At 59.5% G+C, this 56,834-nt stretch carries 54 protein-coding genes, 1 tRNA gene and 1 pseudogene (2 of these 56 running past the window's edge); 37 read left to right on the plus strand and 19 right to left on the minus strand.

Features of this window, described 5'->3' with window-relative positions:
- A protein-coding gene (gene ppx, locus HQN82_RS03855; RefSeq protein ID WP_004441136.1) for an exopolyphosphatase crosses the window boundary here: on the plus strand, positions 1-393 show its end. Its footprint begins 1,131 nt before the window's first position; only the last 393 of its 1,524 coding nucleotides appear in the window; its start codon lies off the left edge, out of view; its stop codon occupies positions 391-393.
- A 47-nt stretch (positions 394-440) separates the two neighbouring features.
- On the opposite strand, the gene HQN82_RS03860 is transcribed toward ppx, so the two are convergent.
- The 7 genes from HQN82_RS03860 to HQN82_RS03890 all read right to left on the minus strand — a co-directional run bounded on the left by HQN82_RS03860 (position 441) and on the right by HQN82_RS03890 (position 7,595).
- Complete coding sequence (locus HQN82_RS03860) at positions 441-1,073, minus strand: DapH/DapD/GlmU-related protein (RefSeq protein WP_004441138.1); 633 nt, start codon at positions 1,071-1,073, stop codon at positions 441-443.
- Between the two features lie 177 nt (positions 1,074-1,250).
- Positions 1,251-1,568, minus strand: a complete 318-nt coding sequence (locus HQN82_RS03865; RefSeq protein WP_037088981.1) for a hypothetical protein — start codon at positions 1,566-1,568, stop codon at positions 1,251-1,253.
- Between the two features lie 168 nt (positions 1,569-1,736).
- Positions 1,737-2,084, minus strand: a complete 348-nt coding sequence (locus HQN82_RS03870) for a YunG family protein (protein WP_072494902.1) — start codon at positions 2,082-2,084, stop codon at positions 1,737-1,739.
- 136 nt (positions 2,085-2,220) lie between these two features.
- The gene (locus tag HQN82_RS03875; RefSeq protein WP_112765711.1) at positions 2,221-3,579 is read right to left on the minus strand and encodes an esterase-like activity of phytase family protein; all 1,359 of its coding nucleotides are present in this window, start codon (positions 3,577-3,579) and stop codon (positions 2,221-2,223) included.
- A gap of 143 nt (positions 3,580-3,722) precedes the next feature.
- Entirely contained in the window at positions 3,723-4,751 is a 1,029-nt protein-coding gene (locus HQN82_RS03880) for an adenylate/guanylate cyclase domain-containing protein (protein ID WP_004441145.1), read from the minus strand.
- A gap of 329 nt (positions 4,752-5,080) precedes the next feature.
- A complete protein-coding gene (gene rnd, locus HQN82_RS03885; RefSeq protein WP_037088987.1) occupies positions 5,081-6,241 on the minus strand; it encodes a ribonuclease D in 1,161 nt (386 codons plus the stop codon).
- A gap of 82 nt (positions 6,242-6,323) precedes the next feature.
- Complete coding sequence (locus HQN82_RS03890) at positions 6,324-7,595, minus strand: MFS transporter (RefSeq protein WP_173614568.1); 1,272 nt, start codon at positions 7,593-7,595, stop codon at positions 6,324-6,326.
- Positions 7,596-7,786: 191 nt separating this feature from the next.
- Here HQN82_RS03890 and aspS point away from each other — a divergent pair, with 191 nt between their 5' ends.
- From aspS to creD, 3 genes are all read left to right on the plus strand, one after another.
- Positions 7,787-9,574 carry an aspartate--tRNA ligase gene (aspS, locus tag HQN82_RS03895; RefSeq protein ID WP_004441151.1) on the plus strand — a complete coding sequence of 596 codons (1,788 nt, stop codon included), beginning with the start codon at positions 7,787-7,789 and terminating at the stop codon, positions 9,572-9,574.
- Between the two features lie 2 nt (positions 9,575-9,576).
- A complete protein-coding gene (locus HQN82_RS03900; RefSeq protein ID WP_072494279.1) occupies positions 9,577-10,053 on the plus strand; it encodes an FUSC family protein in 477 nt (158 codons plus the stop codon).
- A gap of 230 nt (positions 10,054-10,283) precedes the next feature.
- Complete coding sequence (gene creD, locus HQN82_RS03905; protein ID WP_112765899.1) at positions 10,284-11,735, plus strand: cell envelope integrity protein CreD; 1,452 nt, start codon at positions 10,284-10,286, stop codon at positions 11,733-11,735.
- Between the two features lie 150 nt (positions 11,736-11,885).
- Here the strand turns inward: creD and HQN82_RS03910 are convergent, their stop codons facing one another.
- Complete coding sequence (locus HQN82_RS03910; RefSeq protein WP_035207707.1) at positions 11,886-13,076, minus strand: hypothetical protein; 1,191 nt, start codon at positions 13,074-13,076, stop codon at positions 11,886-11,888.
- Positions 13,077-13,305: 229 nt separating this feature from the next.
- On the opposite strand from HQN82_RS03910, the gene parC reads away from it, so the two are divergent.
- Positions 13,306-15,558 carry a DNA topoisomerase IV subunit A gene (gene parC / locus HQN82_RS03915; RefSeq protein ID WP_037088992.1) on the plus strand — a complete coding sequence of 751 codons (2,253 nt, stop codon included), beginning with the start codon at positions 13,306-13,308 and terminating at the stop codon, positions 15,556-15,558.
- A 251-nt stretch (positions 15,559-15,809) separates the two neighbouring features.
- Here the strand turns inward: parC and HQN82_RS03920 are convergent, their stop codons facing one another.
- The 3 genes from HQN82_RS03920 to hemB all read right to left on the minus strand — a co-directional run bounded on the left by HQN82_RS03920 (position 15,810) and on the right by hemB (position 18,312).
- Positions 15,810-16,568, minus strand: coding sequence for an arginyltransferase (locus HQN82_RS03920; protein WP_112765713.1), 759 nt, complete (start codon positions 16,566-16,568; stop codon positions 15,810-15,812).
- A 176-nt stretch (positions 16,569-16,744) separates the two neighbouring features.
- Positions 16,745-17,203, minus strand: a complete 459-nt coding sequence (locus HQN82_RS03925; RefSeq protein WP_022555979.1) for an RDD family protein — start codon at positions 17,201-17,203, stop codon at positions 16,745-16,747.
- A gap of 95 nt (positions 17,204-17,298) precedes the next feature.
- Positions 17,299-18,312 carry a porphobilinogen synthase gene (gene hemB, locus HQN82_RS03930; protein WP_112765900.1) on the minus strand — a complete coding sequence of 338 codons (1,014 nt, stop codon included), beginning with the start codon at positions 18,310-18,312 and terminating at the stop codon, positions 17,299-17,301.
- 174 nt (positions 18,313-18,486) lie between these two features.
- On the opposite strand from hemB, the gene HQN82_RS03935 reads away from it, so the two are divergent.
- The 3 genes from HQN82_RS03935 (at position 18,487) to HQN82_RS03945 (ending at position 21,373) form a co-directional block, all read left to right on the plus strand.
- Positions 18,487-18,924 carry a DUF6163 family protein gene (locus HQN82_RS03935; RefSeq protein WP_006700200.1) on the plus strand — a complete coding sequence of 146 codons (438 nt, stop codon included), beginning with the start codon at positions 18,487-18,489 and terminating at the stop codon, positions 18,922-18,924.
- A gap of 234 nt (positions 18,925-19,158) precedes the next feature.
- Positions 19,159-19,668: a transcriptional regulator LdtR gene (gene ldtR, locus HQN82_RS03940; RefSeq protein ID WP_026363448.1), complete on the plus strand. Its 510-nt coding sequence runs from the start codon at positions 19,159-19,161 to the stop codon at positions 19,666-19,668.
- 373 nt (positions 19,669-20,041) lie between these two features.
- Entirely contained in the window at positions 20,042-21,373 is a 1,332-nt protein-coding gene (locus HQN82_RS03945) for a L,D-transpeptidase family protein (protein WP_006700203.1), read from the plus strand.
- A 183-nt stretch (positions 21,374-21,556) separates the two neighbouring features.
- On the opposite strand, the gene HQN82_RS03950 is transcribed toward HQN82_RS03945, so the two are convergent.
- Entirely contained in the window at positions 21,557-21,736 is a 180-nt protein-coding gene (locus tag HQN82_RS03950) for a hypothetical protein (RefSeq protein ID WP_162759153.1), read from the minus strand.
- On the opposite strand from HQN82_RS03950, the gene glyA reads away from it, so the two are divergent.
- From glyA to HQN82_RS03995, 9 genes are all read left to right on the plus strand, one after another.
- A complete protein-coding gene (gene glyA / locus HQN82_RS03955) occupies positions 21,726-23,015 on the plus strand; it encodes a serine hydroxymethyltransferase (protein WP_004441171.1) in 1,290 nt (429 codons plus the stop codon). The two genes, HQN82_RS03950 and glyA, sit on opposite strands and share 11 nt — an antisense overlap.
- A 12-nt stretch (positions 23,016-23,027) precedes the next feature.
- Positions 23,028-23,507, plus strand: a complete 480-nt coding sequence (gene nrdR, locus HQN82_RS03960; RefSeq protein ID WP_003512508.1) for a transcriptional regulator NrdR — start codon at positions 23,028-23,030, stop codon at positions 23,505-23,507.
- Between the two features lie 2 nt (positions 23,508-23,509).
- Positions 23,510-24,754, plus strand: coding sequence for a bifunctional diaminohydroxyphosphoribosylaminopyrimidine deaminase/5-amino-6-(5-phosphoribosylamino)uracil reductase RibD (ribD, locus tag HQN82_RS03965; RefSeq protein ID WP_113488285.1), 1,245 nt, complete (start codon positions 23,510-23,512; stop codon positions 24,752-24,754).
- Complete coding sequence (locus HQN82_RS03970) at positions 24,754-25,365, plus strand: riboflavin synthase (protein WP_022555984.1); 612 nt, start codon at positions 24,754-24,756, stop codon at positions 25,363-25,365. The genes ribD and HQN82_RS03970 overlap by 1 nt, the downstream gene beginning before the upstream one ends.
- 296 nt (positions 25,366-25,661) lie before the next feature.
- The gene (locus HQN82_RS03975; protein ID WP_112765715.1) at positions 25,662-26,294 is read left to right on the plus strand and encodes a LysE family translocator; all 633 of its coding nucleotides are present in this window, start codon (positions 25,662-25,664) and stop codon (positions 26,292-26,294) included.
- A 176-nt stretch (positions 26,295-26,470) separates the two neighbouring features.
- Complete coding sequence (ribH, locus tag HQN82_RS03980; protein WP_004441178.1) at positions 26,471-26,917, plus strand: 6,7-dimethyl-8-ribityllumazine synthase; 447 nt, start codon at positions 26,471-26,473, stop codon at positions 26,915-26,917.
- Between the two features lie 4 nt (positions 26,918-26,921).
- On the plus strand, positions 26,922-27,419 hold the full coding sequence (gene nusB, locus HQN82_RS03985; protein ID WP_004441180.1) for a transcription antitermination factor NusB: 498 nt from the start codon (positions 26,922-26,924) through the stop codon (positions 27,417-27,419).
- Positions 27,420-27,441: 22 nt separating this feature from the next.
- Positions 27,442-28,671, plus strand: a complete 1,230-nt coding sequence (locus HQN82_RS03990) for an MFS transporter (RefSeq protein ID WP_022555986.1) — start codon at positions 27,442-27,444, stop codon at positions 28,669-28,671.
- Positions 28,672-28,879: 208 nt separating this feature from the next.
- Positions 28,880-31,018, plus strand: coding sequence for a sodium-translocating pyrophosphatase (locus HQN82_RS03995; protein ID WP_112765716.1), 2,139 nt, complete (start codon positions 28,880-28,882; stop codon positions 31,016-31,018).
- Positions 31,019-31,093: 75 nt separating this feature from the next.
- On the opposite strand, the gene HQN82_RS04000 is transcribed toward HQN82_RS03995, so the two are convergent.
- Positions 31,094-31,624, minus strand: coding sequence for an outer membrane protein assembly factor BamE (locus HQN82_RS04000; RefSeq protein WP_004441184.1), 531 nt, complete (start codon positions 31,622-31,624; stop codon positions 31,094-31,096).
- Positions 31,625-31,895: 271 nt separating this feature from the next.
- Here HQN82_RS04000 and HQN82_RS04005 point away from each other — a divergent pair, with 271 nt between their 5' ends.
- From HQN82_RS04005 to HQN82_RS04080, 16 genes and pseudogenes are all read left to right on the plus strand, one after another.
- A complete protein-coding gene (locus HQN82_RS04005; RefSeq protein ID WP_107327110.1) occupies positions 31,896-32,435 on the plus strand; it encodes a ubiquinol-cytochrome C chaperone family protein in 540 nt (179 codons plus the stop codon).
- 7 nt (positions 32,436-32,442) lie between these two features.
- Positions 32,443-33,006: a YceD family protein gene (locus HQN82_RS04010; RefSeq protein WP_006697939.1), complete on the plus strand. Its 564-nt coding sequence runs from the start codon at positions 32,443-32,445 to the stop codon at positions 33,004-33,006.
- 101 nt (positions 33,007-33,107) lie between these two features.
- The gene (gene plsX, locus HQN82_RS04015) at positions 33,108-34,169 is read left to right on the plus strand and encodes a phosphate acyltransferase PlsX (RefSeq protein WP_004441191.1); all 1,062 of its coding nucleotides are present in this window, start codon (positions 33,108-33,110) and stop codon (positions 34,167-34,169) included.
- Positions 34,170-34,173: 4 nt separating this feature from the next.
- Positions 34,174-35,145, plus strand: coding sequence for a beta-ketoacyl-ACP synthase III (locus tag HQN82_RS04020; protein WP_006697941.1), 972 nt, complete (start codon positions 34,174-34,176; stop codon positions 35,143-35,145).
- A gap of 243 nt (positions 35,146-35,388) precedes the next feature.
- A complete protein-coding gene (locus tag HQN82_RS04025) occupies positions 35,389-35,727 on the plus strand; it encodes an integration host factor subunit alpha (protein WP_006697942.1) in 339 nt (112 codons plus the stop codon).
- A gap of 276 nt (positions 35,728-36,003) precedes the next feature.
- Positions 36,004-36,537, plus strand: a complete 534-nt coding sequence (locus HQN82_RS04030) for a MerR family transcriptional regulator (RefSeq protein WP_004441196.1) — start codon at positions 36,004-36,006, stop codon at positions 36,535-36,537.
- An 84-nt stretch (positions 36,538-36,621) separates the two neighbouring features.
- Positions 36,622-37,350 carry a thermonuclease family protein gene (locus HQN82_RS04035; protein ID WP_112765717.1) on the plus strand — a complete coding sequence of 243 codons (729 nt, stop codon included), beginning with the start codon at positions 36,622-36,624 and terminating at the stop codon, positions 37,348-37,350.
- Between the two features lie 136 nt (positions 37,351-37,486).
- A tRNA-Leu gene (locus tag HQN82_RS04040) sits at positions 37,487-37,572 on the plus strand.
- Positions 37,573-37,811: 239 nt separating this feature from the next.
- A complete protein-coding gene (locus HQN82_RS04045) occupies positions 37,812-40,316 on the plus strand; it encodes a heavy metal translocating P-type ATPase (protein ID WP_173614569.1) in 2,505 nt (834 codons plus the stop codon).
- Positions 40,317-40,327: 11 nt separating this feature from the next.
- Positions 40,328-40,627: pseudogene (locus HQN82_RS04050) on the plus strand (2Fe-2S iron-sulfur cluster-binding protein); the annotation flags it as partial.
- Between the two features lie 47 nt (positions 40,628-40,674).
- A complete protein-coding gene (gene cueR, locus HQN82_RS04055; protein WP_006697945.1) occupies positions 40,675-41,163 on the plus strand; it encodes a Cu(I)-responsive transcriptional regulator in 489 nt (162 codons plus the stop codon).
- Between the two features lie 67 nt (positions 41,164-41,230).
- Positions 41,231-42,175 (plus strand): ABC transporter permease, encoded by a 945-nt coding sequence (locus tag HQN82_RS04060; RefSeq protein ID WP_004441204.1) that lies wholly within the window; start codon positions 41,231-41,233, stop codon positions 42,173-42,175.
- On the plus strand, positions 42,165-43,064 hold the full coding sequence (locus tag HQN82_RS04065; protein ID WP_022555995.1) for an ABC transporter permease: 900 nt from the start codon (positions 42,165-42,167) through the stop codon (positions 43,062-43,064). Before HQN82_RS04060 ends, HQN82_RS04065 begins: the two co-directional genes overlap by 11 nt.
- Positions 43,065-43,203: 139 nt before the next feature.
- Complete coding sequence (locus HQN82_RS04070; RefSeq protein ID WP_037089019.1) at positions 43,204-44,271, plus strand: ABC transporter ATP-binding protein; 1,068 nt, start codon at positions 43,204-43,206, stop codon at positions 44,269-44,271.
- A gap of 11 nt (positions 44,272-44,282) precedes the next feature.
- Positions 44,283-45,293 (plus strand): ABC transporter ATP-binding protein, encoded by a 1,011-nt coding sequence (locus HQN82_RS04075; protein WP_173614570.1) that lies wholly within the window; start codon positions 44,283-44,285, stop codon positions 45,291-45,293.
- A 229-nt stretch (positions 45,294-45,522) separates the two neighbouring features.
- Complete coding sequence (locus HQN82_RS04080) at positions 45,523-47,016, plus strand: ABC transporter substrate-binding protein (protein ID WP_004441211.1); 1,494 nt, start codon at positions 45,523-45,525, stop codon at positions 47,014-47,016.
- A gap of 391 nt (positions 47,017-47,407) precedes the next feature.
- On the opposite strand, the gene HQN82_RS04085 is transcribed toward HQN82_RS04080, so the two are convergent.
- The gene (locus HQN82_RS04085; RefSeq protein WP_112765720.1) at positions 47,408-47,662 is read right to left on the minus strand and encodes a heavy-metal-associated domain-containing protein; all 255 of its coding nucleotides are present in this window, start codon (positions 47,660-47,662) and stop codon (positions 47,408-47,410) included.
- Between the two features lie 96 nt (positions 47,663-47,758).
- Positions 47,759-49,216, minus strand: coding sequence for a TrkH family potassium uptake protein (locus tag HQN82_RS04090; RefSeq protein ID WP_004441214.1), 1,458 nt, complete (start codon positions 49,214-49,216; stop codon positions 47,759-47,761).
- 80 nt (positions 49,217-49,296) lie between these two features.
- Between HQN82_RS04090 and ilvA the strand changes: the two genes are divergently transcribed.
- Entirely contained in the window at positions 49,297-50,571 is a 1,275-nt protein-coding gene (ilvA, locus tag HQN82_RS04095) for a threonine ammonia-lyase (protein WP_004441216.1), read from the plus strand.
- A gap of 70 nt (positions 50,572-50,641) precedes the next feature.
- Positions 50,642-50,953, plus strand: a complete 312-nt coding sequence (locus tag HQN82_RS04100; RefSeq protein ID WP_004441218.1) for an HlyU family transcriptional regulator — start codon at positions 50,642-50,644, stop codon at positions 50,951-50,953.
- A 190-nt stretch (positions 50,954-51,143) separates the two neighbouring features.
- Here the strand turns inward: HQN82_RS04100 and HQN82_RS04105 are convergent, their stop codons facing one another.
- A complete protein-coding gene (locus HQN82_RS04105; protein ID WP_004441220.1) occupies positions 51,144-51,761 on the minus strand; it encodes an FMN-dependent NADH-azoreductase in 618 nt (205 codons plus the stop codon).
- A 150-nt stretch (positions 51,762-51,911) separates the two neighbouring features.
- On the opposite strand from HQN82_RS04105, the gene HQN82_RS04110 reads away from it, so the two are divergent.
- Together HQN82_RS04110 and HQN82_RS04115 are read left to right on the plus strand one after the other, a co-directional pair.
- Positions 51,912-52,880, plus strand: coding sequence for a LysR family transcriptional regulator (locus HQN82_RS04110; RefSeq protein WP_006697950.1), 969 nt, complete (start codon positions 51,912-51,914; stop codon positions 52,878-52,880).
- A 273-nt stretch (positions 52,881-53,153) separates the two neighbouring features.
- On the plus strand, positions 53,154-53,696 hold the full coding sequence (locus HQN82_RS04115) for a DUF2087 domain-containing protein (RefSeq protein WP_173614571.1): 543 nt from the start codon (positions 53,154-53,156) through the stop codon (positions 53,694-53,696).
- A gap of 42 nt (positions 53,697-53,738) precedes the next feature.
- Here HQN82_RS04115 and HQN82_RS04120 read toward each other — a convergent pair whose 3' ends face one another.
- The 3 genes from HQN82_RS04120 to HQN82_RS04130 form a co-directional block, all read right to left on the minus strand.
- A complete protein-coding gene (locus tag HQN82_RS04120; RefSeq protein WP_173614572.1) occupies positions 53,739-55,727 on the minus strand; it encodes a bifunctional 2',3'-cyclic-nucleotide 2'-phosphodiesterase/3'-nucleotidase in 1,989 nt (662 codons plus the stop codon).
- Positions 55,728-55,934: 207 nt separating this feature from the next.
- Positions 55,935-56,270 (minus strand): PilZ domain-containing protein, encoded by a 336-nt coding sequence (locus HQN82_RS04125; RefSeq protein WP_004441225.1) that lies wholly within the window; start codon positions 56,268-56,270, stop codon positions 55,935-55,937.
- Between the two features lie 99 nt (positions 56,271-56,369).
- On the minus strand, positions 56,370-56,834 hold the 3' portion of the coding sequence (locus tag HQN82_RS04130) for a DUF1203 domain-containing protein (RefSeq protein ID WP_173614573.1). 3 nt of this gene lie beyond the right edge of the window; only the last 465 of its 468 coding nucleotides appear in the window; the start codon falls outside the window, past its right edge; its stop codon occupies positions 56,370-56,372.

Genomic DNA, 56,834 nt, shown 5'->3' on the forward strand with positions numbered 1-56,834 from the left:
TACCGCGGTCTGCAGGCGCTCAATATCATCGCCCACTCGTCCTTTGTGGCGATCACCCATCCCGGGCGCGCCTATATTGCACTTGCCAATTATTACCGCTTTGAAGGCCTGAACGACAACGGCACCACCGAGCCGCTTGCCGCCATGGCGGGGGAGCGTCTGCAGGAACTCGCCAAACTGCTGGGCGGCCTGCTGCGCGTCGTATATCTTTTTTCAGCCTCCATGCCGGGTGTCGTGGATCACCTGAAATTCCGCAAGACAGATAATCCGGATCTCGATCTGGAATTTGTGGTGCCGCATGATTATTGCGATTTTGCCGGCGAGCGGCTGGACGGACGTTTGCAGCAACTGGCGAAGCTGACGGGCAAGCGGCTGGCCTTCGTGTTCGAATAAGAAGCGGCGGAGTTTCCGTTCACGACAGAAACGACATTGGCCCCGTGCTAGGACCAGCGCTCGCAGAACGCTTCGATATCGTTTGACTGAAAGTCGCCAAGCCGCGCCATGATCGTCTCGAAGGGCCAGTCCCACCAGGCAATAGCGGTAAGCTTCTGCGCAATCGATCGTGAAAAGCGCTCGCGAATGATTTTTGCGGGTACGCCGCCGACGATGGTATAGGGCGGCACGTCCCTGGTTACCACGGCGCCGGCGGCCAGCACCGCGCCGTCTCCCACCTTGACGCCCGGCAGGACGATGACCCCGTGTCCGATCCAGACATCGTGACCGATAACGGCGCGATCCTGCTTCCGCTGCGCGAAAAAGGCATCGTCGCGCACCGCATCGGCAGAGTAATATTCAGGGCAGTAGCTGAAACGGTGCATGGATGGCCGGTCCATCGGATGGTTGGGAGCGCCTATCCTGACCTCCGCGGCGATGGCGCAGAACTTCCCGATGATCGCATCCCCCACCATGCAGCGGGGACCAAGATAAGAGTAGTCTCCGAGCTCAACATTATGCAGCGAGGTGTCGGCCAAAATCTCGCAGCATCTGCCGATGCTCGAGTCTCTTACGCTGGCTGTTGCATGAATGACGGTCTCTGCGAGCTTAGGGCGCTTGATCTGTGCGGTCGAATCCATTGCAGTCTCCAGATTTTGCGCCTGCTTAACCGGGCATGATGAAGGCCCTATGACGCGAGACGGCGGAGCATTCCATCCGTGACCGGCATACCCTGTCAAGTTCAGACCACGTCTCTTGCTTCGTGTGACATTCTCTCCTTACAGATCGGCGTCACCTGCCGGCGACATTCGGGCGCATTATCGTTTCCAGTAGTGCTCCGTTATGTTTTGAGCATTCCGAATGATATGACCGGCGATTTCTGGGTCGCCGCCCTCGAAGGTCTGCGGATCGGCCCCGCACAACAACAAAAAGAGCTGTTGATGCGCAACTGCGGCAAAATAATCCCGGGGTGGTGGCTGCATGTCTGACCCGGCCGCCTCGAATGCTTCGGCGACTTCTTTGCTGGCGCGCTCAACCGCTGCATGAACACTCGCCATCATCGCCGCTTCGTTGCGTTCCAATATATCCTGAACCTGCCGTTCTGCCGGTGTCAGAACCGGACAACTCTCGCTCATTAAATGTCTCTCCTGTCGGTACAACCATTTCGCCAAGCAATATTATCGCGTGGATTGTGTCCGCTTTGCGGGAAACATAAATCTTGGTCTTGAAGTGTAGCGCGCCGGTTGACCTCCATGCCGTCTGTGCGGATCGAACAGCAATGGGCTGTCCATTTTGCAAGCCGTTCAGCCGTGGCCGAGTGCTTTTCGAATGCAGGCGCTGAGATAGGCATATTGCAGCGGCGTTATCGTCGCCATGACTTCGGTCCGATTGGCGGGATGATCCTGATAACCCACCGGCAGATCAAATTGGGTGAAGGTGAAATCCCAGCGGACGCCATCAATGATATTGTAGAAGTGTTGCGCGCCGCTGACAGCGGTTTTCGCAAGTTCGCCGCCGAAAATGTCCTGAACCACCAGGGCAGTGACGCTTCCTTGCCCCCTGGCTGGATTTTCGCGCGACCAGAGGCCGCTGGTCTCGCCCGACCAGCTTCTCTTCAGGGCGTAGTACAGTCTTTCGGCATGGTCCTGCATGAAACGTCTTCTTTTCCGCAAGCATGTTTCTGTCGCGGCCGGAAAATCGGAAGGAGCGCCGCGCAGACGTTCGTGTCTGCCAGCGCTCCGTCCGGATCATTGGTGACCGTCAGTGCAAATGACGGCAGCCGTGGCCTCACTTCGCCTCGAGTAGGTCCTTGACCTCAAGCAGAACGAATTCGTTGTCATCAGCCTTGTCCAGCGCCCGCCCGGCAGAGAAAGGCAGGTTGTTGTCATTGCCGACGATGATATGAGTGGCATCGACGCGGTCGACATTCTCGATGGTGACGAAAGGCATGTCGTAGAAACCGTTGCCGCCGCCCTGGCGCTTCTTGTTATCAGGGTCGGAGATCTTCATCAGGTCGATGTAGCCGATCTTGCGGGCGGCCTTGCCGACATTGGCGTCGTTGAATTCGATCTTGTAGATGCGCTTGACCTTGGCTGGGCGGGCGAAGCAGTCCGCAGTGGGAGCCTTCGGGTCGGCGCAGGCCTTGTCGGCCGTGCCGGCGCCGTTGTCGCGTTCGATGACGAGGGCAGTGGTCTCGTCCAGCATGTTGAAGTCACCGATCGCCTCGCCGCCTTCCGCCAGCGGATAAAGCCAGCTGCGACCGGTCCACTCTTTCCTGGCGGTGTCCAGTTCGATGATGCGCAGCGCGGTCGCGCCGTCTTCGGTCTTTTCTACCTGCCCGTCCGCCATATAAAGCGGTCCTTCGAGAAGGCCGTAGAGCTTTGAGCCGTCCTTGGAGAGCGCCATGCCTTCATAACCCCCGGAGCGTTTCAGGTTGAAAGCGGGCATTTTCTGAGTCGGGTTGCCAGGCAGTGCGAGAGCCGGATGGTCGGGAGACTTCACCTCGATATCGCCGGCCTTGGTGGAGACCACATCGGTCAGCTTGCCGTCGCGGGTGAATTTCAGGATGTAAGGACCGAATTCCTCACCCACCCAGAAACCGTCGGCAACAGGCTGAATGGATTCGACATCGAAATCGGCGCCCGTCAGGTAGCGCTTTTCCGTGCCTTCCAGAACGATGGGGAAGGGCGATTTCATGTCAGGGTCGGAGAGAAACACGGTTTCAAGCGCATTGACCTTGCCGGCTTCCCAGTCGAACTTCAGATGGTGAAGCATCAGCATGGCGTCGCTCGAATTGAGCTTGGAGCCGAAACCGTTGTCGGAAAGGCTCCAGAAGCTGCCGTCCGGCATGGCCTTGATGCCGGAAAAGCCCTGCATGGGCTGGCCGTTGAACGGCATGGAAAGGCCCGTCAGGCGCGCGCCGTCCTTGCCGGGCACGGTGCCGAGGCCTTCGGCGCGCTTGCGGTCGGCTGTGGTGAACTTGGCGGAGGTCTTGAGATGTGCCGGCGCATCGGCAGGCGCGGCGATGATGGTGTTGGCCGGCAGAATGGCATGTGAAACCAGCTTTGCCGGAAACTCCTTTTCCGCTGCCTGCGATGCGGAAGCGAGTGCGAGAACCGCGCAAGAGGCGAAAAGAACGTGCTTCATATTGAGACCCCTCTCAGTACCTGTTGAAGACAGGATTGACGCGATAGGGGCAGCACATGACAGAGAGGTGATTGCCGTTTGAAGCTTTGATGAATTTTGATGACGGCGGCCGCTGGCAAAGGTGACGGCGACGTTGCTTCGCCCTAAGCGGCGGGTGCCTGATACTGGCTGAGCGTGCAGACACCGAGCGTCTGACCACGGCCCTTGACCGCGTGCTCGCCGAGATATTCGCTGCGCACGCCCTTGGGAAGCACCAGCTGATGGGCGAGGTCGGCGGAAATCAGCACGGGGTGGCCAAGCATCTTGCTCAGCGATTCGAGTCTGGAGGTCGTGTTCACCGTATCGCCGAAATAGGTGATCTTGTGATGGTCAACGCCGATTTCCGCAGTGATGACAGGTCCGCCATGAATGGCGAAGCGCAGGCGCGGCACTTCACCGAAGCGGGAAAGCCACATGTCGCGCTTTTCCTCGATGGTCGCCTGAATATCGAAAACGCAGCGCACGCAGGCCGCGCGCCGTATCGCCCTATGGTATGGCCAGGTGATGATCGCGGCGTCGCCGATGTAATCGTCGATGACGCCGCCGTGTTTCCTGACCGGTGCGGCATAGCTCGCGAAGATTTCGCCCAGAAATTCCTGTGCCTTCAGGTCGCCATGGGTTTCGGCGAAGGAGGTGGAACCGACAAGGTCTATGAAGATGAAGACGCGGTCTTCGCTCACCGGTCTGCGATAGCGCCCGAGAATGAGGTCGATGAAGATATCGCGGCCAAGAAGTTCACGCACACGCATAATGAAGACGATGATGCCGCAGACGATGAGCGTGAAGACCAGCGTCTGTACTTCGGCATGAACGGCGCGTTTCCAGGTGCCGGGAAAGATGCCGCTCAGCCACAGGATCGTGCCGCCCAGCCCGAAGCCGCAGAAGACGAGAACAGCATAGATGACAAGACCGACGGCAATGTAAACCGGTGTCGGCAGGGCGCTGACCTGCCGCGACAGGCCGGGCATGATGTAACCGCGCTCGAAGGCGAGGATTGGCGCGCAGGCAAACAGCGCATAGGTCGCGCCGATGAGCGCGCCACCGCCATATTCCAGGAAGGCGTAGGCCACGCCGCTGCCGGCCACGGCAACGAAGAGCACCACGTAATCCAGAATGGGCAGCAATTTTCTCATGTCGATTCTTGATCTCGGGAAGGGCAGGCCCGTCGCTCCTTGCGGGCAAAGCTTCTGTTCAGGTCATATGCGACATTAATGTGGAAAAAGCGCTGGAAAAAGTGAGCAATCGGTAAGGTTGCATAAAGGATCGGAAAGCCTGTTGCCCGGTTGCCGCAACGGGCGGGGCCCGCACCCCGCCTAAGTTGATATCGTATAGTCGATGGCTTCACCGATTTTGTCGCCCGACGCGCTGTCGGGCGATTCGGGTGTTCGGCCAGCGCCATTCAGATGCAGCGCTAGCGAATGAGGCGATACGCGGTATGAGAAGGTCGCGGAAAGAGCGAGGGTTACGACTCGTTCGCCGCAACCTCTACAGCTTCGACCTTCTTGCCGGCAAAACGCAGGGCGACCTCACCATTGATGAGCTTCAGCGCCACATTGCCGAAAAGCTCCCGCCGCCAACCGGTCAGTGCCGCCACCGTTGCCTTTTCGCCCTCGGCGGCGATCTTGTCCAGATCGTCGCTATTGGCGATGACCTTGGCGGCGACGCCGTGCTTGTCCGCCGTCAGCTTCAGCAGAACCTTCAACAGTTCCACGGCAGCGCCCGAGCCTTCCGGCGCGTGGCTGTGACGCGGTGCCTTCGGCATTTCTTCTTTCGGCAGCGCCAGCGCCGCATTCACCGTCTCGACGATGGCGTTGCCGGACGCGGAGCGTTCCCAGCCCTTGGGAATGGTGCGAAGCCGCGACAGCGCCTCGGCATCCTTCGGCTGCTGCTGGGCGATTTCGAAGATCGCATCGTCCTTCAGCACGCGCGAACGCGGCACGTTGCGGGAGCGCGCCTCACGCTCGCGCCAGGCGGCGATGAATTTGAGGATGGCAAGCTCGGTCGGCTTGCGCAGGCGCGATTTCAGCCGCAGCCAGGCATCGTCGGGATGCATGTCATAGGTGTCGCGAGACTCGAGAATATCCATCTCTTCGGTCAGCCATAGCGAGCGGCCTTCGCGCTCGAGCTGGGCTTTCAGCGAGAGATAGACATCCCGCAGATGGGTCACGTCGGCCAGCGCGTAATCCAGCTGCTTTTCGGTCAGCGGGCGGCGGCTCCAGTCGGTGAAACGGGAGGATTTGTCGATCTGCACGTTTTTGATCTTCTGCACCAGCTGGTCGTAGGAGATCGAATCGCCGAAACCGCAGACCATGGCGGCGACCTGCGTGTCGAAGATCGGATGCGGAATAAGCCCGCCGAGATGGTAGATGATTTCGATGTCCTGTCGCGCCGCGTGGAAAACCTTCACGACGTCGGGATTGGCCATCAACTCGAAAAGCGGCGTAAGATCGAGGCCCTTCGCCAGCGGATCGACCAGCACCTCGAGAGTCGGGCTTGCCATCTGCACGAGGCAGAGTTCCGGCCAGAAGGTGGTTTCCCGCAAAAATTCGGTGTCGATGGTGATGAATTCCGATTTCGCCAGTTCCGTGCAGGCCTCGGCGAGGGCGGCAGTCGTTTCAATCATTGCAAATGGCCACTCGTGAAAATTATCCGTCTTACTTTCCCTTTGCCGGGCGCATGTCAATACAAAGCCCGTTTTTGAAGGCCTAAGGATCGTTTTTCTCCGGCGGAATGGGCTCCGACCCATTCTTTTTAGGTGGTGTGGGTGCGGCGAGCTTCTGGAAATAGGCCGAGGTGCGCAACAGCGAACTGAACCGCCAGTTCCTCTCCTCAAGCGGAACGCCCTCGCGCACCTGCAGCCGATATATGGTGTAGGCGATGAAAACGATCTGGATCGCGGCGGTATAGCTGAACAGCGCCTTCGGACCGAACTGATCGATCAGGACGGAGGCGAGAAGCGGCCCCACGGTTGCGCCCACCGACCAGAAGAACAGCAGTCCGGCTGACATCATCGCATGTTCGCCTTCCCTGGCGTGGTCGTTGCCATGCGCCGAACTCAGCGAATAAAGCGGCAGGGCGAAGGCGCCGAAGATGAAGACGCCGATGATATTGCTCCACTCGTCCGTGCCGGCGAAGAAAGCGAGAAACAGCCCGACGATGACAGAGGCGGCCGTGGTGGCGAGAATGATGATGCGCCGGTCATAACGGTCGGAATAAACGCCAAGCGGATATTGCAGCACCACACCGCCAATAATGCCCGCACTCATGAAGGTGGCGATGGCGGTAACGGAAAAGCCGATCTGTTCGGCATAGATCGGGCCAATGTTGCGGAAGGCCGCCATGCTGAGGCCGACTGCCACGCAACCGACGACGGCAAGCGGGGAAATGCGCCAGACGGCGAAAAGGTCGAAGGGAATCTGCTTCGGCGGGGCAGGGTTGGATTTGTCGGCAAGCGAGATCGGCACCAGAGACAGCACCAGCGCTATCGCGATCAGCGAAAACACCACCGGGCCTTCGACACCCATCACGGCAATGACATATTGCGCCAGCGTCACGGAGCCGAGATCGACGAAACGATAGATGGAAAGCGTGCGCGCGCGATTGGAATTCGTCACCTGGGCATTGATCCAGCTTTCGATGGCCGCAAAAAGACAGGCGACGGCAATGCCGATGACGAAACGCATCAGCATCCAGAATAGCGGGTGGATGATGAGCGGCATGGCGATGGAAGCGGCCGAGGCGACCGCTGCCATGGTGGCAAATGTTCTGATATGGCCGATCTTTCGCAGAAGCCGCGTCACCGAAATGCAGCCGAGTGCGAATCCGAAGCTGTAGGCGGCGCTGATGACGCCGATGGTGCTGGCGGAAAAACCTTCGGAGATGCCGCGCAGGGCAATATAGGTTCCCTGCAGGCCGTTGCCGCCGATCAGGATGCCGGCGGTGACGAGAAGCGGGATGAGGGGTCTGATCTGGCTCATTGCGGGCCGACTCGGTTTGGCGGGCTGAATATGCACTATCTAAAGCCAAGGCGGGGGAAAGGACAGGCTGAAGGCGACATTGTTGCGCTTTGCCTTGACAAATCAGGCTGGCCATGCGCTTTTCCGGCAAATTTCGACAGTGCCGCCCATCTGGCCTCCAACAGGCCCACGACACGTTCCAGGATAAAAAAATGCATCGTTACCGCAGCCACACCTGTGCCGCTCTCCGCAAGTCCGACGTCGGCGAAACCGTTCGCCTTTCCGGTTGGGTTCATCGCGTGCGAGATCATGGCGGCGTTCTCTTCATCGACCTTCGCGACCATTACGGCATCACCCAGGTGGTTGCCGATCCCGACAGCCCGGCTTTCAAGGTTGCGGAAACCGTGCGCGGCGAATGGGTCATCCGCATCGACGGCCTCGTCAAGGCGCGTTCGGAAGACACCGTCAACAAGGGCATGGCGACCGGCGAGATCGAGCTTTACGCCCAGGAGATCGAGGTTCTCGGCGTCGCCAAGGAACTGCCGCTGCCGGTCTTCGGTGAGCCTGACTATCCGGAAGACGTTCGCCTGAAGTACCGCTTCCTCGACCTGCGCCGCGAAACGCTGCACAAGAACATTGTCAAGCGCACGCAGATCATCTCCGCCATGCGCACCGGCATGGCCGATGCCGGCTTTGCCGAATATACGACGCCGATCCTCACGGCCTCCTCGCCGGAAGGTGCACGCGACTTCCTCGTGCCGTCGCGTATTCATGAGGGCAAGTTCTTCGCGCTGCCGCAGGCGCCGCAGCAGTACAAGCAGCTTCTGATGGTGGCGGGTTTCGACCGTTACTTCCAGATCGCGCCGTGCTTCCGCGATGAAGACCCGCGCGCCGACCGCCTGCCGGGCGAATTCTACCAGCTCGACGTCGAAATGAGCTTCGTGACCCAGGAAGATGTCTGGACCACGATGGAGCCGATGATGACGGCCGTTTTCGAAAAGTTTGCCGAAGGCAAGCCTGTCACCAAAGAGTGGCCGCGCATTCCCTATGATGAAGCGATCCGCAAATACGGCTCCGACAAGCCGGACCTGCGCAACCCGATCGTCATGCAGGCCGTGACCGAGCATTTCGATGGTTCGGGTTTCAAGGTCTTCGCGAACATGATCGCCTCCAACCCGAAGGTTCAGGTCTGGGCAATTCCGGCCAAGACCGGCGGTTCGCGCGCATTCTGCGACCGCATGAACGCCTGGGCGCAGTCTCAGGGTCAGCCCGGCCTCGGTTACATCTTCTGGAAGGAAGAAGACGGCAAGGTCGGCGGTTCCGGTCCGCTCGCCAAGAACATTGGCGAGGAACGCACCGAGGCGCTGCGCCAGCAGCTCGGCCTCGAGGCAGGTGATGCCTGCTTCTTCGTCGCCGGTGATCCCGCCAAGTTCTACAAGTTTGCCGGTGAGGCGCGCACCCGCGCCGCCGATGAACTGAACCTGATCGACCGCGACCGCTTCGAAATGTGCTGGATCGTCGACTTCCCCTTCTTCGAATACAACGAAGAAGAAAAGAAGATCGATTTCGCCCACAACCCCTTCTCCATGCCGCAGGGTGGTCTGGAAGCGCTGGAAGGGCAGGACCCGCTCTCCATCAAGGCCTTCCAGTATGACGCCGTCTGCAACGGCTTCGAAATCGCCTCCGGTTCGATCCGTAACCAGTCGCCCGAGTTGATGGTCAAGGCTTTCGAAAAGGTTGGCCTGTCGCAGACCGACGTTGAAGAGCGCTTCGGCGGTCTCTACCGCGCCTTCCAGTATGGCGCGCCTCCGCATGGCGGTTGCGCTTTCGGTATCGACCGTGTGGTCATGCTGCTGGTCGGTGCGAAGAACCTGCGCGAAATCACGCTGTTCCCGATGAACCAGCAGGCGCAGGACCTCCTGATGAACGCGCCGTCGCCGGCAACGCCGACGCAGCTTCGCGAACTGGCGCTGCGCGTCGTTCCATCCAAGAAAGACTGATCGTGTTGAAGACGCTGCTCGACCGTGTTCGCGCAGCCTTCACCCGTGCATTGGCGGCCGCACTTGCGGCCGCTTTTGCGTTCTGGGTCGCGCATGGCTGGCTAGGCCATCCGCAACCCGTCTTCGCGGCGATCAGCGCGCTCATCTGTCTGGCGCCGGGAATTCCAAGCCATGTTCGTCAGGGCCTCGGCTTGATGGTGGGCGTCACCGTCGGCATTCTCGTCGGGGAAATAGCCCTCCTGGTTCCGCATGATTTCGCCGAAATCAGGCTGGCCTCGGCGACCTTCATCGCCATGATCCTCGCCTCCATGTTCGGCCTGCCGCCAGTCGTACCGATACAGGCTGGTGCTTCCGCCATGCTCGTGCTCCTCATGGGGCCGCAGGTTGCCGGCCTTGTCCGCTTCATCGACGTGATCGTGGGTGTCGCGACCGGTGTCACCGTAGCGCTGGTCTTCTTTCGCGAGCGGCTGAAACTCTAGCCGTCACCACTGGTGGATGAGGAATTTTCCGTCTTTTTCTCGCGAACGCGGCAAAGACACAATTTTACCGCGAGTCGAACCCACTTCCGCACATAATCAGCCGAAATCCGATCCCAGTATAGCCCTGCGTCCACCAGGAGGATGCAAGTCTAACGCAGATTTTAAACTTGGGACGGCGCCGACCGAACGTTGAATCCGGTTCGCGCGATAATATTGGTAAGGATTTCAGAATGGTTCATCAAACGGAAAAAGACCCTGCCATCGCGGCCGGGCATATGCATCCGGCCACGCACCGCACTCATTTCGCGGCCGGGCTGCGCTCGCCGGGCGCGAAATTTGTCATGATCGGCTTCATTTCGATGGTCTTGCTGGTGCCGCTCCTGCTGGTCTGGGCATTGACGGAAGAGCGCGCCTCTCGTGCACAAGAGGTATCCGGACGGATCGCCCATGGATGGGGTGGCGATCAGGTGGTGAATGGACCTTATCTTGCCGTGCCCTTCGATGTGGAACGCCGCCGCGAGGTCAATGGCCAAAGCGTCGTTGATCGTGTGACGGAATGGGTGCTTGTCATGCCGGAAACACTAAAGGTCACGGCTGATCTCAAGGCCGAGGAAAAGCAGCTGTCGATCTATAGCTTGCCCGTTTATAAAGGCGATCTCGCGCTTGCCGGTCGCTTTGGTTCCGGCATCCTGACGGATCTCGCCCGTTTTGCTGGCGCGCCTCGTCTCGATAACGCCGTCCTGGTTCTCAATATCGCTGACATGACAGGCATCCGGTCCAGCGCAGGCGTCCGGATAGACGGCGGGCCCGTTCTGCCATTTGATCCCGGCATGCGGGACATGTCCGCAACGGCAACGCATGACGACCCGCAGGCGCGAATGATGTCCGATGCCGGAGTGCATAGGCAAATTGACAGAGGCCTCATTGAAACCGGCTTTGCCTTCGATATTGCCTTTTCACTGAACGGGTCGGGCAGTTTCGCCGTCGCGCCGGCAGGTCAGACGACGAGTTTTGCCGCAAAAGCCAATTGGCCACATCCGGGTTTCGAAGGCCTGTTTTTGCCGGAGGAAAAAACGATCACCGCCACGGAGTTCAGTGCCAGTTGGACCATTCCGTATCTCGCACGGGGCTTGGATCGGGTTGTTGAAGGCCCGCGATTGCCGCTCTCCAACAGTCTGATGACAATCAATCTCGTAGAGCCAGTGAAATTTTACCAGATCATCGCGCGGACACTGAAATATTCGATCGGGTTCATCTCTCTCGTTTTCCTTGCCGTCTTTATCGTCGAACTCAGGGGCGGCACCATCGTGCACTGGCTACAATATGTGCTGACAGGGCTGGCGCTGATCGTTTTTTATGTACTTCTCCTGGCGCTTTCGGAGCACACGGGATTCACCATTGCTTATGTCGCCGCCGCACTCTCAACAGCGGTGCTGATCTCCTTTTATCTCGGCAGCGCAACCCGTAGCCGAAGGAACGGCATTGCCCTGTTCAGCGTGCTCTCACTCGCCTACAGCGTCATGTACCTGGTGCTGAATGAAGATGAATATGCACTGTTGGCCGGTGCGGTAATCTCGTTCATCGCCATAGCCGCCACAATGTTTGCGACGCGCCGCGTTGACTGGTCGGGAGCGGGCACTGCAGGTGAGGGCAGGATAATCGCACAGGGCGAAACAGCCTGAGCGCCACTGCCGCCCCCAAAAGCGGGACGCAAGCTGCGACCCGCTTTTGGCGTTGATCGTGAGATAAGTTATCGGGAGCTGACGACATTCCCGGATGTTAATTGAGCACAAAAGGAAAGCCCCGGTGCAATGGACCGGGGCTCTTTCGTCTTATTCGTTTGCCGTCACCGTGACGCCGAGCATTTTCGGCAAGGTGTTCGGCGCGCCCATGGCAGCGCCCATGATCATGGGGAAGGGGACCGGCTTTTCCGGCGCTGCCGTGATCGAGAAGTTCTTCGGATCGTCGATATAGGTGTTGATCGCCGCCGACACCATGTTCTGCAATTCGGGAACGTTGAGCGAGGCCATCATGATCGGCGCCATGCCCTTGATGGTCTGTGCAAGCTGGTCGCCCGTCATACCCTGCTGGCTCGCCGCATAATCGATCGCGCGCTTGGTGATGCTGGCGTCTTCGAAGCTGATCTCGGCGTTGACGAAGGAGAGTTGCTGCATCAGGCCGAGCATGGCAAGGCTCGCGGCCTGGTCTGCCTGTTCCTTGTTCGGGTTGGCGGCCTGCGCCTTCACCGTTTCCTGCATCGACTTGATGAAGGCGAGCGTGTAGCCGGAGAAACCGAACGACATGTTCAGGCGGCCGACATCATCGAGGTCGATCGCGTATTCCTCGACATCAACAGTGCCGGAAGCCACTTCCCAGCTGCCGCTCATGGTCATGTCGCCGGAAAGCGCCTGCAGCTTCAGTTTTTCGATTGCATCCTTGGTGGCGGGGTCGGTGACGTCGCTGAGGTCGGCCTTGAAGCCGGAGGCGTCGAGGTCAAAGCTGATCGAGTTCTTGTCGTCGCTGACCGACATCGTCGCGCTGGTTTCCTCAAGCGAGAAAGCCTGCTTGCCGTCGACGGACACGGAAATCGGGCCGCTATGGGCTTCGTCGTAGAACATCAGCGCATCGACCGTGCCGGTGGTGGCATCAGCGGGGATGACGAGGCCGGACATGTAGATGTCGCTGGCCTTGATCTCGACCTTGTCCTGCTTGTAGTCGATATTGTCGAAGCGGGCGTTCTTGATCTTGTAGCCGCCGTTGTTTTCCTCGACGCCATCAAGCGTGATATTGCCAACCGGGATTTTCTTGGCCGGGTCGGCAGCGGCACTGAGGGTCACGTCGTTCAGCGTCACCGTCGAGCCGTTGACGGCGACGGAGCCTGCATCAATTTGACCGCCCTGCGCGGCATAGGCCGCATTGATCTTCTTCAGCACATCCCCACCATCCAGCGCGAAAGCCGGCGCGGAAAGGGCAAGAAGCGCGGCGCTCGCAAAAAGAACCTGCCGGGTGGATTTCAGTCTCATGATGTTTCTTCCCTCAACGTACGGCTGCAAACCGAGCCTTAATGCTAATGGTGATACTTATATTCGCTGATAATCAAAGGTCTAGGGTATTTAGATCGATTCCCATGACGGCGGCATTGCGGCATTTGCAGCGCGGTTAACAAAAAACCGCATGGAAGGGATGGTTTCATCCACAGCCGCGACCCCTGTGTTTCTTGCCGGGAATCGCCATTTCCGCTAGTCAAGCACCATGGGAAAAAATCTTGTACCTCCGTCCGGCGGAGACGATAATATTCATCCGGTCGATTTAAAGGCAGCGCTCGAAGAGCGCTACCTCGCTTACGCCTTGTCCACGATCATGCATCGTGCGCTGCCGGATGTTCGCGATGGCCTGAAGCCGGTCCATCGCCGCATTGTCTATGCGATGAGCGAAATGGGTCTGAGACCCAATTCCGCCTTCCGCAAATGTGCCAAGATTGTAGGTGAGGTGATGGGTAACTATCACCCCCACGGCGACCAGGCGATCTATGATGCGCTGGCGCGTCTGGCGCAGGATTTCTCGCTGCGTTATCCGCTGGTCGACGGGCAGGGCAACTTCGGTAACATTGACGGTGATAGCCCCGCCGCCATGCGTTACACCGAAAGCAAGATGACGGCGGTGGCCGAGCTTCTGCTGGAAGGTATCGGGGAAGACGCGGTCGATTTCCGCGACACCTATGACGAATCCAATTCCGAGCCCGTGGTATTGCCCGGCGCTTTCCCCAATCTGCTGGCGAACGGTGCTTCCGGCATCGCTGTGGGCATGGCGACGTCGATCCCGCCGCACAATGCGCATGAACTGTGTGACGCGGCGCTTTACCTCATCAAGCATCCGGATGCGACCGTTGAAAAGCTGGTGGAATTCATTCCCGGTCCCGACCTGCCGACCGGCGGCGTGATTGTTGAAAGCCGCGAGAATATTCTCGACGCCTACAAGACCGGCCGCGGCGGTTTCCGCGTGCGCGCCAAGTGGGAAACGGAAGATCTGGGCCGTGGCGGTTATCAGATCGTCATCACCGAAATTCCGTTCCAGGTGCAGAAATCGCGGCTGATCGAGAAAATTGCCGAGCTGCTGATTGCCCGCAAGCTGCCGCTTCTGGAGGATGTCAGAGACGAATCCGCCGAGGATGTGCGTATCGTTCTGGTGCCGAAGAGCCGCACCGTCGATGCGACGCTGTTGATGGAATCGCTCTTCCGTCTCTCCGATCTTGAGAGCCGCCTGCCGCTCAACATGAACGTGCTGTCGCTCGGCAAGGTGCCGAAGGTGATGGCGCTGAACGAGGTGCTGACGGAGTGGCTGGCGCACCGCAAGGACGTGCTGGTCCGCCGCTCGCGCCATCGTCTGGCGGCAATTGATCGCAGACTGGAAATTCTCGGCGGCCTGCTCGTCGCTTATCTTAATCTTGATGAGGTGATCCGCATCATCCGAGAGGAGGATGAGCCGAAACAGGTGATGATGGCGAAATGGTCGCTGACGGACCTGCAGGCCGAATCCATCCTCAACATGCGGCTGCGCAACCTGCGCAAGCTCGAGGAATTCGAAATCCGCAAGGAATTCGACGAACTGACGAATGAGAAGGCCGAGATCGAAGCGCTGATCGCCTCTGATGACAAACAGTGGCAGACCATCGCCTGGGAAATCGGCGAGGTCAAAAAGAAATATGCCAAGGCGACCGAACTCGGCCGCCGTCGCACGCAGTTTGCCGACGCGCCTGACGCCGATATCGAGGCCATTCAGCAGGCGATGATCGAGAAGGAACCGGTCACCATCGTTATCTCGCAGAAGGGCTGGATCCGGGCGCTGAAGGGTCACATGTCTGATACCTCGACCCTGACCTTCAAGGAAGGCGACGGTCCAAAGCTTGCCTTCCCGGCGCAGACGACCGACAAGCTGCTGCTGCTGACGACGGGCGGCAAGGCCTATACGCTCGGCGCCGACAAGCTGCCGGGCGGACGCGGCCATGGCGAGCCGATCCGCATCATGGTCGATATGGAAAACGATCAGGATGTCCTCACCGCCTTCGTGCATGATCCGTCGCGCAAGCTGCTGCTCGTTTCGACGGCCGGGAACGGCTTCGTCGTTGCGGAAAGCGAAATGGTCGCGAATACCCGCAAGGGCAAGCAGATCATGAACGTATCCATGCCCGATGAGGCCAAGCTCGCGGTTCCCGTTACCGGCGACCACGTCGCTGTCGTCGGCGAAAACCGCAAGCTCCTGGCGTTCCCGCTGGCGCAGGTTCCGGAAATGTCACGTGGCAAGGGCGTGCGCCTGCAGCGTTACAAGGATGGCGGCGTCGTGGATGTGAAATGTTTCGCGCTTGCCGAAGGCTTGTCTTGGTCCGACACGGCCGGGCGTCTCTTCAACAAGGTGGGTGAAGAACTGCGCGAATGGTTGGCCGACCGCGCCACCGCCGGCCGCACCGTGCCGAAGGGCTTTCCGAGGAGTGGAAAGTTTGGTGGGTGACGATTCAGGTGCCGCTCCGACGTAGCCCAGCGCGGTTCCGCCTCTTGTCTATCGCGACAGGACCAGCGGAGACGTCACGACTCTGCAAGCGCCTTTAGGGCAACATGATATTTGCGCATCGCATACCGAGCGCGTTCTAACTGACGATTGAAGCCACCTGTCGCTTTTTTGCTTACGCTGTGAGCTCGTAACTCAAGCAGATTACCATCGCAATTCAGGTTGAGGCCGTCGCCTGCCTGTGCTGCGAAGAATTACTTTTCTTCCGGCGTATAAACCTCCCACCCGCGCGGCGTCAGATGCTCCTGCGGGTGGTAGCGGGTCTTATAGCCCATCTTTTCCGAACCATCGACCCAATAGCCGAGATAGACATGTGGCAGGCCGAGTGCGCGGGTGCGGGTGATATGATCGATGATCATGTAGGTGCCAAGCGAGCGCTTCTCGAGTTCCGGGTTGAAGAAGGAATAGACCATCGACAGGCCGTCGCTCATCACGTCGCTGAGCGCCACGGCCAGAAGCTCGCCGCGTTTGCTGGAATCGATGCCGGAGCCGGGCTCGCGGACGCGGTATTCGATGATGCGGGTGTTCACGTGTGTGTCTTCCACCATGATCGCATAATCCAGCGCCGACATGTCGGACATGCCGCCAGACTGGTGCCGGTGGTCGAGGTAGCGGCGAAACAGGGCGAATTGTTCGGTGGAGGGTTCGGCCGCATGCACCGTGGCGACGACATCCTTGTTGGCGGCAAGAACGCGTCGCATCGATTTCGTGGGTTGAAACTGCTCGGTCAGGATCCGCACGGAAACGCAGGCGCGGCAGTTTTCGCAGGCCGGACGATAAGCGATGTTCTGCGAGCGCCTGAAACCGCCCTGGGTCAGAAGGTCGTTCATTTCCGAGGCGCGCGGGCCAACCAGATGGGTGAAGACCTTCCGCTCCATCTGGTTCGGCAGATAGGGGCAGGTGGCCGGCGCCGTAAGATAGAATTGTGGAGAGGGCGTCGCCTGCGTGTTCATCGAACCGTGATCGCCTCCTGCGTCTGTTATAAAGCGCGCCGCGATTTCACGGGGCTGACGGCGGCGCTTCAAGCGACATGCATAGTGTCACAGAATGGCAAAATGACAGAAAACGTCAACTGCGGGATGAGGTATTTGGCGGGGTGAAAGCCACGTTTCCGTGGCTTTCCGTAATATTAGCGTGTTCTGACGATGACGGTGCCGAGCAGGAAGTCGTGAACGAGGCGCGAGCGCTCCGTAAACAGGCCGGCAAGCAGGATCAGCGGCGTCAAAACCGAGTTGATGATCCAGAAAAGCACGATGTGAACGGTGGACAGCAGGAAATCGATTCGCCGCCCGTCCATGCGCGCCATCGCAATACCCATCGCCCGCATACCCGGGGTGGCCTGCGACGGGCCTCCGAGCGTCATGCCGAAATAGAGTACCGCCACAATGACGAACAGCGCCGGGTAGAGGAAGAAGCCGAGACCCAGCGTGATCACGCCAAGAAAGAAGACAATCACGGCGGCCGGGATGCACAGGAGGAGAACGATTGCGTAATCGATCAGGAACGCGAAGACCCGCCGGCTCAGGACGCCGCTATAGGCGCGCCAGTCATCCGGTGCGGCATAGGTGGGGTTCTGGTCGAGGCTCATCGGTCGTTTTCTCCTGAAAGAACTGACAGCTCGGCATGAGTGCCGTGTCAGCAACAATATGGGTAAGGAACCACCGAATACAATAAGCGCTGGCCTTAGCCCCTGTTGAGTTTGCGTGCGGCTTCGATGGCGAAATAAGTCAGAATGCCGTCGCAACCCGCACGCTTGAAACAGAGAAGCGTTTCCATCATCACCCGCTCGCCGTCGATCCAGCCGTTCATCGCCGCAGCCTTGATCTGGGTATATTCGCCGGAGACCTGATAGGCAAAGGTCGGCAGGCCGAAATTCTCCTTCAGCCGCCAGCAGATGTCGAGATAGGGCAGGCCGGGCTTGACCATCAGCATATCGGCGCCTTCTTCCACATCGAGCGCCGCGTCGCGGATGGCCTCCATGCCGTTGGCAGGGCTGATGTAATAGCTTGCCTTGTCGCCCTTCAGCAGGCCGGCGGTGGAAATCGCCTCGCGATAGGGGCCGTAATAGCCGGATGAGAACTTTGTCGCATAGGCCATGATCCCGACATTCTGGTGCCCGGCCGCATCAAGGCCGCGGCGGATGGCGCCGATACGGCCGTCCATCATCTCAGAAGGAGAAATAATGTCCGATCCGGCTTCCGCCTGCAGGATCGCCGCCTTGACGACCTGTTCCACGGTCTCATCGTTGACGATCTCGTTGCCGCGCAGAATGCCGTCATGCCCGTGGCTGGTGAATGGGTCGAGCGCCACGTCGGTGATCATGCCAATATTGGGAACGGCTTTCTTGACGGCGGCAGTCGCCTGGTTGATGAGGTTATTGGCCTCAAGCGCGTTCGAGCCGATCTCGTCCCGCAATTCCATCTCGACATTCGGGAAGGTGGCGATTGCCGGAATGCCGAGATCGGCGGCTTCCTTCGCCGCTTCGACCAGTCTGTCGACGCTCATGCGGTTGACGCCAGGCATCGCCGGAATGGGCTCCAGAATATTGCTGCCCGGCACGATGAAGACCGGCCAGATCAGGTCGTCCACAGTGAGGCGGCTTTCCTGTACCAGACGGCGCGTCCAATCCGCCTTGCGATTGCGACGCATGCGGCGATGGCCGGTGATCTCGTCGACCAGGTGGGTTTTGTCCTGCATGTCAGAATGTCCTTCGATCAAATTTGGAAGGCTGCATACCATGAAGCGCGGCGCATGCGAATGCGACAATCTTCCCTCATTGCCGTCCGGCAATGACGATGATGCTTTGACAAGGCAGGCGGCGGAATTCAATATGGGCTGGTCGCCCGTTCGTCGAGACCGTATCTTCCGGCCATGGAACCTGATTCTCAACCTCTGCCGAAGCGCCCGCTCACTGAAATCCTGTTTCTGGTCTTCATGAGGCTGGTCGCGGTTTCGTGTTTCTGGTTCGGGCTGCAATATTGGGCAATGCTGACGGGCTATTCTCTGGGCGGTCACGGCAGGTTCGATATGCTGAACCTGCCCTGGCGTGTGGCCGGCAGCGCGCTTGCCGTCATTTTCCCGGTCGCGGCCCTAGGCCTTTGGCTCGGCGCCTCCTGGGGCGCTGTCATGTGGGTGATGGGCGCGGGCACGCAGATCGCGATGTATAAGGTGTGGCCCCACATCTTCGGCGCTAACACGCTGGTGCCCGTCATGCACGGTCTGGTGGCAACCATTTATATACTATTCCTGGTCGCTTTCTGGCTGGATCAGCGCCAGAATGAAGAACGCGCAAGAATTGATTTACCATAAGAATAAAGCAATTCGGCCTGATCTGCGACCGAATTTCATATCTAACCCATTGATTTATAACGATCGCCTGTCAGGCATTCCCGCTTCGCCACAAGTTGGGGCCTCCAGGCAAAATGCAGGTAACCATTTGTTAATCGTAGCTTTTAAGTAGAATTTTATGCGCATTGATTAGGTTCTCACTCAAGGCGGGAGACAAACAAACACACCGCCAAACAAAACAGTGAGGCAGTCATGATCAATAGCAAAGTTAAGCCCCAGGCCGTTGTTGCCGATGCACATGAAGATACCATCCGCTCGCTCTACATGGAGTCGCTGCATCTGGTGGAACGTCTCCACCGCCGTCTCCTCGATGTCATCAAGGATGAGTTCGACCGTCAGGGTCGCGATGACGTCAACGCCGTTCAGGCCTTGCTGCTGTTCAACATCGGCAATTCCGAACTGACCGCCGGCGAGCTTCGTTCGCGTGGTTATTATCTCGGCTCGAACGTTTCCTACAACGTCAAGAAGCTGGTCGACCTTGGTCTCATCAACCACCAGCGCTCTCGCGTCGATCGCCGCTCGGTTCGCATCAGCCTGACCGAAAAGGGCCAGGAAATCGCCGAAACGGTTGCCCGCCTTTATGAACGCCACGTCGGCTCGATCGAAAAGGTCGGCGGCATCGGCACCGGCGAGTTCTCCGAAATGAACAAGCTGCTGCAGCGCCTCGATCGCTTCTGGAACGACTCGATCGCTTACCGCCTGTAATACCGCGACGGTTTCACTGTTTAGGCCGGGGGCATTCTTGCTCCCGGCCTGCGGATTCGGCGGCTACATCTCTGCCGTTTTTCATGTCAAGCCCAACCTGCAAAGCTCGTAGGAGCCCTGTTTTGTGGGGCATACACAGCTTCGTGAGAAATGGCCCGTGACACGAATTGGCCATATTGATATGGGACCCGCAAAGCTTGAGGAGCCGGCTGTTTCTCCTGCTGTCGCGGCAAGTCCCGACCGTTCTGCCAGACAATAGCGCCCAGGCGATGGGTGTCGAGTATTCCAGGCCGGCAGGCACGTTGTACGTGTTTGTTAATCATATTGATTTAGGCATTATAGAGAATGCCGAATAGAGTGGCTGGTAGGTAGAATGACAAAGACATCCGTTTCCAATTCCGTATCGCGCCGCACGCTTCTGCGCTCGGCCGTTTCCGCTGGTGTCGCCGCGCTCGCTGCGCCGGCCTTGGCGCAGGACGCGTTTAACGATCTCATGGGTTCCTCGCGCCGCGGCAACTGGGACGACCAGTTCGACGCCAATACGTCGCGTTCGGCTGTGGGCGTCGTTTCCAACAATCCGGTCCTTGGCCGCGAAGCCCCCGTCTATATGCAGCAGGCGATCATGCAATATCAGCAGATCGTGCAGAATGGCGGCTGGCCGGAAGTTCCGGCGTCGCAGCAGCGTCTGCAGATTGGCGTCTCCGATCCCTCCGTTCAGGCACTGCGCCAGCGACTGATGGTATCGGGCGACCTGCCGCGTGAAGCCGGCATTTCCAGCGCCTTCGACTCCTATGTCGATGGCGCGCTGAAGCGTTTCCAGGCCCGTCATGGCCTTCCGGCTGATGGCGTCAGCGGCGAATACACCACCAAGGCTCTCAATGTGTCCGCGCAGATCCGTCTCGCGCAGCTGCAGACCAACCTCGTGCGCATCCAGTCCATGTCCGGCGATCTCGGTCAGCGTCACCTGATGGTGAACATTCCGGCCGCCGCCATTGAAGCCGTTGAAAACGAACGCGTCGTGCTGCGCAACACTGCCGTTGTCGGCCGCGCCAGCCGTCCGACGCACGTTATCAATTCGAAGATTTACGAAGTCATCCTCAACCCCTATTGGACCGCACCGCGCTCGATCGTCGAAAAGGACATCGTGCCGCTGATGCAGAAGGACCCGACCTATCTGGAGCGGAACAATATCCGCCTTATCGACGGCAAGGGACAGGAAGTCTCGCCGACCACGGTCGACTGGTTCGCGCCGAAAGCGCCGAACCTGATGTTTCGCCAGGACCCCGGCAAGATCAACGCCATGTCCTCGACGAAGATCAACTTCCACAATCCGAACAACGAATACATGCACGACACGCCGCAGCAGGGCCTGTTCAACAAGCTGATGCGCTTCGAGTCCTCCGGTTGCGTCCGCGTGCAGAACGTGCGCGACCTGACGTCATGGCTGCTGCGCGACACGCCCGGCTGGTCGCGCCAGGAAATGGAACGCGTCATCGCCTCGCGCGTCAACACGCCGATCAAGCTCGCACAGGAAGTGCCCGTCTACTTCGTCTACATCACCGCATGGTCGGCGAAGGACGGCGTGGTTCAGTTCCGCGACGATATCTACGGCAAGGACGGCAATGCCGAACTGGCGCTGAACACGACGGCGGGCATGGAACAGCCGGCCGGTGCCGTGGACGACGATCTGCTGCCGCGCAACTGATCGGCCTTTTGCTACAAGCTTGGAATTGTGAGCGGGGGGGAGAGGTGATCGCCGGAAACCGGCCAGTCCCTCCGCTGTCATCCTCGGGCTTGTCCCGAGGACCTAATCACCTATCGTAAATAGAGCATTGCAGATCCTCGGGGCCAGCCCGAGGATGACGCAAGTGCGCGGCTTGGCCGCGCATCATCGCAGCGCCGCCGTGAATTTTCCGTCGCGCTCTGCTTTTCCTGAAAACAACTGCCACTTTTCGTCGCGACGTCGCAGTTTGACAGGCAAATCTCGCTCTCCGTATTGCTCTTGTTCGGGCAGGGCGCTAAGACGCCATCGCATTACTGTTTCAGGAGCCTTCACCATGTCGAACACAGATGCTTTCTTCTCCAGTCCGCTTGCCGATGTCGATCCGGAAATTTTCGGCGCGATCGAGAAGGAACTGGGCCGCCAGCGCCACGAGATCGAACTGATTGCCTCGGAAAACATCGTTTCCCGTGCCGTGCTCGAAGCACAGGGTTCGATCATGACGAACAAATATGCGGAAGGTTATCCGGGCAAGCGTTATTACGGCGGCTGCCAGTTCGTCGACATTGCTGAAGAACTCGCCATCGAACGCGCCAAGAAGCTGTTCGGCGTCAACTTCGCCAACGTTCAGCCGAATTCCGGCTCGCAGATGAACCAGGCCGTGTTCCTCGCGCTGCTGCAGCCGGGCGACACCTTCATGGGTCTCGATCTGAATTCGGGAGGTCACCTGACGCATGGTTCCCCGGTCAACATGTCCGGCAAGTGGTTCAACGTCGTGTCCTACGGCGTGCGCGAAGGCGATAACCTGCTGGACATGGACGAAGTGGAGCGCAAGGCCAAAGAACATAAGCCGAAGCTCATTCTCGCCGGCGGCACCGCCTATTCGCGCGTGTGGGACTGGAAGCGCTTCCGCGAAATCGCTGACGAAGTCGGCGCTTACCTCATGGTCGACATGGCTCACATCGCCGGTCTAGTGGCTGGTGACCAGCACCCGTCGCCATTCCCGCACTGCCACGTCGCGACCACGACGACGCACAAGTCCCTGCGCGGCCCGCGTGGCGGCATGATCCTCACCAACGACGAGGATCTGGCGAAGAAGTTCAACTCCGCCGTCTTCCCCGGCCTGCAGGGCGGCCCGCTGATGCACGTCATCGCCGCCAAGGCTGTTGCCTTCGGTGAAGCGCTGAAGCCCGAGTTCAAGGACTATGCCGCACAGGTCGTGAAGAACGCCAAGGCGCTGGCCGAAACCCTGGTTGAAGGCGGTCTTGATGTCGTTTCCGGCGGCACCGACAACCACCTGATGCTGGTCGACCTTCGCAAGAAGAACGCCACCGGCAAGCGTGCGGAGGCAGCCCTTGGTCGCGCCTACATCACCTGCAACAAGAACGGCATTCCCTTCGACCCGGAAAAGCCCTTCGTTACCTCTGGTGTCCGTCTCGGCACGCCGGCCGGCACGACGCGCGGTTTCAAGGAAGCGGAATTCCGCGAAATCGGCAAGCTGATCGTTGAGGTTCTCGATGGTCTTAAGGTCGCCAATTCGGATGAAGGCAACGCCTCCGTCGAGGCTGCTGTGCGTGAAAAGGTGGTCGGCCTGACGGACCGTTTCCCGATGTATCCGTACATGTAAGGAAAGAAGACGATGCGCTGCCCATTCTGCGGTTCCGAAGACACACAGGTCAAGGACTCGCGTCCGGCGGAGGACAACACCTCCATCCGCCGGCGGCGCATCTGCCCGGATTGCGGCGGCCGCTTTACGACCTATGAGCGCGTGCAACTGCGCGAGCTGATGGTCATCAAGAAAAGCGGCCGCAAGCTTCCTTTCGACCGCGAAAAGCTGGTGCGCTCCTTCGAGATCGCGCTGCGCAAGCGGCCGGTTGATCGAGACCGGATCGAACGGGCCGTATCAGGTATTGCCCGTCGTCTGGAAAGCTCCGGCGAGACGGAAATTCCCTCGGAAGAAATCGGTCTTCAGGTTTTGGAAGCACTGAAAAGCCTCGATGACGTCGCCTTCGTTCGTTATGCTTCGGTCTATCGCGATTTCAGCCATGCCGAGGATTTCGAGAACGTGATTGCCGAAATCAACGCCAAGATCGCGCGCGATACCGACGCTGGAGCATAGACGTGATGAGCCGTGCCGATGACGAAAGGTTCATGGCGCGGGCCATCGAGGTTTCGCTTCGCCACCAGGGCCAGACGCTGACCAACCCCTCGGTCGGCTGTGTTCTCGTCAAGGACGGACAAATCATCGCCGAAGCCGTGACCGCCATCGGCGGACGCCCCCATGCCGAACGCCAGGCGCTGGAACTGGCCGGCGAGGCGGCACGCGGCGCAACGGCCTATGTCACGCTCGAACCCTGTTCACACTGGGGCAAAACCCCGCCCTGCGCCAACGCGCTGGTGGAATATGGCGTTGCCCGTGTCGTGGTCGCGGTGGACGATCCGGACGAGCGCGTCTCCGGCCGTGGTTATCAGATATTGCGTGATGCTGGTATCGTGGTGGAAACCGGTCTGCTGCGTGCCGAAGCCCAACGGGCGCTCGCCGGTTACCTCACAAGACAGGTGAAAAAACGCCCGCATGTGATTCTGAAGCTTGCGGTTTCTGCTGACGGAATGATCGGCAGGCAAGGTGAGGGGCAGATTGCCATTACCGGCCCTGAGTCACGCCATGCAGTGCACCAACTTCGGGCGCGCTGCGACTGCATTCTCGTTGGTATCAGGACCGCTATCGCGGATGATCCTGAGCTGACCGTGCGCATTGCCGGTCTGGAAAACCGCTCGCCTGTGCGGATCGTGCTGGATCGGCAATTTGAATTGCCATTGACGTCGAAACTGGTGCGGAGTGCGCGGGAAGTTCCGGTGGTGGTTGCCGCTTTACCCCCCTCTGCCCTGCCGGGCATCTCCCCCTCAAGGGGGGAGATCGATGGAGCGCTGCTCCGCCCTGCATCGACGGCTGGAGAGGGTGCGTCTAGGGCGCAATTTGACCGTGCGGACAGCCCCTTGCCAATCTCCCCCCTTGAGGGGGAGATGCCCGGCAGGGCAGAGGGGGGTAACCTCGACCTCCGCCGCCAACTCCTGACCAACGCCGGCGTCGAAATCCTCGAAGCCCCTACGCTCGAAAACCTCCTCCACATCCTTGCCGAAAGCGGCATGTCGGAACTTCTGGTCGAAGGCGGCGCCTTTGCCGCAAAATCATTCCTTGAAGCTGGATTGGTGGATCGTATCATGCTGTTTGAAAGCCCCGTCATGATCGGCAAGGGCGGCATTGAAACGCCGCTCAGCCGTGCCGACATCAAGGGCGACTATGCTCTGATCAGTGAAACCGCCTACGGGCCGGATCGCTGCTTCAATTATGAAAGGCCGATTTGATGTTTACCGGAATTGTCACCGATGTCGGAACCGTTTCCGAACTGGAGGCCTTGGCCGAGGGTGTCCGCCTGCGCGTGGCGACCAATTACGATCCCAAGACCATCGATATGGGCGCGTCCATCTCCCATGGCGGCGTCTGCCTGACGGTGACGAGACTGCCTGATGATGGCAGCAATGAGCGCTGGTACGAGGTCGAAGCATGGGAAGAGGCCTTGCGCCTGACGACGATCGCCAGCTGGCAGAAGGGCACGCACGTCAACCTGGAGCGGGCGCTCAAGATCGGCGATGAGCTTGGCGGTCATATCGTCTCCGGCCATGTGGACGGCAAGGCGGAAATCCTGTCGGTCGAGCCGGAAGGCGAGGCGGTGCGTATCCGCCTGCGCGCGCCGGAACATCTGGCGAAATTCGTTGCCCCCAAGGGCTCCGTGGCGCTCGACGGCACATCGCTCACCGTGAACGCCGTTGATGGCACCGATTTCGACGTTCTCCTGATCCGGCACACGCTTTCCGTCACCACCTGGGGTGAGCGCCAGCCGGGCGATTTCGTCAATTTCGAGGTCGACACCATGGCCCGTTACGCCGCGCGGCTTGCGGAATTCCCCTCGGCGTAATGTGACGATGCTTTGGAGAGGAGGACGCACCGACGCCTCCTCCGTCATTCCGGCCTCGAGCCGGAATCCAGTCAGCTCAAGTCTTTGGGCTGAAAGAACTTTTCCCGCCGCGCAGACGCGCGTCGACTGGATTCCGGCTCAAGGCCGGAATGACGGAAAGGGGAGTGGCCAACACCTGAAATCGCGGCCTATAGCAATTGTTCTCAAGCACCCGCTTCCGATGAAGCTGGAAACGCTATAGGACTTTTTGGCCGTTTGAAATCGACCGCGAGCCAAACGGGGTAGGGGAATACATCATGCCGTCGTTTGAACTGTTGAGTGCCTTTTTCGTCACCACAGCCCTGTTTGCCTATATCCCCGGCCCCGCCATGCTGTATGCGGCGGCGCAGACCATGGCGCGGGGCCGGTTTGCCGGGTTGATGGCAGTGCTCGGCATCCATGTCGGCTGCTATGTCCACATCTTCGCCTCTGCGGCCGGTCTCTCGATGCTGTTTCAGGCGGTGCCATGGCTTTATCTAGCGGTAAAGCTCTGCGGCGCGCTTTATCTGGTCTGGCTCGGTTTTTCGATGCTGCGCAGCAAGATGGAAGGCGAGGCGGTCAATCTGACCATCGAGCCGAAATCGGCACGCCGCGCCTTCATCGACAGCATCATCGTTGATGTACTCAACCCGAAGACAGCGCTGTTCTTTCTGGCTTTCCTGCCGCAATTCGTCGATCCGGCCGCCGCCTTTCCCGTCTGGCTGCAGTTCCTGATCCTTGGCATCGCCGTCAATTTCATTTTCTCCTCCGCCGATCTCGTCGGCGTGCTTCTTGCGGGCGCGATGATCGGGCGCTTGAAGCGTTCCAGCGCGGTGCAGGTGTTTGCCCGCCGCGCTGCCGGAACGGTGCTGATGGGGCTCGGCGTCCATCTCGCTTTCCAGAAAACCTGATTCACGGGGAGCCGCGCCGGGAGCGCAAAACCCGGCCAAATGCCCTGCAAACGCGGCCGCTTGCGCCGCCGACACATGAAATTACTTGCCAAAAACGGCCAGCCGTGGTTTGACCGCCGCAAATGCCGGTATGATCCGGCGTCAAGCTTTTCGGGAAAATCCCCAGGAACCCTCACATGTCCAAACCCCATCTTCTTATCGTGGAAGCACGTTTTTACGATGATATGGCCGACGCTCTTCTCGAAGGCGCGAAGTTCGCGCTTGATGAAGCCGGCGCCACCTATGACGTCATCACCGTTCCCGGCGCGCTCGAAATCCCGGCCGCCATCGCCATGGCGCTGGATGGCGCCGACAATGACGGCACCGAATATGACGGTTTTGTCGCACTCGGCATGGTCATTCGTGGTGAGACCTATCACTTCGATATCGTCGCCAACGAATCTTCCCGCGCCCTGATGGATCTGGCCGTCAGCGAATCGCTGCCGATCGGCAACGGCATCCTCACCGTCGAGAACGACGAGCAGGCCTGGGCGCGCGTGCGCCGCTCCGACAAGGACAAGGGTGGTTTCGCTGCCCGTGCGGCGCTCACGATGATCGAGTTGAAGAAAAAACTGGGTGGCTGAACGCATGTCTAATGTGGAAAATGGCGGTGAACCGCGCCAGCCTTCGGTAAAGCCCGCCAATCAGCGCGGCGCAGCCCGCCTTGCGGCCGTGCAGGCGCTTTACCAGATGGATGTCGGCGGAACCGGCGTTATGGAAGTCGTCGCTGAATACGAAGCGCATCGTCTCGGCCAGGAAGTCGATGGCGATACCTATCTCAAGGCCGACCCGTCGTGGTTCCGTTCGATCGTCTCGGGCGTCGTCCGCGACCAGACGAAGATCGACCCGCTGGTGCGCTCCGCCCTTCTCGAAGACTGGCCGCTGTCGCGACTCGATGCCACCGTCCGCGCTATCCTGCGTGCAGGAACTTTCGAGATTCTCGAGCGCAAGGACGTGCCGGTCGCCGTCATTGTCACGGAATATGTTGAAATCGCCCGCGCTTTCTTCGAGCATGACGAGCCGAAGCTGGTGAATGCGGTGCTTGACCGCATTGCCAAGCAGGTGCGCGGCGAGGCAAAACGCTGAACTAAGAGCAGATGAGGAAGAGATGAGCGCCGTTTCCGTCCCCGGACTTGAAGGTCAACTGGACGAGGCGAAGCGCAACGTCTTCCTCCTCACCATGGCGCAGGCGATCATGGGATCGGCCGCGCCCATGAGCTTTTCCGTCGGAGCGCTCGCAGGGTACCAACTGCTTGGCGCCGACAAGTCGCTGGCGACCGCACCGCTTACCGGGTTTAATATCGGTGTGGCGCTTGGCGCGATCTGCGTGGCGGCCGCATCCCGTTTCCTCGGCCGCAAGGCTGGCTTCATGGTCGGCGCACTGATGTGCTCGATCGGCGGCGGAGTTGCTGCGGTCGCGCTCTTCCGGTCGGATTTCTGGCTTTTTGCCGTCGGCCTGCTGCTGATCGGCATTTCCGGCGGCTTTACGCAGAAGATCCGATTTGCCGCAGCCGACGCATCGCCGTCCTTCTACAAACCCAAGGCTATCTCCTGGATACTTGCGGGCGGTATCATCTCCGCCATTGTCGGACCGCAGCTCGCCATCTTCGGCAAGGACCTGCTGGCGCCGGTCACCTTTGCCGGCGCTTTCATGGCGCTCGTGCCATTGGGGCTCGTTTCGATCGCCATTTTGGCGTTTTTGAAGTTGCCCGATCCCAAGGCCGCCACCCATGTCGAATCGGCAAGGCCGCTTTCTGAAATCGTCCGCACGCAGCGTTTCGTCACCGGCATGATCTGCGGCATCGGCTCTTATGCGCTGATGACCTTCATGATGACCGGCGCACCGCTCGCCATGGTGGTCGGCTGCGGTTTCCCGACCGAACTCGCCACGCTCGGCATCCAGTGGCACGTCCTTGCCATGTTCGGCCCGAGTTTCTTCACCGGGATGCTGATTTCCCGGTTCGGCGCGGAAAAGATTGTCGCTTCCGGCCTCATCGTGCTGATGGCCTGTGCCATCGTCGCCCACATGGGCATCGAATTGTGGAATTTCTGGACGGCGCTGATTCTGCTCGGGCTTGGCTGGAATTTCGGTTTCATAGGCGCGACCGCCATCATCACGTCAAGTTACCGCCCGCATGAAGCGGACAAGGTGCAGGGATTTCACGATATCGTGCTGTTCGGCACGGTTGCCCTGTCATCCTTCTCCTCCGGCAAGGTCTTCACGGCATGGGGCTGGTCGGTCATGAACCTCGTCATCTGGCCCGTTTCAGGGCTTTGCCTCCTGCTGGTGCTGTCGCTCATCTTCACCGCACGCAGAAAAGCGGCCTCAGTCGCATAGCCGGCGCTACGCCTTTCAAGTTTCAGGCAAATTTGTGGGCTTGACGCGAGACGTCGCGCCAACGCAATCTCCCGTCGAGGACATTTTTCCTTGGGAGGGGAACAAATGCCCAATAGGGGACTTCGGACAGGCCGTCCGCGTCCCGCTGCACATGGTTTCGCCACGCCGGGGTGGGAGTGAGGCCCGGCCTTTTGGGAGGTAAGTGCGCATGACCGTAATACCCATAGTCATTTTATGCGGTGTCCTGTCCGTGGTTTACGCGGTATGGGCAACCAAGAGCGTCCTCGATGCCGATCAGGGCAACGACCGCATGCGTGAAATAGCAGGTTATATCCGTGAAGGTGCGCAAGCTTATCTCACCCGCCAATATCTCACCATCGCCATCGTCGGCCTGATCGTCGCCGTTCTGGCCTGGTATCTCCTGTCATCCATGGCCGCGATCGGTTTCATCATCGGCGCTGTCCTTTCAGGTGTTGCCGGTTTCGTCGGCATGCATGTGTCCGTCAGGGCCAATCTGCGTACGGCGCAGGCCGCGTCGCACAGCCTGTCCGCCGGACTCGACATCGCGTTCAAATCAGGCGCCATTACCGGCATGCTGGTGGCGGGCCTCGCGCTGCTCGGCGTATCCATCTATTATTTCATCCTCACCTCGGTGATGGGCCATGCGCCCGGCTCGCGGGAAGTGATCGATGCGCTGGTGTCGCTCGGATTCGGCGCTTCGCTGATCTCCATCTTCGCGCGTCTCGGCGGCGGCATCTTCACAAAGGGCGCCGATGTCGGCGGCGATCTCGTCGGCAAGGTCGAGGCGGGCATTCCTGAGGATGACCCGCGCAACCCCGCAACCATCGCCGACAATGTCGGCGACAACGTCGGTGACTGCGCCGGCATGGCGGCCGATCTTTTCGAGACTTATGCCGTTTCGGTGGTGGCCACCATGGTTCTCGCCGCGATCTTCTTTGCGGGAACGCCGATACTCGAAAGCGCAATGGTCTATCCGCTGGCGATCTGCGGCGCCTGCATCCTGACCTCGATTGCCGGCACCTTCTTCGTGAAGCTCGGCACCAACAATTCCATCATGGGCGCGCTCTACAAGGGCCTGATCGCCACCGGTATCTTTTCCGTCGCGGGTCTTGCCGTCGCCACTTATGCGACGATCGGCTGGGGGACGGTGGGCACGGTGGCCGGCACGGAAATCACCGGCACCAATCTCTTCCTGTGCGGCCTTGTCGGTCTCGTCGTGACGGCGCTGATCGTTGTCATTACCGAATATTATACCGGCACCAACAAGCGCCCGGTCAATTCCATCGCCCAGGCCTCGGTGACGGGCCACGGCACCAACGTCATCCAGGGGCTTGCCGTTTCGCTCGAATCGACCGCGTTGCCGGCCATCGTCATCGTCGGCGGCATCATCGGCACCTACCAGCTCGGTGGCCTGTTCGGCACCGGTATTGCCGTTACCGCCATGCTTGGTCTCGCCGGCATGATCGTCGCGCTCGACGCTTTCGGCCCGGTCACGGACAATGCCGGCGGCATTGCTGAAATGGCTGGTCTTGATCCAGACGTTCGCAAGGCGACAGACGCGCTGGATGCCGTCGGCAATACCACGAAAGCCGTGACCAAGGGTTATGCCATCGGCTCAGCCGGTCTCGGCGCGCTGGTTCTGTTTGCCGCCTATGCCAACGACCTTTCCTATTTCGCAGCCAACGGCGACACCTATCCCTACTTCAAGGATATAGGCGAAATTTCCTTCAGCCTCGCCAACCCTTACGTGGTTGCCGGCCTGCTGTTCGGCGGCCTCATTCCTTATCTCTTTGGCGGCATTGCCATGACGGCGGTGGGCAAGGCGGCAGGCGCCATCGTTGAGGAAGTCCGCCGCCAGTTCCGCGAAAAACCCGGCATCATGGCCGGCACGGAAAAGCCTGACTACGGCAAGGCCGTGGACCTGCTCACCAGAGCGGCGATCAGGGAAATGGTCATCCCGTCGCTTCTGCCGGTTCTGGCACCTCTCGTGGTCTATTTCGGTGTGCTGCTGATTTCCGGTTCCAAGGCCTCGGCCTTTGCCGCACTTGGCGCATCACTGCTCGGTGTCATTATCAACGGCCTCTTCGTGGCGATTTCCATGACGTCAGGCGGCGGCGCATGGGATAACGCCAAGAAGAGCTTCGAAGACGGTTTCGTCGACAAGGATGGCGTACGCCACGTCAAGGGTTCGGAGGCGCACAAGGCGTCGGTGACGGGTGATACCGTTGGCGATCCCTATAAGGATACCGCGGGTCCGGCGGTCAACCCGGCCATCAAGATTACCAATATCGTGGCGCTGCTGCTGCTGGCGGTTCTCGCCCACTGAAGGCTACCGTTTCGACAAATTGAAAAGGCCCGGGGAGCGATCCCCGGGCCTTTGAATTTTCCGTTCCTGCTGAGGTCAGGGCGTATTGCCGCCCTGGCCGAGAATGCTCTTGGCGATATTGGCGCCCGAGGTGCCGCCGGAAAGCAGCTGCTGCAGGAAGGTGAGGTCCTTGCCGCCCGTCGGCGTGGTGCGCGAAATCGTGTCGAAGACCTTGCCGTCCTGCAGCGTGTAGTTGGCCTTACGCTCGATGACGCCGTCCTTGTTGAAATAAATGGCGAGAATGTTCTGTTCGACCAGCGACGGCTTCATGAAGGCGGCGCGGCGCACACGCTTCTGCGAGATGTAATAGAACACTTCATTGCCGAAGGTCGCGGTCGTGGAGGGCGTGCCCATGGTCAGGAGAACCTGCTCACGGCTCGAGCCTTCCGGGATCAGCTGGAGCGACTGCTCGTCCATGACATAGCCGTTATGGAATACATCTGTCGTGCTGGTGCAGGCGGAAAGCAGGCTGGATGCGAGCACGATTGCGATGGCGGTCTTGCTCAGAATTTTGCCGTGACTTGCGGATTTCTGCTTGCTCAACTGCTTTTCCCCGACTGCGATCATGAATGGCACCTTCCGGCATTGCGTGGTGCACAGTGTCTGTGCACATGATTGTGTCAATCCGGGGACGGAAAATCCCGATCACCCCCCAAATTCAATGCTTTCCCGGCCTTTTGGAACTCCTCCGGTTCTCTTCGACTGTTTCAGCGCAAAGACGAACGTGACCGCGACAGCATTGCAATTCGTGGATGCTTCGGTAAACCAGCTTTGACGATCATGCAACAAGTGCGATGGGCGGTAAGCGCATTCACCCGTCCCGTTCGGAAAAAAAACGATGATATTCGGGCTGTTCAAGAAGAAAAACAACAATCGCGCCATAGTTGACAGGCAATATGCGACCTTGACGGCAGCAGCCCGCACACCCGAATTTTATCTCGATCTCGGGGTCCCCGACACTGTAATGGGCCGTTTCGAGATGCTGTCGGTCATGATGATTCTCTATTTCCGCCGCACCAAATCCTCCGGTGTCAGCGGGCAGGAGATTGCCCAGGAGATTGTCGACGCCTTCTTTCAGGACCTTGATCACTCCATCCGTGAGCTTGGCATTGGCGATCAGGGCGTGCCAAAACGCATGAAGAAATTCGCCGGCATGTTTTATGGCCGTCTCGAATCCTACGCGGCGGCGCTGGATACGTCCGACCTTGCGGCCCTTGCCGCGGCACTCCGGCGCAATATATATCCGCAGGCAGACGAGAACGCGCCGGCGCTGGATGGGCTGGCGGGCTGGATGATGGAGGCTTCTTCCGTCCTTGCCGCCTGTTCCGAAGAAACAATCGCAACCGGAAGCCTGACGCTGCCCTTGCCTGGACGATGAGGTTCACATGAACGCGCGACACGCCGCAAATGACGACCTGCCTTTCTCCTATCCCGTGAAGGTAGGCCATATTTCCGCCAATCCCGTCAGGATTGGTCTCGAAGCCGATGCCGAGGAACTCAAGGCGCTGGCGAAATTCTGGGACGTGGTTTCCGTCGAATATCTGAAGGCAGAGCTGCAGGTATCCCGCTGGAAGAAGGATGGCGTGAAGGTAAAAGGCGAGGTGCATGCGGCCGTGACCCAGTCCTGCGTCGTGACGCTGGAGCCGGTGTCGAGCAAGATCGATGAGACTGTCGAGCAGATTTTCGTGCCGGAAGGTTCGAAACTGGCGCGGATGGTCACGAACGAAGAAGGCGAAATCGTGCTCGATCCCGATGGTCCCGACATTCCCGATCAGTTCACCGGCGACAGCATCGATGTCGGCGCTGTCGTTGCCGAATTTGCCGCCCTTGCCATCGATCCCTATCCGCGCAAACCGGATGCGGCGTTCCCCGAAACGGCCGAAAAAGAACCTGAAGAAGAGAAGCGGCCATCGCCCTTTGCCGTGCTGAAAGATTGGAAAAAAGACTGAATGGCCCAGCCGGGCTGAAATAATTTTATTGTAACGAAGGCCGGAAAAGGTATTTTCGCGCAAAATCCGCTTGATTGGCGGCAAGTAAGGATAAGGGACGAGTGATCAGAATTGCAATTGACGTCATGGGCGGCGATTTCGGCCCAGATGTTGCCATCCCGGGTGCCGCCAAGGCGCTCGAACGGCACAACGATGTAACTTTTCTGCTCTACGGGCAGAAGAGCAAATGCGACCCCATTCTGGCACAATATCCCGCACTTCGGGAAAAGTCGGTCTTTCACGATTGTGAAGTCTCTGTCAGCATGGACGAGAAGCCCAGCCAGGCGCTGCGCCGCGGCCGCTACGTCTCCAGCATGTGGCGCGCCATCGAGGCCGTGAAACTCGGCGAGGCTGACGTCGCCGTTTCCGCCGGCAATACCGGTGCGCTGATGGCCATGGCGAAATTCTGTCTGCGCACCATGGCGCGGGTGGAGCGCCCGGCAATCGCCGGTATCTGGCCGACACTGAAGGGCGAAAGCATCGTGCTCGACATAGGCGCGACGATCGGCGCCGACTCCCAGCAGCTTCTGGATTTCGCCCTGATGGGCGGCGCCATGGCGCGCGCGCTCTTCGATATCGACCGTCCGACGGTCGGCCTGCTCAATGTCGGCGTCGAGGAGGTGAAGGGTCAGGAAGAGGTTCGCGAGGCCGGACGGCTGATCCGCGAGGCAGATCTCGGCACCATCGATTATCGCGGTTTCGTCGAAGGTGACGATATCGGCAAGGGCACGGTTGATGTCGTGGTGACCGAAGGTTTCACCGGCAATATCGCGCTGAAAGCGGCCGAAGGCACCGCCCGCCAGATCAGCACGTTGCTGCGTGAGGCGATCTCCCGCAGCTTCTTCGCCAAGATCGGTTATGTTCTCGCAAAGAGCGCCTTTGACGTGCTGCGTGAAAAGATGGATCCGCGCAAGGTCAATGGCGGCGTGTTTCTCGGCCTGAACGGCATTGTCATCAAGAGCCATGGCGGTACGGATGCCATCGGTTTTGCTTCCGCCGTCGATGTCGGCTACGACATGGTTCATAACGGCCTGACGGCCAAAATAGAAAACGATCTCAAGATTTACCACGCAAGACGGCTTCCGCCCCCGGCGCCCGAAGCACTCGTGGCTGACGAGGAATAACGGAATGATCCGCTCTATAGTTCGTGGTTTCGGGGCAGCGCTGCCGAAGCGTGTGATGACCAACAGTGAAATCGAAGGCGTCGTGGAGACGTCAGACGAATGGATCGTGCAGCGAACCGGCATCAAGCAGCGCTACATCGCCGGCGAAGGTGAAACCACCGCGTCTCTCGGCGAAGCGGCGGCGCGTGCGGCTCTCGACAATGCCGGTCTGACGCCCGACGATATCGATCTCATCATCCTCGCCACCTCGACGCCGGATAACACCTTCCCCGCGACGGCAGTGAACATCCAGAACCGCCTCGGCATGACCCACGGCTTCGCCTTCGACATGCAGGCTGTCTGCTCGGGCTTTGTCTATGCCGTCTCTACCGCCGACCTCTATATTCGCGGCGGCATGGCCAAGCGCGTTCTTGTAATCGGCTCCGAGACCTTTTCGCGCATTCTTGACTGGAAGGACCGCACCACCTGCGTTCTCTTCGGCGATGGCGCCGGCGCGCTTGTTCTGGAAGCTGGGGAAGGCGAGGGTACCTCTGCCGATCGCGGTATCCTGACGGCGCAGCTGCGTTCCGACGGTTCGCACAAGGAAAAGCTCTATGTCGATGGCGGGCCCTCAACAACGGGCACGGTCGGTCATCTGCGCATGGAAGGCCGCGAAGTGTTCAAACACGCCGTCGGCATGATCACCGACGTGATCGAGCAGGCATTCGAAGCCACGGGCACCACGGCAGACGATCTGGACTGGCTCGTTCCGCATCAGGCCAACAAGCGCATCATCGACGGATCGGCGAAAAAGCTCAACATCGACCCGGAAAAGGTCGTCATTACCGTCGATCAGCATGGCAATACCTCCGCGGCCTCCATTCCGCTGGCGCTTGCCGTTGCCGCAGGTGATGGCCGCATCAAGAAGGGCGATCTTGTCATGCTGGAGGCCATGGGCGGCGGTTTCACCTGGGGTGCGGTGTTGCTGCGCTGGTAAAGGCGCGATTTCAGCGTTTGCCGGGGCGGTGAAGCGAAATCCGCTGTGATTTTCGCGCTCACGCCCCGATAAGGCGCGTCTTGACGGCTCGGCCTGTGTCAAAACCGTATCAGTTGCTCTAAGCCCTTGCAGCGATTGCCGAAAGCCGCAAATGAATCTGGAACAGTCCCTTGACCGGCCGCCACAAGGGAAATAATCTCGGCGTCTCCTAGAGAAGAATTCAGACACGGTTTGTGGGGAAAAATGGCCGGGAAGACAGTGACACGCGCAGATCTTGCAGAATCTGTGTTTCGTAAAGTCGGGCTGTCCCGCACCGAATCCGCTGAGCTGGTCGAAACGATTATCGACGAAATATGCAATGCGATCACCCGCGGTGAAGTCGTCAAGCTCTCCTCTTTCGCGACGTTTCAGATCAGGGAAAAGAACGAGCGCATTGGCCGCAACCCGAAGACGGGGGAGGAAGTTCCGATTTCCCCACGTCGCGTCATGACCTTCAAGGCTTCGAATGTGTTGAAGCAGCGCATTCTGAAAGCGCATACCGCTCGTAAAGCCAAGCAGAAGGGCCAGAAGTCCGGTACCTAAGCCTGCGCGCGAAGCAGCGCCATGGCGCGGTTTTGCGCCTCCGTAAGCCCTTTTTCCCATTCTTCCTGTGAACATGCTTGAATTTCAACGCGCAAGCCGTTGAAATCCGGTCGACTCACATCATAATCAATTTTAGTGATTTGTATCCTGCCGCAACCGGTGTTGGCGCGAAGGTCGGACCTGACCTTGCGTGATATGCGGGCCGGCGGGGGAAAAGCGTTCTCGTTCAGTGTCCGGCCGGATGCATGGCGCTCCGGTTCGGATGGGAGTGGAAATTTGGATAAAAGCCCCGACGCGTTTCGGACGATCAGTGAAGTGGCGGATGAGCTGAACCTGCCGCAGCATGTGCTGCGTTTCTGGGAAACGCGCTTTCCGCAGATCAAGCCGATGAAACGGGGCGGGGGCCGCCGTTATTACCGCCCTGATGATATCGACCTGCTGAAAGGCATACGTCATCTTCTTTATGACCATGGCTACACTATCAAGGGCGTGCAGAAGCTGCTGAAAGCCAATGGCAACCGCTTCGTGGCTGCCATTGCCTCCGGTGATCTCGCGACCATGGAAGCCATCATGGCGGCGAGCGGCGAAAAGGAAGTCAACGAGCCGCGGGTTATCGATACCGATGGCGATGAGGTCGTCGGCCGTCCGAAGGCGAAGCCAAGCGGCCGGTTTTTCGGTTTTGGCGGTGGCGGCAGCGACGCTGAAATATCGGTGGGCAAGTCCGGCATTGGCAAGGATGACCAGGCGCTTTTGCAGGAGGCCCTGTTTGATCTGCTCGAATGCAAGCGCCTGCTGGATCAGGTTCGCTAAACCTTTTCCACAGCTGTTTCGGGACGCCAACCTTTCAGAAACCCCTTTGGCCGATAATGCGGCTCCGTAAAAAGGAGTCCGACCGTGAGCAACCGAAAATCGACAGCGCGACGCCGCACGGCGAAGAAATCGAGTGGCGGTAGCGTTTGGCCCTGGGTGCTGATGCTGGGTGTGGTTGCCGGCGGCATTCAGGCCTACGAACATCGCGATAGTCTTTTGCCGCAGCGGGCTGTTGCGAAGGCGACGTCTTCGGCAGCCAACGCTCCTAAAGTCACGACGGCGGCCAAGCGCGAGGCGGTTACCTCCGAGAAAGTCGCGGCCATTCGCCCTGCTGCCCCCGTCCTGCCCGGCAACGCACCGGTTCCGCCACGCCCCATCGCCATGCCACCCACGGCCTCTCAGAACAAGGTCGCAGCTATACTGCCGGAAACCCGCCCGTCAGTCGAGAAGGTCTCACTCGGCGAAAAAAGCGGAACTTTTGCCTTTTGCGGCCGCTCCGGCCTCAACAATTGTGTGGCCGATGGCAACACCTTCTGGATGAAGGGCGTCAAAATGCAGCTCGCCGGCATCGAGGTTCCGCAGATCGACCGGGCGCGCTGCATGGAAGAACGCCAGCGCGGTTTCATTGCGAAAGTCAGGCTTCGCGAAATGCTGAACGCCGGCGCCTTCGATGTCGCATCTACCGGTGCTGCGGGCGGGCAAGCTACGGAACGGACACGCCTTTCGCGCTCAGGCGTCTCCTTCGCCGATCAACTCGTGCGCGAAGGTCTGGCCCATCCGCTCTCGGGAAAAAATCAGTCCTGGTGTGGCTGAGGCCCCGTTGACCGAAACGGCCCGGACTGTGTAGATGAGGCGCGGTCGTGTTTAAGGTCGGCCTTTGCGCCGGCCACCTGAACGATGACAGCATTTTTGCAGCGACTTGACCCCAAACGGTTCATGGCGCCGCAATGCGGACGTGGCGAAATCGGTAGACGCAGCAGACTTAAAATCTGCCGACCATTGGTCTTGCGGGTTCAAGTCCCGCCGTCCGCACCATAACCCCGATTAAATTTTCTTTTTTGCTTCCCTGCGGTTTCCCGGCGTCTGGGAGGATTTTATGCCGAATTTTCCAGGTTTTCGGCATGGTTGGCGCTGAGATCCGCAGGATTGCCTTAAAAGTGTGCTTGATCACGCAGGCGGCATTTTTCCGTTGAAATCACCCGAAAGAACCTATTGACCTTGCCACGATGGGAAGCCCTATCTTTTTTTTAAATGAGAAAAGAGGGGTCCTACGCATGTCACAAATGGAGATCCGGGCGAGCCATCAGATTGCGATCGATGGCATGACATGCGCCTCCTGCGTCGGCCGCGTTGAAAAGGCGATCGCCAGGGTGCCCGGGGTTCTCAAGGCTTCGGTCAATCTTGCGACGGAACGCGCTGACATCTCTTTTTCCGGATCACCTGACGTGCTGGCCGTGATCGCGGCGGTGCGGAATGCCGGCTATGGCGTCGAAGAAAAAACCATAGAGCTTGATATTGAGGGTATGACATGCGCCTCCTGTGTGGGCCGTGTTGAAAAGGCCCTGAAGGCTGTTTCCGGTGTTTCGGAAGCGAGCGTCAACCTGGCGACCGAGCGCGCCACCATCCGCGTCGCCGGCAATGCCGCCTCTACCGCCACCTTGGGGGAGGCGATCAGACGGGCGGGTTACACGGCGAAGGAAATCGTCGCCGACAAGGCCGGCGAAGTGGAGCAGGACCGGCGCGCCGTGGAGTTGCGCAGCCTGAAAATCAACCTGGCCGTGGCCGCTGCTTTGACCCTGCCAGTCTTCGTTCTGGAAATGGGCTCGCATCTTGTCCCCGCGATCCACGACATCGTGATGGAAACGGTCGGCATGCGGGAAAGCTGGTATCTGCAATTCGTTCTGACGACGCTGGTACTCTTTGGACCGGGTCTGCGTTTCTTCAAAAAGGGCATACCCGCACTTCTGCGGCTCGCGCCGGATATGAACTCGCTTGTCGTGTTGGGCACCGCCGCCGCCTGGGGATTTTCGGTTGTCGCAACCTTCCTGCCCGAAATATTGCCGCGCGGCACGGCGAATGTCTATTACGAGGCCGCTGCTGTCATCGTCACGCTCATCCTCCTTGGCCGGTTCCTTGAAGCGCGCGCCAAAGGCCGCACCAGCGAGGCGATAAAACGATTGCTCGGGTTGCAGGCCAAGTCGGCGCGGGTGTTGCGCGACGGCGAAACCGTGGATGTGCCGTTGCAGGATGTGCACGCCGGTGATGTGATCATTGTCCGTCCTGGCGAAAAAGTGCCGGTCGATGGCGTGATCCTCAGTGGCTCGTCCTATGTCGATGAATCGATGATAACCGGCGAACCCGTGCCGGTTACGAAAACGGCGGGTTCCGAGGTCGTGGGCGGTACGGTGAACCGCAACGGCTCTTTCACCTTCCGCGCCACCAAGGTGGGCGCCGATACGCTGATCGCCCAGATCATCCGCATGGTCGAGGAAGCACAGGCCGACAAGCTGCCCATTCAGGCGCTGGTCGACAAGGTCACCAACTGGTTCGTGCCGGCGGTGATGCTGGCCGCAGCCGCCACCTTCCTCGTGTGGTTCTTCTTCGGCCCGGATCCGCCTCTGACCTTCGCGCTCGTCAATGCGGTTGCGGTTCTCATCATCGCCTGTCCCTGTGCCATGGGCCTTGCCACGCCTACCTCGATCATGGTCGGCACTGGCCGCGCCGCCGAGATGGGCGTGCTGTTCCGGCGCGGTGATGCGCTCCAGACGCTCCGCGATGCCGAGGTGATCGCCGTCGACAAGACCGGCACGTTGACGCTCGGCAGGCCGAAACTGGTGCATTTTACAACGACCGAGGGCTTCGGTGCCGATGAGGTGCTGCGCCTTGTGGCATCCCTCGAAACCCGATCCGAACACCCGATTGCGGAGGCGATCGTCGAAGCCGCGAAACATGGCGGCCTGGCGCTTGCCGATGCGGAAGGTTTCGAGGCAACGCCGGGTTTTGGCGTGGCGGCGGTGGTTGAAGGGCGCAGGGTTGAAGCGGGCGCGGACCGGTTCATGGCGAAGCTCGGTTACGATACCGCAATGTTTGCGCATGAAGCAGACCGGCTGGGCAGGGAAGGGCAGTCGCCGCTTTATGCTGCAGTCGACGGCAGGCTGGCCGCGATTATCGCAGTGGCCGATCCGGTGAAGCAGACGACCCCGGAGGCGATCGCGGCGCTGCATGCGCTCGGCCTCAAGGTAACGATGATCACGGGTGACAATCGCCGCACCGCAGAGGCCATCGCCCGTCGCCTCGGTATTGACGAGGTGGTGGCGGAAGTGCTGCCGGACGGCAAGGTGGAAGCCGTCAAAAGGCTTGCCGCCGGTGGGCGCCGGGTCGCCTTCGTAGGCGATGGCATCAACGATGCACCGGCGCTTGCGGCAGCCGATGTCGGCCTCGCCATCGGAACGGGCACGGATGTCGCGATTGAGAGCGCCGATGTGGTGCTGATGTCGGGCGATCTGCGCGGTGTGGCCAATGCCATCGCCCTGTCCAAGGCCACGATCCGCAATATCGGCCAGAACCTGTTCTGGGCCTTCGCTTACAACGCCGCGCTCGTTCCCGTGGCGGCCGGAATATTGTATCCTGTCAACGGCGTGTTGCTGTCACCCGTCCTTGCTGCCGGCGCAATGGCACTTTCCAGCGTCTTTGTCCTGACGAACGCGCTGCGCCTGAAAAGTTTCCGTGCGCCGCTCACGGACAGACCCGCGGGCTTGCAGCTCGCAGCAGCGGAATAGGAGGGGACACAATGGCGCTCCCCCGGTCCATCCACTTGCCGCAGATTGATCGCAGCATCGCGGTGGCGGAGGGCGAGACTGTCCTTCAGGCCGCCCTGGCAGCGGGCATCGCTTACCCGAACGGCTGTCGCATGGGCCGCTGTGGGGCCTGCAAGTCGAGGCTGGTCTCCGGTGAGGTCGACCTTCTCAAGCACACGCCTTTTTCGCTGACTGAGGAAGAGAAAGCAGATGGCCTGACGCTTGCATGCCGAGCCATACCATTAAGCGACGTGGTGATCGGCTGGCTGAATGGCGCTGACGGGCTCTCCGACAGTAATGCAGATCTGTTGTCCACCCCGGAAAGATAGGAGCAGGATCCATGAACATCGGCACAGCCGCCACCGCATCCGGCGTTTCTGCAAAGATGATCAGACATTACGAGACGATCGGCCTGATCAAATCGGCGAGCCGCACCGATTCCGGCTACCGGGTCTATACCGCCAATGATCTGGAAACACTGCGCTTTATAAGGCGCGGCCGCGACCTCGGTTTTTCAATCGAAAAGATAAGGCAGCTCATGACCTTGTGGCGTGATCCCGGGGGCGCCTCCTGCGACGTCAAACGCATCGTCATGGAACACGTCGTCGATCTCGAAGCCAAGATGCAAACGCTTCGCGACATGGCCGATACGCTCCGCCATCTGGCGACCTATTGCCCGGATAATGGCGAGCCGGAGTGTCCGATCATTCAGGATCTGGCGCAATCGGAAGATCCCGATTTCGTCCCGGCGGCGGTGGTGCCGAAACGTTCGGGCATGTTGAAGGGCACGTCCGGCCCGGTAGCGGAACTACAGCGCCTTGCGAAATGAGCGGCCGTTCCAATCGCGGACGTCGTCGATTGCGGTAAAAATGCCAATGCGGTGAAGGAGACCAGCCATGTGGATACAGATATTACAGCGCTTCCTTATCCTTTGCCTGATGTTGGCGATCGTCTCCGTCATCGCGTTTCTTTTGCCCTATATGGCCGGTGGCGATCCGGCCCGTACCATCCTGTTTTCGCGCATGCGTGATACGGCGCTTGATCCACACGCCGTTGAAGCGCTGAGAACCAGCCTCGGGCTCGACCGTCCGCTCTACGTGCAATATTTCGCCTGGCTGTCGAACGCGTTACGCGGTGACCTTGGATTCTCCTTCACCAGCAGCCAACCCGTCGCCGGTGAGCTTTTGCGTTCCCTCGGCGTGTCGGTGACACTGGCGCTGACGGCGCTGGCAATAGCGGTGGCCGTTGCCCTGCCGCTCGGCACGCTTGCCGCGATGCGTCCCGGCGGAAGGCTGGACAATTTCGCGACGCTGATGATCCAGACCTTCGTCGCCACGCCCGAATACTGGTTCGCGCCCATGTCTGCGCTCGTCTTTGCCCTCTATCTTGGCTGGCTGCCCTCCGCGGGATGGGACAGCTGGCGTTCGCTGGTCCTTCCTGCGCTGACGCTGACCCTGCGACCGCTCGCCTATTTCACGCAGGTGACGCGCGCGGCGATGGCCGAAGTTTTACGCGCCCCTTATATCACGGCGGCGCGCAGCCGCGGGCTGGGCATGCATGGCACGGTCATGCGGCACGGCATCCGCAACGGCTCGCTTCCGGTAGTCACGTTTTTTGCCCTGTGGCTTGCGGGCCTGCTGGGCGGATCGGTGGTGGTGGAGGTGATCTTCGCCATCCCCGGAATGGGTCGGCTTCTCTACGATGCGGTGGTCAACCGCGACATCCCGATGCTGCAGGGCGGCTTCATCTGCATCGTCGCGCTTTCCATCCTGATCAATACCCTGGCCGACAGCTTCTATGTCCTGATCAATCCGGCAATGCGAGGTCGCCATGACCATTAGTCACTTTCCACAGGCTGCCGCCATGACGATGACCGCGCCCAGACGTCCCTCGACCCTCAACCGGTTCACGGATTTCATTCGCCGGCGGCACTGGACCTTCTATGCGGGATCGGCGATCTTTCTCGCCATCATCCTGCTGCTCATCATTGCGCCGTGGATTTCGCCTTATAATCCGGCGCAGCAGAACCTTCGCCTGCGGCTGAACGCGCCGAGCGCCGCCCATTGGCTCGGAACGGACCATCTGGGGCGTGATGTGCTCAGCCGTCTGCTCATAGGCGGCCGTTTCACGGTTACCATCGCCGCGATCACCGTCATTCTCTCGGTCGTGATAGGAGCCTTGATCGGCATCGTCAGCGGCCGCAGCCGCGGCATAGTCGATCAGATTTTGATGCGCATCGTGGACCTGCTCATAGCCATACCCGATGTCGTGATCGCAATTTTCCTCGTCGCCATATTCGGGCCCGGATACGGCACGCTGATCGCCTCGCTGACCATCGTTGGCTGGACGCCTTTCGCACGGCTGGCACGGGGACTGACGCTTTCGATCAATTCCCGTGAATATATCCGCGCGGCAGAGGTGCTTGGATGTACGCGGAGCTTCATCATCTTCCGGCATATTATTCCCAACACGATCTGGCCCATTGCCGCTGTCGCGTTCCTGCGGTTCGGCCACAAGCTGATCACGGTGGGCGGACTGTCATTTCTGGGGCTCGGCGTACAGCCGCCGGCCGCCGACTGGGCGCTGATGCTGTCCGATGCGCAGGCCTACGCCGAACGCATGCCCGTTCTGGTTATCGCACCGGGTCTGGCGATTTTCCTGGCGGCGCTCAGCGTGACCTGGATCGGCCATGGCCTCAACCTTGAAACCAAGAAAACGAGCGGTCATTGACGCCCGCGAAGGGGCAATGGTCGATTTGACTGTCGTCAAACATAGATGACGCCACGGACAATGAAGGAGAGTAATATCGTCTGAAGCCGCATGAAAATCCGTAAATGCCTCCGATTCAATAAAAATAAGGGGAACTCTTATGAATATCGAAGGACACACGCATGCCAGCACGGCCATGTCTTCCGAATGCGCACCGCTTCTGGAAATTGAGGACCTGCACGTTTCGGTGCCGGCGCAACATGGCCGGAAATTCGTCATCTCCGGGCTGACGCTTTCCGTCAATGCCGGGGAAGTTGTCGCTCTCGTCGGCGAGTCCGGATCCGGCAAGAGCATGACGGCGCTATCGCTGATGCGGCTCCTGCCACAGGGTGCGGAAATCAACTCCGGCCGAATTTCCTTTGCCGGGCGTGATATTCTCGCCCTGTCATCCGCCGAACTCGACGCGTTGCGCGGCGCAGATATCGGTATGCTGTTTCAGCAGCCACAGGCCATGCTGGATCCCACCAGCCGGGTGAGGACGCAGGTTGCCGAACCGCTATGGGTCCATCGCAAGATGAGCCGGCACGCCGCTCTCAATCGGGTCGTCGGCCTTCTGTCCGATGTCGGTATTCCCGATCCGTCTGCACGGGCGCAATGCTTCGCGCACGAACTTTCCGGCGGCATGGCGCAACGTGTCATGATCGCCGCGGCACTCTCGGGCAATCCGCAACTGCTGATCGCCGACGAGCCGACGACAGCGCTCGATGTCACCGTTCAGGCACAGATATTGCGCCTGCTCGATGACGAGCGCCGCAAGCGCCGGCTGGCCACGCTGCTCATCACCCATGATCTTTCGGTTGTCGCCGCATTCGCGGACCGGATCGCGGTCATGTATGCCGGCCGCATCGTGGAGGAAGGGCCCACCCAGGCGATCCTCAAGGCGCCGCAGCATCCCTATACCAAGGCGCTCATCAGCTGCTCGCTTCTGACCACTGACGGCGAGGGGCAGTTGCTGACAATCCCCGGCTCCAGTTCGCAGGCCCACGACATGTCCTGCGGCTGCCGGTTTCACCCGCGCTGCTCGCTCGCCAAATCCGCCGGCATGGGCAGCCGCTGCATGGCAGCCGAACCGAATCTGAATGCCCTGCCGGAAGGACGCAAGGCCCGGTGCTGGGCAGTCGGTGACGAGCAGGTCAACCATGATCATGCTGGCCACGCAATGTGCTAAAGGAGGTGACGATGTTATCGCCAACGATGAAACAGGCCACGCCATCGGCCGGCAGCGACAGCCGACCCTATGTGATTGCCAAAAATCTTTGCAAATATTACCCCATATCGGGCCTTGGTCACCGGGTGGTGAAATCCGTTGACGACGTGTCGCTGACGATCGGCGAAGGCGAGGTTCTGGGCCTCGTCGGCGAATCCGGCTGCGGCAAAAGCACCGTCGCCGGATTGATAACGCGGCTGACGAACGCGACGAAAGGCGAGGTCAGCATCGGTAATCATAATATACTGCAAATCCAGGGCGAAGAGCTTCGGCGGATGCGTCGGGTCGTGCAACTGGTGTTTCAGGATCCCTATTCGGCACTCGATCCCCGTATGCGCATCGGGCAAAGCATGGAATCACCGCTTGCCCAGCACGGCATCGGCTCTCGCGAGGAACGCGCGACGCGGGTTTTCCGGATGCTGGAGGAGGTCGGCCTTGATGCCTCATTTTACGATCGTTATCCCAGCCAGTGTTCCGGCGGGCAATTGCAGCGCGTCGTCATAGGGCGCGCACTTCTTCTCAATCCGAGTTTCCTCGTTTGCGATGAGCCGACATCGGCGCTCGACGCCTCCATGCGCACGCAGATACTGAACCTCCTGATGGACATGAAGCGTCGCCACGGTTTGACGGTTCTGATGATTTCTCATGACCTGCGTGTGGTGCGTTATCTGTGCGATCGCATAGCGGTAATGTATCTCGGGCGCGTCGTTGAAATCGCCGACCGTGAAGAGCTTTTCCGGGCGCCGAAGCATCCCTACACCAAGGCCCTCATTGCATCGTCGATGCTGGACGAGACGGGGTTGTATGCACCGGAAATGCTCCTGGACGGTGATCTGCCGAGCCCTCTCAATCCTCCCGACGGATGCAAATTCCACACGCGCTGCAAATACGCGACCGCAATATGCGGAGAGGTAGAACCCGTTCTGGAAGGCGTTTCCGGCGAGCATTTCGCGCGTTGCCACCGCTGGCAGGAACTGGGTTGAAGGACGACGCAGCTACAGTTCTCTGGTGCTGTAAAAACAGATGAATTGTGTGTTTGAAGCTTAATATCGGAATAAAATTCCGAGTATAAACGTAAAATAGATGATATTCGAATGGATAATCGAAAGATATCCATAGGGTATTATTGTTGTAATTTTATGGAATAAGCGAATTTTCGAGAAAATGTAAGAGATGTGAGCGTTGTCATCAAAAATAAAAGGGGAATTTTCTATGATGAAGCACGCACTTTTGGCGACGTGCGCCGTTGTTGTCTCATTCGGGGCACATGCGGCGACAGCCGGAACAATCACCTATGACGATTATACCGGCGTCAAGACCGGCTGGCAGATGGCTTCCGACGATGCCTATCTCGGCTCGCGGGCGGGATGTTTCGAAAGTCTGGTTCGTGTCGGTTATGACGCGACACTGGAGCCTGGCCTTGCCGAATCGTGGACGCAGACCGCGCCGAAGGTCTGGGAATTCAAGCTGCGCAAGGGTGTGAAATTCCAGAATGGTGAGCCGCTCAATGCCGCAGCCGCGGTCAATGCACTCACCAATCTTCTGAAAGCGCCTGTTCCGGCGCGCGCCTTCTCGCCCAAGCTGATCGCCGCTGTTGATGCCGATGGTGACGATATCGTGAAGATCACGACCATCGAGCCATCGGTGCTGCTGCCGGCGCAAATGGGAAGTCCGGCAACGTCGATCCTCGCGCCTTCAGCCTATAAGGATGGCAAGGTCGATCCGATCGGAACCTGCACCGGACCCTTCAAGATTACCAAGGTCGATGCCAACCAGTATATGGAGCTGACCGCAAACCATGACTATTGGGCCGGTATGCCGAAGCTTTCGGGCGGCCGCGTGAACTTTATTCCGGACGCCGATACGCGCGCCACCCAGATAAGAAGCGGTGAAGTGCAGATTTCGCGCATGATCCCGCCCTGGACGGTGAAGACCGTTGAAGCGGCCAAGGGCGTCAAGGTTGCGCCGATCACCGTGCCGCGGATCACCGAAATGCTGCTCAATAATTCAAAGGCGCCTTTCAAGGATATCAAGGTTCGGCAGGCGATCCGGGCTGCCATCGATACCGCCGGTATTGCGGACAGCATCTATGAAGGCGTGGTAAAGCCCGCAACGATGCCCTTCGCACCGGGTGAGCCGTGGGCGCCGCAAGACGTCACACCCGCTTATGACCTGGAGAAGGCAAAGGCTCTGCTGAAAGAGGCCGGAGTTGCTCCCGGCAGCCTGAAGTTGACGCTTCTCGCCTACACGGAAAGAACCGAACTCAAGGATGTTGCCGCCGTTATCCAGGCCCAGTTGCAGGAAATCGGCATCAAGGTCGATGTTCGCGTTGCCGATTACACAGCGATCGAGCCCGATCTCCTGTCCGGCAACTTCGACATGGTTCTTCTGTCGCGCGGTTACGCCACTGACGTTGCAGAGCCGATCGGTTTCCTGAACGCCGACTACACCTGCACAGGCGGTTACAACATCTCGCATTATTGCAGCGAAGAGACGGACAAGCTGATCAAATCGGCCTATGCGGTGGCCGAGCCGGCCAAGCGTTACGCCATCTATGCCGAGGCGGCGAAGAGGGTTTACGATGAAGCGGTCACCGTCTACCTCATCCACGAGACGGCTTTCGACGCCTATTCGGACAAGGTCGAGAACTTCAAGCCACATCCGATCAACTACTTCATCATGACCAAGGATCTGGCGGTGAAATAAGCCAACGTGACATCGCTGACGAGGTGTGGCCCGGTTCGCAAGAGCCGGGTCTCTTTTATGAGAAGGCCCCTGAACCTCTCCGCCGTCATTGCGGCCCTGTGCCGGAATCCAGCCAGCCCAGGTCCTTGGACTTAAAGGAGTCTTCCCGCCGTACAGACGCACGTCAGCTGGATTCCGGTTCAGGGCCGGAACGACGGAGGAGGGCGGATTCGATTCATTAAGCTGGGGAAACCTCCTCCGTCACCCTTGATTGAAAGGGAGAGGGCGTTTGCCGTCCGGGAGGAGAGAGGGATGGATGCCGTCCAAACCCGTCACACAATTCAGCGCGAAGCGGGGCAGGCAGTGCGATCCGGCGGCGGCTGTATGAAAGCGCCGCCGGTATCTCGTTTGATCAGGCGCGTGCTTCCGGCGTGTATCCAGCCGCGGTGATGATTTCTGCGATACGTGTCGCATCGGAGATGCCGCCAACCACCACTGTGCGGCTTGCCGGATCGGCATATACGGCAGCGCCGGGAACGGTCTTCTCGATCGCGCCCTTGATCACACCGGCGCAGTGCCCGCAGGTCATGTCTTCAACGTGGAAAGAAAGGTCGGCATTGACGGGTGCGGCAGTGGTTTCCGGGTGATGCTGGTGAGCGGTGCACATAGGCGGTTCTCCGTGATTGGGAATTCGTAACAGGGAGAGCCTGGACTATTCCAACGTGGGAAGGTCAAGCGCTTTATTCGCCCAAAGCCAGTGATTTCAGCTCTTCCAGAAAATCGGCATCAGCAGCACCAGAACCGTCAGGATTTCCAGACGCCCCAGCAGCATCAGGATCGACAGGAGATAGAGCGCCGGTTCGCTGATCGTGGAGAAATTGCCTGCCGGGCCGATGATCGGACCGATGCCGGGGCCGACATTGGCAAGCGAGGTCGCCACAGCCGAGGTGGCGGTGAGGAAATCATAGCCCATCAGGCTCATGGCCAGACTGCCGGCAATCCAAAGTGCGATGAAACAGCTGATGAAGAGAAAGATGGTGCGGATGGTTTCCGGATCGACCACCTGCTGGCCGTAGCGCACGGAATAGACGGCGTTCGGATAGATCAGCTTCTTGAGCCCGGCCCGCGCCACGTTGAAGATGATGAGAAAACGATAGGCCTTGATGCCGCCGGCCGTCGAGCCCGAGCAGCCGCCCATGAAAGTGGCGAAAAAGGCAACGACGACGACGAAGGGCCCCCACAGCGTGTAGTCATCGCTGGCAAAGCCGCCGGTCGACAGGATGGAAGTCATGTTGAAGAAGGAATGGCTGAGCGCATCATCCAGCGGCACGCCGTTCCTGAAATGGTGGTAGACACCAACGGCAACCGAGATCGCACAGAGGTAGCCGAGGAAGACGGCGATCTGCGGGTCGCGCAGCGTCTCCAGCCGGCGCCGCACGGCGAGCAGGATCATGACCGAGAATGGCAGGCTGCCGAAGATGAGGAAGATGGTGGCGATCCACAGCAGGGCCGTATTGTTGAAATAGGCGAAGGACGCGTCATGGGTGGAGAAGCCGCCCGTCGCAACCGTGGACATGGCATGGTTCAGCGCATCGAAATGCGACATGCCGGCAAAATCATAAGCGATGGTACAGGCAAGCGTCATGACGATGTAGATCGCCACGAAAGCCCGGGTGAAGCTTGCCAGCCGGGCGAAGGGGCGGTCGTTGCCGGTGTCGGAGGATTCCATGCGGAAGAAGGTCATGCCGCCGACGCGCAGCAGCGGCAGGATGAAGAGGCCCAGTGCGACAATACCGATGCCGCCGAGCCAGCACAGCAGCGACCGCCACAGGAGAATACCCTGCGGCGCATTGTCGAGACCCGAAATGGCAGTGGATCCGGTCGTCGTGATGGCGGAGACGGACTCGAAAAGCGCCTGGCCGGGCGTTAGGCCGAGTTCGGACAGATAAAGCGGCACTGCACCGACGATGGAAAACACCAGCCAGAGCAGGTTGACGAGCAAAAAGCCGAAACGTTTGTTGAACGAAGCGATCGGCCCGCGCGTGGCGAGCGCGCAGGCAAGCGCGAACCCACCACACATGAAGCCGGAAAGCGCGAACACCATCCAGTCGTCATTGCCGTAATAAAGATCCGTCAGTGCGGGCAGGAACATGGCCGTGGCGAGATAGAGCCCGAAGATGGACGCTACATATATGACCGAGCGCAGAAGGTTACTGTTCAAGAAATGAAACCCGGAGTTCGTGGCCGCGCTGAAATGAGTCTTTGTCTCGGACGCCTTCCTATGGCATAGCGGGTGCCATTATGAATTTCAATGGATTGACTATCGTGGACAAGCAGCTTGTGGAAGCAGCGCGGCGGGAAGTGCGGGAAATATTCCCGGAAACGCCGCTGCAGTTGAATGAACATCTCAGCCGTCGGTATGGCGCGTCGATTTGGCTGAAGCGTGAGGATCTGTCCCCGGTTCGTTCCTACAAGATTAGAGGCGCATTCAATTTTCTCCGCAAGGCGGTGGCCAAGGCCGGCAAGGGCAAGATTTTCGTCTGCGCTTCGGCTGGAAACCACGCCCAGGGTTTTGCTTTCGCCTGCCGCCATTTCGGCGTTCATGGCGTTGTTTTCATGCCGGTGACCACACCGCAGCAGAAGATCGAAAAGACCCGCATCTTCGGCGGCGAGTTCATCTCCATCCGTCTGGTGGGCGATATATTCGACCAGTGTTACGCTGCTGCCCGCCAGCACGTGCAGGACAATGACGGCTACATGGTGCCGCCGTTCGACCATGAGGATATCATCGAGGGCCAGGCGACGGTTGCCGCCGAGATCATGGACCAGCTCCCGGATGGCACTAAGCCTGACATCGTCGTGATGCCTGTCGGCGGTGGCGGTCTTTCGGCTGGCCTGTCCGGATTTTTGGCCGGGACGGTCCGCAAGGAAAACTTCGTGTTCTGCGAGCCGGAAGGCGCACCGAGCCTGAAGAAAAGCCTCGAACGTGGCGAACCGGTGACGCTGAACAAGATCGATAATTTTGTCGATGGCGCCGCCGTCGCCCGCATCGGCGACCTCAACTTCAAGGCGCTGAAGGATTTCCCGGCCGATCAGGTCCAGCTCATCCCGGAAAATGCCATCTGCGTGACGATCATCGAGATGCTGAATCTCGAAGGCGTGGTGCTGGAGCCCGCAGGCGCGCTCTCGATCGCCGCGCTGGAAAAGCTCGGCCGCGAAAAGCTGGAAGGCAAAACGGTCGTCGCCGTGGTTTCCGGCGGCAATTTCGATTTCGAGCGCCTGCCGGATGTGAAGGAGCGCGCCATGCGTTACACGGGCGTGAAGAAATACTTCATCCTGCGCCTGCCGCAGCGTCCCGGTGCGCTTCGCGATTTCCTCAACCTGCTTGGTCCGGATGATGATATCGCCCGTTTCGAATATCTGAAGAAATCAGCCCGCAACTTCGGCTCGATCCTTATCGGCATCGAAACCAGCGCGAAGGAGAACTTCGCCGGCCTGCTGGAGCGCTTCGAAGCGGCCGGCCTCGGTTATGAGGACATCACCGAAAATGACATCCTGTCAAACCTGATCATCTGATCGGAGGAGGCAGGGAAGGGCGGGTGTCATCCGCCCTTCAAACGTGACACGAATTGAGGGAGTGCAAGCCATGGCATCGTTTTTTTCCAAAATCCTCTCGGCCTTCGGCTCCGGCCAGCCGTCTTCCGACGCCCCGCAGAAGACGGCGCAGGCAGAACCGCATGCGCATGGCGACTATCTGATCTATGCGACTCCGATCAAGGAAGGTGGCCAGTTCCGCCTGGCTGGCCGTATTGAAAAAAAGGCCGGTGACGAGGTGCTGGTGCATGAATTCGTGCGGGCCGACGTCTTCACCAGCCTCGATGATGCGGTGGAGTTCACCATCCGCAAGGCGAAGCTGATTATCGATCAGAACGGCTCATCTCTCTTCCCGGGAAAATGATGACGGCTGCATTGAGTGCCTGAACGCTGCGGCCTTCAGGGACGGCAGCATTTCTATGCTTTGTTATCTGAATCAGGTGCGTGGCCTACGCGGCAAAGAATAACGGCCGGGACAGGGTCCACGGCCGTTACGGTACGGGAGTTCGGTCAATACCTGGCGGTCATGCCGGGATTGCCTTTGAATGAATGCCTCAGGCGGCCTGTGCCAGTTCTTCCACCTTGGCTTCGGCAGCGGCTACAGCCTTCTCGACGGCTTCGGGGCCGAAAGCCAGACCCTCGACGTAGATCACTTCCACATCGGTCATGCCCATGAAGCCGAGAACGGTCTTCAGATAGGGAACGGCATGGTTCATCGAAACGGCCGGGCCTTCGGAGTAAACGCCGGCAGCCGCCAGGACGATGTACACCTTCTTGCCAGTGGCGAGACCGACCGGGCCGGTTTCGGTGTATTTGAAGGTCTGGCCAGCGCGGGCGACGTTGTCGATCCACGACTTCAGGCCGGAATAGATGTTGAAGTTGATGAGGCCGGTGCCGATGACGACGGTGTCGGCGGCCAGAAGCTCTGCAACGAGCTTGTCGGAATAATCGGCTGCAACCGCTTCTTCAGCCGTGCGCTGATCGGGTGCCTTGCGGATTGCGGCTGTCTTGACGGTGTCGAGATGCGGGATCGGGTCAGCTGCGAGATCGCGGTGGACAAGGGTGTTGGAAGCCGACTTGGCCTTCAGCTTGCTGGCGAGCTCACCGGCGAACTTGTTCGAAACCGATTCCTCGCCGCGCGGGCTGGAGGTGATGAGAAGAATGTTGGACATGGTCTTTTCCTTGCATATGCGATGAATTGACGGGCGCCTTGGGAGGGCGGGAGAGCACGATGCCCTGCCTTTGCGCTCTATATGAAAAATTACTGCCATCAAGAAAACTGTGATAATGTGGAAGCAATCTATCGATGAAATGGATGGGACATGGACGCGAACCCAACGCTCGATCAATTGCAGGTATTCTTGACGGTTGCCGAGACCGGCAGTTTTTCCGCCGCATCGCGGGCGCTCAATCGTGCCCAGTCGGTGGTCAGTTACACCATCGCCAATCTCGAAGCGCAGCTTGAGGTTACGCTTTTCGAGCGCAACGGGGTGCGCCAGCCGAAGCTGACGGACGAAGGGCGCGCCATGCTGGAGGATGCAAGGCGCATCGTCGCTGGCCTGCAGGAAATGCGTGCCCGCGCCAAGGGGCTGAAACAGGGGCTGGAAGCGGAACTTTCCGTAGCTATCAGCACCATGGTGCCGGCGGAGGCCGTGGTGGCTGTGTTGCGGGATTTTCGCACGCAGTTCCCAACCGTAGCCCTCAGCCTCAATGTTGGCGAGCTGGGCATGGTCATGGACATGGTGCTCTCCCGCAAGGCAGGCATCGGCATTGGCGGGGCGATGCTGCGCCAGGATGATGAGCTCGTCGTCGAAAAGGTGGGCCATTCCTTCATGCTGCCGGTCGTCGCGTCGGATCACCCGCTGGCGCAGATCGAACGCCCGCTGGTTCTCGCCGATGTGCGCGAGGAGGTTCAGCTTGTCGTCACCGATGCCTCCGGCCTGACCAAGGGCCGCGATTTCAATGTTCTCTCCTACAAGACATGGCGGGTCAGCGACATCGCCACCAAATACCAGCTCATCAAGGGCGGTCTCGGCTGGGGCGGTCTGCCCGCATCGATCGTCCGCAACGATCTTACCAATGGCAGCCTCAAGGCGCTCGAACTCGAGGCCTATGAGCAGGGGGAATATCCGCTGTTTGCACTGCGACGGGTGGATTCGCCTGCGGGCCCGGCGGGGCAATGGCTCGCCGAGGCTTTTCAGCAGCGCCTGTCCGCCTGCCCGAATCATAAGGATTTCAATGGTATGCTTGCTGCCAGCAAACAGAGGTCCATTGCTGTCGCCGCTGAGTGATATTGGCTAATTATATGTGGACCGGCCGGGCCTGCTTCTTCGCCCCGGCTGGGAGAGGAAACGCGCGGCAACCTAGGCGCTATGCCGCAGAGGCCAATTGACGTGGGCGGATCGCCTGCCTATACCTAATCACGGTCTGCAGTTCACCGAGGCATCGCCGTCCCGCATGGGAAGCTAAACCTGCATATATATGGTTTGACAGCACTTATCCCGTGCCTTGTCGGAAGCCGGCGATCAGCGACACCTTTTCGGAATGGCACTTGAGGGTAAGTCATGCCACGTTCGATCCTTTCCATTGATATCGCCGATCTCTCGACCTTTGCCAAATCCGTGCGCGAGCAGATCGGCAGGCTGGACCGCCAGCCGAGCCATGTGGAGATGCTCAATCTTCTGAGCCGGGCCGCCGGTTTTCGAAATTTCCAGCATCTGCGCGCTGACCGCATCTCTTCCGCCGAAAGCGCAACCGCTCAGCCTGAGCTGCTGCCAGCCGTCAATGAGGGCAGGGTGCTGAAGACCGTTCGTGTCTTTGATGCCGCCGGCCGGCTGATGCAATGGCCGGCCCGCCGGTCGCATCAGGAACTGTGCCTCTGGTATCTCTGGGCAAAAATTCCCGCCGGGCAGAGTTTTTCCGAGCGAGAATTCAACAGCTTTCTGGATAGCCTGCACCTGTTCGGGGATGCGGCCATGCTGAGGCGCGACATGGTTGGCCTGAGACTCATCCGCCGTAACCGTGACGGCAGCGACTATCGGCGTGTCGAACAGAAGCCGCCGCAGGAACTGCCTATGCTGTTACGCGCGTTGGCTGGGCGCGACTAGGAAAATACCTCCCGGCGACAGGTCGCCGGGAGGGCACGGTCGTTAAAGAATCAGGCGGAACTTCGCGAAACCTTCCGCGCCGTCGCCGGCATCCTCGATCCTGGCGCCCTTGATGTCGGCTGCGTAATGGCGTCCCTTGGGCCCGGTCTCGAAGACGGCGGTGGTGTTTTCCACCGGTGCAAAGGACCAGTTGGCATCCGCGGACGGGTTGATGGTGCCCTGATCGATGATATAGCGCACGATCACGTCGCGGTTTGTATCGGGCGCGACGAAGATCACCTTGTCGCCGGCGATATCGGGGAATTTGCCGCCGCCGCTTGCACGGTAATTATTGGTGGCAACCACGAATTTCTGTTCGGGATCGATCGGCTTGCCACTGAACTGCAGATTGACGATGCGGTTGCTGTCCGGGTTGACCGCCTTGCCGTCCTTGTCAAATTTCGCCGGTTTGGAAATGTCGATCTGATAAGTCACGCCATCGATCACGTCGAAATTATAGGACGGGAAGTCTGGGTTGAGCAGTGGCGCATCCTTGGCACCGGCCTCAACCGTATTGAACATGCCGGCGGACATTTCCAGCCAGTTCTTCACCTGCGCCCCGTTGATCAGCACTGCCTGCACCGTGTTGGGATAAAGATAGAGATCGGCGACGTTCTTGATGGCGATGTCACCGGCGGGGACATCGGTGTAATAATCCGCGCCGCCACGACCGCCCGATTTGAAGGGGGCCGCTGCCGAAAGCACGGGCAGATCCTTATACTGCCCTTCCTTCAGCATGTCCTTGATGTACCAGGTCTGGGCGTTGGAGACGATCTGCACGGACGGATCGTCTGCCACCAGCGCGAAATAGGAATAGAGCGGCGCGGATGTCTTGCCGACCGGGCGGCGCACATAGGCAAGGGCCGCTTCGTGATCCACCTTGGCTGCGGCGAGAACCTCCGGCTTGTCGGTATAGTCAGCAACGACCTTGCGATTTTCATCGCGATGGTAGATCGGGCGGGCTTCTGAGGTGAAGTCGACGATCTTCCAGCTCTTGCCATCCTTTTCAAGCAGCAGGTCGATAAGGCCCATATGGGAGCCCCAGAAGCCGGCCATGACCGCCGGCTTGCCCATCAGCGTACCCTTGACCGCATCAGCACCCTCGATGCCGTCCCAGGTCTTCGGACCGGGGAAAACAAGGTGCTGGTGGCCGGTGAAGATCGCATCAATGCCTTCAACAGCTGCGAGATATAGCGATGCGTTTTCCATGCGCTCGGTCTGGCCCTTGCCGTCGATGCCGGAATGGGAAAGGGCGATGATGATATCTGCGCCTTCCTCCTTCATGACAGGCACCCAGGCTTTCGCCGCCTCGACGATGTCACGCGTCTGCGCCTTGCCCTCGAGATTCTTGGAATCCCACATCATGATCTGAGGCGGCACGAAACCGATGATGCCGACCTTGACCGGGCTGGTGACGCCGCCGCCATCGCGGATCTGTTTTTCCAGAATGACATAGGGCTTGAAGAACAGCTCGTCGTTCTTCGGATCGGAAGCCAGCTGCCCCTTGGTGAGGTTGGCGCAGACATAGGGGAAACCGGCACCCGCCAGCGTGTTCGACATATAGTCGAGACCGTAATTGAATTCATGGTTGCCGAGCGTGCCGCAATCGTAACCCAACACGTTCATGGCATTGATGACAGGGTGCTTGTCGCCGGCCTTCATGCCGCGCTCATAGGCGATATAGTCGCCGAGCGGGTTGCCCTGCAGGAAGTCGCCGTTATCCACCAGCATCGAGTTCCCGGCTTCGGCGCGGATGGTGTCTATGATCGAGGCGGTGCGCGCCAGACCCATCGTGTCGTTCGGCTTGTCGGCGTAATAATCATAGGGAAAGACGTGAACATGGATGTCGGTCGTTTCCATGATGCGCAGATGCGCCTGGTTGGCCGCCGCACGCGCAGCAAAAGGGTGCAACATCACGAGCGCCGAAGTGGCTGCAATGCCACCCAGAAGCGAGCGCCGGGTAATGGGGTGGAGGGCGAGAAGCGACGACATGGGAACTCCTTCGGATGAAGCTTGCTCTGTCTTTAAAAACGACAGGGTAGAAGCAATCGCAGAGGAGTCCATCACCAAAATGACAGGCCCATGACAGATGGGCCGGTTTTCAACCGTTTGATAAATTTTTTGTCAGTAACGTGCGGCGCAGGTTCCGCCGCACTGGAAAATGCGCGTCATTTGTTCCGCGCATTGTAATGCTCCGGATCAGCGGGCCAGTGTCGGTTTCACGTCTTCGTGGAAGAAACGGAAATAGGAAGAGAGCTGCGCCAGCGTGTTGGTGGAAAGCTTGAGCTGCAGGCCAAGACGGTTCATGTGCTGCCACTGCACGACGCCCTCGATGAAGCCCAGATCCTCACTCTGCACCTTGACCCGGCTACCCTTGGCGGCAGCGAAAGGCCCGTCCAGCTCGAGCGCCATTCCAGTTGCCGACAGATCGACGACACGTCCTCTGGTCGACTGGCTGAAATAATGCACAGTCGCAAAGATCCTTGTCTTGCTGCGAGGCGCGGTCCGGGTCGCCATATTGAGGTTGTTTGTCATTTTGCTACTCAAATCAATTGTTTCCGATGCGTGCAGATTAATCTGTAAAAGTTTGAAACCCGTTTAGCCGTTCGGTTAAAATTCTAGACAATGCTGTGATTATGCTTTGGCGATACGGCATTGGTAACAATTGTTTCGTGCGGAACGGACGTGGACATAGGCGACGTCTTCGCGCCCCAGAAGTGCCCGCGCCCGCGAAACGATCTCGCCGGTGGCCGTTACCGCACCCGTGCCATAGACAATACGGTCATCGTCGCCATATCCGCGCACGATATAATCGGGGCTGTCCAGCATCGGCGGAAGGATATCTGTCAGTGGATAACGGTCGCAGGCTTCGGCATGCAGGAAGACCGGCCCCGTCTCGGCGTAGGGCTGCAGCGAGGGAAACGGCCGGTAGGCGAGTACGAGCATGGCTTCACCCGCGCCGATCTGGTCGAGGCAGTGGCGACACGGCATGGCGCCGGGAGACACGGCTGTTTCCGGTCGATTGCCATAGGCATCGGCGGCGCCCGCGCGGAAATCCTCGGCGTCCTTAGCCGGCATTGCGGTGAAAACGATATTGGT

It is taken from the genome of Agrobacterium pusense (assembly GCF_013285525.1).
Classification (GTDB): domain Bacteria; phylum Pseudomonadota; class Alphaproteobacteria; order Rhizobiales; family Rhizobiaceae; genus Agrobacterium; species Agrobacterium pusense.

What these genes read in the sequence shown, in the direction of transcription:
- HQN82_RS03860 (WP_004441138.1), bottom strand. Translation starts at nt 1,073, where the DNA reads ATGGATTCGACCGCACAGATCAAGCGCCCTAAGCTCGCAGAGACCGTC.
- HQN82_RS03865 (WP_037088981.1), bottom strand. Translation starts at nt 1,568, where the DNA reads ATGAGCGAGAGTTGTCCGGTTCTGACACCGGCAGAACGGCAGGTTCAG.
- HQN82_RS03870 (WP_072494902.1), bottom strand. Translation starts at nt 2,084, where the DNA reads ATGCAGGACCATGCCGAAAGACTGTACTACGCCCTGAAGAGAAGCTGG.
- HQN82_RS03875 (WP_112765711.1), bottom strand. Translation starts at nt 3,579, where the DNA reads ATGAAGCACGTTCTTTTCGCCTCTTGCGCGGTTCTCGCACTCGCTTCC.
- HQN82_RS03880 (WP_004441145.1), bottom strand. Translation starts at nt 4,751, where the DNA reads ATGAGAAAATTGCTGCCCATTCTGGATTACGTGGTGCTCTTCGTTGCC.
- rnd (WP_037088987.1), bottom strand. Translation starts at nt 6,241, where the DNA reads ATGATTGAAACGACTGCCGCCCTCGCCGAGGCCTGCACGGAACTGGCG.
- HQN82_RS03890 (WP_173614568.1), bottom strand. Translation starts at nt 7,595, where the DNA reads ATGAGCCAGATCAGACCCCTCATCCCGCTTCTCGTCACCGCCGGCATC.
- aspS (WP_004441151.1), top strand. Translation starts at nt 7,787, where the DNA reads ATGCATCGTTACCGCAGCCACACCTGTGCCGCTCTCCGCAAGTCCGAC.
- creD (WP_112765899.1), top strand. Translation starts at nt 10,284, where the DNA reads ATGGTTCATCAAACGGAAAAAGACCCTGCCATCGCGGCCGGGCATATG.
- HQN82_RS03910 (WP_035207707.1), bottom strand. Translation starts at nt 13,076, where the DNA reads ATGAGACTGAAATCCACCCGGCAGGTTCTTTTTGCGAGCGCCGCGCTT.
- parC (WP_037088992.1), top strand. Translation starts at nt 13,306, where the DNA reads ATGGGAAAAAATCTTGTACCTCCGTCCGGCGGAGACGATAATATTCAT.
- HQN82_RS03920 (WP_112765713.1), bottom strand. Translation starts at nt 16,568, where the DNA reads ATGAACACGCAGGCGACGCCCTCTCCACAATTCTATCTTACGGCGCCG.
- HQN82_RS03925 (WP_022555979.1), bottom strand. Translation starts at nt 17,203, where the DNA reads ATGAGCCTCGACCAGAACCCCACCTATGCCGCACCGGATGACTGGCGC.
- hemB (WP_112765900.1), bottom strand. Translation starts at nt 18,312, where the DNA reads ATGCAGGACAAAACCCACCTGGTCGACGAGATCACCGGCCATCGCCGC.
- HQN82_RS03935 (WP_006700200.1), top strand. Translation starts at nt 18,487, where the DNA reads ATGGAACCTGATTCTCAACCTCTGCCGAAGCGCCCGCTCACTGAAATC.
- HQN82_RS03945 (WP_006700203.1), top strand. Translation starts at nt 20,042, where the DNA reads ATGACAAAGACATCCGTTTCCAATTCCGTATCGCGCCGCACGCTTCTG.
- glyA (WP_004441171.1), top strand. Translation starts at nt 21,726, where the DNA reads ATGTCGAACACAGATGCTTTCTTCTCCAGTCCGCTTGCCGATGTCGAT.
- nrdR (WP_003512508.1), top strand. Translation starts at nt 23,028, where the DNA reads ATGCGCTGCCCATTCTGCGGTTCCGAAGACACACAGGTCAAGGACTCG.
- HQN82_RS03970 (WP_022555984.1), top strand. Translation starts at nt 24,754, where the DNA reads ATGTTTACCGGAATTGTCACCGATGTCGGAACCGTTTCCGAACTGGAG.
- HQN82_RS03975 (WP_112765715.1), top strand. Translation starts at nt 25,662, where the DNA reads ATGCCGTCGTTTGAACTGTTGAGTGCCTTTTTCGTCACCACAGCCCTG.
- ribH (WP_004441178.1), top strand. Translation starts at nt 26,471, where the DNA reads ATGTCCAAACCCCATCTTCTTATCGTGGAAGCACGTTTTTACGATGAT.
- nusB (WP_004441180.1), top strand. Translation starts at nt 26,922, where the DNA reads ATGTCTAATGTGGAAAATGGCGGTGAACCGCGCCAGCCTTCGGTAAAG.
- HQN82_RS03990 (WP_022555986.1), top strand. Translation starts at nt 27,442, where the DNA reads ATGAGCGCCGTTTCCGTCCCCGGACTTGAAGGTCAACTGGACGAGGCG.
- HQN82_RS03995 (WP_112765716.1), top strand. Translation starts at nt 28,880, where the DNA reads ATGACCGTAATACCCATAGTCATTTTATGCGGTGTCCTGTCCGTGGTT.
- HQN82_RS04000 (WP_004441184.1), bottom strand. Translation starts at nt 31,624, where the DNA reads ATGATCGCAGTCGGGGAAAAGCAGTTGAGCAAGCAGAAATCCGCAAGT.
- HQN82_RS04005 (WP_107327110.1), top strand. Translation starts at nt 31,896, where the DNA reads ATGATATTCGGGCTGTTCAAGAAGAAAAACAACAATCGCGCCATAGTT.
- HQN82_RS04010 (WP_006697939.1), top strand. Translation starts at nt 32,443, where the DNA reads ATGAACGCGCGACACGCCGCAAATGACGACCTGCCTTTCTCCTATCCC.
- HQN82_RS04020 (WP_006697941.1), top strand. Translation starts at nt 34,174, where the DNA reads ATGATCCGCTCTATAGTTCGTGGTTTCGGGGCAGCGCTGCCGAAGCGT.
- HQN82_RS04025 (WP_006697942.1), top strand. Translation starts at nt 35,389, where the DNA reads ATGGCCGGGAAGACAGTGACACGCGCAGATCTTGCAGAATCTGTGTTT.
- HQN82_RS04045 (WP_173614569.1), top strand. Translation starts at nt 37,812, where the DNA reads ATGTCACAAATGGAGATCCGGGCGAGCCATCAGATTGCGATCGATGGC.
- cueR (WP_006697945.1), top strand. Translation starts at nt 40,675, where the DNA reads ATGAACATCGGCACAGCCGCCACCGCATCCGGCGTTTCTGCAAAGATG.
- HQN82_RS04060 (WP_004441204.1), top strand. Translation starts at nt 41,231, where the DNA reads ATGTGGATACAGATATTACAGCGCTTCCTTATCCTTTGCCTGATGTTG.
- HQN82_RS04065 (WP_022555995.1), top strand. Translation starts at nt 42,165, where the DNA reads ATGACCATTAGTCACTTTCCACAGGCTGCCGCCATGACGATGACCGCG.
- HQN82_RS04070 (WP_037089019.1), top strand. Translation starts at nt 43,204, where the DNA reads ATGAATATCGAAGGACACACGCATGCCAGCACGGCCATGTCTTCCGAA.
- HQN82_RS04075 (WP_173614570.1), top strand. Translation starts at nt 44,283, where the DNA reads ATGTTATCGCCAACGATGAAACAGGCCACGCCATCGGCCGGCAGCGAC.
- HQN82_RS04080 (WP_004441211.1), top strand. Translation starts at nt 45,523, where the DNA reads ATGATGAAGCACGCACTTTTGGCGACGTGCGCCGTTGTTGTCTCATTC.
- HQN82_RS04085 (WP_112765720.1), bottom strand. Translation starts at nt 47,662, where the DNA reads ATGTGCACCGCTCACCAGCATCACCCGGAAACCACTGCCGCACCCGTC.
- ilvA (WP_004441216.1), top strand. Translation starts at nt 49,297, where the DNA reads ATGAATTTCAATGGATTGACTATCGTGGACAAGCAGCTTGTGGAAGCA.
- HQN82_RS04100 (WP_004441218.1), top strand. Translation starts at nt 50,642, where the DNA reads ATGGCATCGTTTTTTTCCAAAATCCTCTCGGCCTTCGGCTCCGGCCAG.
- HQN82_RS04105 (WP_004441220.1), bottom strand. Translation starts at nt 51,761, where the DNA reads ATGTCCAACATTCTTCTCATCACCTCCAGCCCGCGCGGCGAGGAATCG.
- HQN82_RS04110 (WP_006697950.1), top strand. Translation starts at nt 51,912, where the DNA reads ATGGACGCGAACCCAACGCTCGATCAATTGCAGGTATTCTTGACGGTT.
- HQN82_RS04115 (WP_173614571.1), top strand. Translation starts at nt 53,154, where the DNA reads ATGCCACGTTCGATCCTTTCCATTGATATCGCCGATCTCTCGACCTTT.
- HQN82_RS04120 (WP_173614572.1), bottom strand. Translation starts at nt 55,727, where the DNA reads ATGTCGTCGCTTCTCGCCCTCCACCCCATTACCCGGCGCTCGCTTCTG.
- HQN82_RS04125 (WP_004441225.1), bottom strand. Translation starts at nt 56,270, where the DNA reads ATGACAAACAACCTCAATATGGCGACCCGGACCGCGCCTCGCAGCAAG.